This window comes from Flavobacterium daemonense (assembly GCF_007341385.1).
In the GTDB taxonomy this organism is placed as follows: Bacteria; Bacteroidota; Bacteroidia; order Flavobacteriales; family Flavobacteriaceae; genus Flavobacterium; species Flavobacterium daemonense.
In genome coordinates, this window is the sequence record NZ_VJYD01000012.1 from 115,343 (window position 1) to 172,553 (window position 57,211).

The following is a 57,211-nucleotide window of genomic DNA, read 5'->3' on the forward strand; positions in this document are numbered from 1 at the left end:
TTATTGCGCCAGAAAATATTTTTATTGAAGAAGGAGCAAAACTAGAATTCGTGACGCTGAATGCTTCGACTGGGCCTATATATATAGGTAAGAATTCTGAGATTATGGAAGGAACCGTAATTCGCGGACCTTTTGCTTTATGCGAAAATGCAATGGTGAAAATGTCGGCTAAAGTTTATGGCGCAACAACAGTTGGTCCAGGGTCTCGAATAGGAGGTGAGGTTAAAAATTCTGTTTTGTTTCAAAATTCAAATAAAGGTCATGAAGGATTTTTAGGCGATTCTGTTTTAGGCGAATGGTGCAATATTGGTGCTGATTCAAATAATTCGAACCTAAAAAACAATTACGAGGAAGTAAAATTGTGGAGCTACGAAACAGAAGGGTTTGCAAAAACCGGACTTCAGTTTTGCGGTTTGATGATGGGAGATCACAGTAAATGTGGCATCAATACAATGTTTAATACCGGAACTGTGGTTGGAGTAAGCGCTAATATTTTTGGATCTGGTTTTCCTAGAAATTTTGTTCCGAGTTTTTCTTGGGGCGGTGCTGCCGGATTTACAACATATGTTACCAAAAAAGCTTTTGAAACTGCAAGACTAGTAATGAGCAGAAGAAATATCGAATTCGATGCGACTGAAGCTGCAATAATGGAACACATTTTCGAAGAAACTAAAAAATGGAGAAAAGATTAATTGGATAATCAATTTGAAAGATAATTTTTTGCAAACCCGACAGGTTTTTGAGACTTGTCGGGTTTATTTTTTTAGCCACAGATTAAATGATTAAAAAGATTAAAAAATCTGTGGAAATCCTAGAAATCTGTGGTTAAAAATTATTTGTCAATCTTAATGAATTCTTCTTTTAAATTGAATTTTAATTCCAAGCCGTTGGTTAGTTTTGTTTCGTAGCTAGAAGTTCCAATTTCGATTTTGGTCACTTTTTCTTTAGGGAAATTAGTTTTTATGTACGAAGCAATTTTTTTCGGAACAATAGATTTAGGGATTTTTTCATTCTTGCCATCAACTTCTTTCCAGTTTCCTTTTTTGTCAAATTCAATTTCAAGTTTTTTGTCATATTGAACTTTGTATTCTGTTGAAAGGATTTCTTTGTCTTCTAGTATATAGCTTGGTTTTTGAGATCCAAAATGAGTTTTCAAGAATGTTTGCGCGTTTGCCGGCAAAGCTTCTTTTTTAATTACAGTTTTTTGTGCATTTGCAGAAAAACCAATTAGTAATCCTGCAATTAAGTAAACCGTCAGTTTTAATTTCGTTTTCATAGTTTGCTGATTTTTAAATTGTTATACAAGGTAAGGCAAAAATTTTAAAATAAAAACAAATTCGGTCTGGTTTGATTCTTTGAGATTTAGGTTCTATCTCGGTCTTCTAAATCTTTACATTATCAAATTGTCTCATTGTCAAATTATCCAATTATCAGATTCTCAAAATTATCTAATTATCAAATTGGCACATTATCTAATTTAAATCTATCTTTGCGCCACGAAAAAATAGGTGGTCAAATAAACGATTAACCGATTAAACAAATTAACAAAGACAAATGATTACAGTTAACGATATTTCGGTTCAGTTTGGCGGAACTACACTTTTTAGCGATGTTTCTTTTGCTATAAATGAAAATGATAAAATTGCCCTTATGGGTAAAAATGGTGCGGGAAAATCGACACTTTTGAAAATTATTGCTGGAGAAAATAAACCTTCAACGGGAAGTATTTCAACTCCAAAAGATGCTGTTGTTGCTTATTTGCCTCAGCATTTATTGACTAAAGATGGTTCGACTGTAATGGAAGAAGCATCAAAAGCATTTGGCGAGATTTTTAAAATGAAAGCCGAAATTGAAGAAATCAACGAACAATTAACCGTTCGTACAGATTACGAAAGTGACGAGTACATGAAATTGATCGAAAGAGTTTCTGACTTGAGCGAGAAATATTATGCAATAGAAGAAATAAATTACGAAGCCGAAGTTGAGAAAATTTTAGTTGGTTTAGGTTTTGAGCGTGAGGATTTTATACGTCAAACTTCTGAGTTTTCTGGAGGATGGAGAATGCGTATCGAATTGGCTAAAATTCTTTTGCAAAAACCAGATTTGATTTTGCTGGATGAGCCTACAAACCACATGGATATCGAAAGTATTCAATGGTTAGAGGAGTTTTTAGTAACTTCTGCAAAAGCAGTTGTGGTAATCTCGCACGATAGAGCGTTTGTTGATAATATTACAAACAGAACGATCGAGGTGACAATGGGAAGAATTTACGATTATAAAGCAAAATATTCTCATTACTTAGAATTAAGAAAAGACCGTCGTATTCATCAGCAAAAAGCCTATGACGAACAGCAAAAAATGATTGCTGACAATAGAGCGTTTATTGAGCGTTTCAAAGGGACATTCTCTAAAACAGACGCCGTTCAGTCGCGTGTAAAAATGCTTGAAAAATTGGAAATTGTTCAAGTTGACGAGGTAGATACTTCGGCACTTCGTTTAAAATTCCCGCCTGCACCGCGTTCTGGACAATATCCTGTTATTGTTAAAGAAATGTCTAAATCGTATGGCGATCACGTAGTTTTCAAAGATGCTAATATCGTAATTGAAAGAGGTCAGAAAGTTGCTTTTGTTGGAAAAAATGGAGAAGGAAAATCAACAATGATCAAGGCAATTATGAAAGAAATTGGTGTTGATTCTGGAAGTGTAGAAATTGGACATAATTCTCAAATTGGATATTTTGCTCAAAATCAGGCGTCTTTATTAGATGAAAATGCTACGATTTTTGAAACTATCGATAATATTGCTGTTGGAGATATTAGAACACAGATCAAAAATATTCTTGGAGCGTTTATGTTTCAAGGTGATGATATTACTAAAAAAGTAAAAGTACTTTCAGGTGGAGAAAAAACGCGTTTGGCAATGATCAAATTGTTGTTGGAACCGGTTAACTTATTGATTCTGGATGAGCCTTCAAACCACTTGGATATGAAAACTAAAGATATCATTAAAGATGCTTTGCGTGATTTTGATGGAACTCTTATCTTGGTTTCTCACGATCGTGATTTCCTTGATGGTTTAGCGACGAAAGTTTTCGAATTCGGGAACAAAAGAGTAAAAGAACATTTTGAAGATGTTGCAGGTTTCTTGGCACACAAAAAAATGGACTCTATGAGAGAGATCGAAAAATAAAAAAATCTAAAAATAGTAAAAAGGCGCAAGTTGATTCTTGCGCCTTTTTTTGTTCGGTTACTATTCATAACTATATTTTAATGCAACTATTTTTACAAGTTGTTCTTTTTTTATTATATTTATAATTCCTTTAGTGTTGATTCATAAGTGTTTGTATTTTTTTTGTATGCCCCAAATATGAAAAAAGAATTCTAAACCTTTTATAAAAGTTTGATTATATGCCTATGAAAAAGACTTTACTTCTTCGAATTGTTTTTGTTTTGTTTTTAATGCCACTGTTTTCAAATGCGCAAACTGCCCAAAGCCAGCCTGCGACTGATTCTGAAGACGGTATAAAATATCCAACATATCAGTTTAAAGGACTCTTGCAAGCGAGATACTTGGAAAGTTTTGAAGACAATGTTGATGTTTTGGGCATGCAACACTCTGCCGGGAATGCAACTCAAAGTTCATTCGATATCAAGAGAATGCGTGTAGGGGTTAATACGAAACTGAGTAAAGAAACTGAGGTTGTGATTTTGGTAAACTTGGCTGAATTTAAAACAGATACCAAAGGTAAAGTTCTGGAAAATGCGTACGGAAAATATACGTTTAATAAATACATAGCGCTTACTGGAGGGCAGTTCAGACCTGCATTTGGTATTGAGGAATTAGTTCCTGCAGATATTATCAAGTCGTTTGACTTTTCTAATCAATATTATGAATTTGGGAAAAATGGCTGGACAAGTTTTCAAATTGGAGCTTCGGCATCTGGTGCATTTGACATCGGAAAAATACCCGTGAATTATGCTTTTTCTGTTTTAAACGGAAATGGAAAAAATGCGGAGATGGACAAAGATAATGGCAAACAGTTTTCTTCAAGATGGGTATTTCAGTTATCAAAAAAACATGATATTAATTTAGGTTTAAATGGTGGTTTCGGAAAAGTTTTCAAAGAAGATGTTTTTGCAATTGGCGCCGATATTACAAGTGATTTTAAACTTACTGATAAATGGAGTTTTGATTTGCAGGTTGAATATAAACAGGGTACAAATCATAATTTGTACTTTTCTTTGCCAGTTGCTTCAAGAACTGGAGATGTGGCTGATTATCAAATGCGTGGTATTTACTTTTTGCCTAATTTGAGATATGTGGTGAATTATAATAAATTGACAGCAATAGAGTTTTCATGCCGATATGAAAGATTTGATCCGAATTATAAAATTGATTCTAATGTTAGACAAACTTATACGCCAATGGCGGGCTTGGAATTCGGAAAAGCTTATACCGGCAGAATTGAATTGGGTTTTCAAATCGACCGATTTGACCGAAATATTCCGGATACAACAACCTATAATAATAACTTGTTTTTAATACAGCTTCAGCTTAGACTTTAATTAATTTAAATCTTGTTTTTATGAAAGAAGTACAAATTCCTCAAACCCTGATCACACTTGTTGTGGGAATTGCAATTTGGTTTATTCCTGCTCCAAATGGTGTTGTTATTGAAGCATGGCATTTGTTTGCCATTTTTGTGGCTACCATTTTAGGAATTATTCTAAAAGCGGCCCCAATGGGAACCATGTGTATGATTGCTATTGCGTTGACGGCTTTTTCGCAGGTTTTAGCGCCTGGAGACGCTGGAAAATCGATAACATTAGCTCTAAAAGGTTTTGGAGATAAGGTAATCTGGCTTATCGGGATTTCATTTTTTATTGCGAGAGGCTTTATAAAAACGGGTTTAGGAAACCGAATTGCATTTTTGTTTATTCGAATATTTGGCAAAAGCTCACTTGGACTTGCATATGGTTTAGGACTTGCTGATTTGGTTTTGGCGCCTGCAGTGCCAAGTAATACGGCACGTGGAGGTGGAATTATTTATCCAATTATGAAATCAATGTCGATGAGTTTTGGTTCCATGCCGGATAAGCCAGAAACGCATCGAAAATTAGGAGCGTATCTTACCTTAAATAGTTATAATGCAAATTTGATAGCGTCGTCTATGTTTTTGACAGGAACGGCGAGTAACCCGATGTGTCAAAAATTTGCACTTAACCTCGGAATTAAAATCAGTTGGATTTCTTGGGCGACAGCAGCAATTGTTCCGGGTTTGGTTTCGTTTTTTGTAATTCCGTTTGTGCTTTATAAAATATATCCGCCAGAATTGAAAAAAACGGGTGATGCACCTCAAATTGCAGCTCAAAAATTGAAAGAAATGGGTGCAATTACACGCAACGAATGGATGATGTTGTTGACATTCTTTATTTTGTTGTTTTTGTGGATGACAGGTGATCTTTTTTCAATAGATGCTACAACAACGGCGTTTATTGGATTGGTTATCTTGCTTCTAACTTCTGTTTTAACTTGGGATGATGTAAAAGCCGAAAAAGGCGCATGGGATACCATTGTTTGGTTCTCTGTTTTAGTCATGATGGCAAGTTCGTTGAATGAGCTTGGTTTTATTGCTTGGTTCAGTGATTTGGTAAAAGCTGAGATTGGCGGATTAAGCTGGCAAATGGCATTTCCTATTATTGTATTGGTTTATTTCTTCAGCCATTATCTTTTTGCAAGTGCCACGGCGCACGTAGCGGCAATGTATGCAGCTCTTTTAGGAGTTGGGGTTTCACTTGGAATTCCGGGCTTGCTACTTGCTTTTATGCTTGGTTTTGTGGGGTCAATCTATGGAACATTAACGCATTACGGACATGGACCGGCACCAGTCTTTTTCGGAAGCGGTTACGTCGACCTAAAAAGCTGGTGGGTCAAAGGCCTTATAACTGGATTAGTTATGCTTTTTATCTATATGGTAATAGGAGGTTTGTGGCTCCGAGTAATAGGGTATTTTTAAATTCTGATTCCCGGAGGAAGCAACTCCTTGTATTTAGGATTTTTTTTGAAAAAGATAACAATCTTTGGGTGAATAGGAACAACTCTGAATTTTTTTTCGGTATTGAATTCCATGATGTTTTTTAACATGTTGTCAATCACGACTTGGTTGTCAAAACCTTCAGGGGTATTGATTTTAGTTAAAAAAATTTTCTTTTCTTGAAATGAATACTCAACCGTAAGCATTCCTTCTGGAGCTAAAGTTTCAAATTGTCTCGCAAAAGTGTTGTCTTTAATTGCCAATGTAGTTTCAATAGATTCCATAATTTGTCATTTTTTTTAATAGGTTTAAAGTATAAAATAGATTTTGGGCGTTGCTCTGCTTAAATACTTTGGGAGTATTAAACCAGAACGATTTGGACTGCAAAGGTAATCATTTGATTCTCAATATGAAATTATTTTTTTAAGTGGCCATTTTTTAGCTCATTTGTAATTTTATTTGTTTTAATGTTTAATTGTGGTGTAAGATTTGCTGTGCATATTGTTAAAAAAAGTAAATTTATCTTGAAATCGAGATTTGTAATTAAAATACCTTTTTTGACAAATGAGTAAAATACCTGTTTATTTTATGCCTGGCTTAGCCGCGAGTCCAGCAATTTTTGAAAGAATTAAATTAGACGAATCTGTTTTTGAAACCCATTTGCTTGAATGGGAGATTCCTAAACTTAAAGAATCTTTGTCTGATTATGCGCTGCGAATTGCCAAAAACATCAAACATGAAAATGCGGTTTTGATCGGAGTTTCCTTTGGAGGTATTTTGGTTCAGGAAATTTCGAAACATATAAAAGCACAAAAAGTAATTATTATTTCAAGTGTAAGAAGCAATGCTGAATTTCCTCGTCGAATGAAAATCGGCAAGAAAACAAAAGCTTACAAACTAATTCCGATGAAGCTGATTTTGAATATTGAAAATCTGGCTAAATATTCTTTTGGAGAAAAAGTGAACAAGCGTATCAAATTATATGAAAAGTTTTTGACCGTTCGCGATCTTAATTATCTTCAATGGGCTGTAGAGTCGGTTATTTTATGGGACAGGGATAAAGTTGATGACAATGTGATTCATATTCACGGCGACCAAGATGATGTTTTTCCTATAAAATATATCGATAAATGTATTGTCGTAAAAGGCGGTAGTCATATTATGATTCTCAATAAGTATAAATGGCTGAATGAGAATTTACCTTCTATTATATTGGAGGATTAGCTAAAATAAAATTCCAAATTCCAATTCTTTCTAGATTTTAGCGCAATATTGTCATTTCGACGAAGGAGAAATCTCCACGAGTAACTCTATAATCAAAATCGACAATCTTTGTCGAGCCACTTGCGGAGATTTCTCCTTCGTCGAAATGACAAACTAAGTGTTGGTCCTGCGTTATAAAGAAAATTAAAAATAAAAAAATCCCAAACTCCTTTTTGGAATTTGGGATTTAAATATTGAAATTTAAAAATCGTTAGATTTTCTTCATTTGTTCTTTCATCATAGAAATTTGCTCTTTCAGCATACCTTGTTTGTCTAATTTCTTAGCTTCATTCAATAAGTTAGTTGCTTCAAGCTTTCTGCGGCGCGACATTGCAACTCCGGCAAGGTTAAGTTTTGCAACAGCTAAATCCATATCCATTGATAATCCAAGTTCGATTGCTTTTTTGAAATGCTTCTCAGCTTGGTTGATATTAGTCTGTGACAACATGATTCCGTGAAGGTAATTAAAATATCCTTGTTGTTTTCTTACCAATGCAGTTTCTGGATTTTTAATATATGATAGCCATTTTTTAGCACCTTCGAAGTCTTGTTTTCTTAATTTTAGGAAAGCTAAAAGGATAAATTCGTTTTTGAAATAAAGAAAAATCGGAATTGCAGACAATAATATAAGGAAAATTCCATTTCCAATTGAGTCATCAACAATTTCGTAAATACCAGCGACTACAAGAAGTCCGGCCAAAATAAGTTTTATAATTTTGTTAAACATAATAGATGTATATTTGTGATTGCAAATATAGTAAAATGAATTAAAAATATTTTTATTAAAGTGCTTGCCAGAAAAAAAAGTCTTTGTATATTTGCACTCGGTTTTTGAGCAACGATATTCAAAACCAAGAAAGAGTTAATTAGATACCATTTTTAAAGATACAAAGCAATGAGCAAAAGAACATTTCAACCATCGAAAAGAAAAAGAAGAAATAAGCACGGATTTATGGACAGAATGGCTTCTGCGAATGGAAGAAAAGTTCTAGCGCGTAGAAGAGCAAAAGGAAGACATAAATTAACTGTTTCTAGCGAGCCTAGACACAAAAAATAATGTTTGTATAAACATACATAAGGCGATTACTTTTTTAGTATCGCCTTTTTTTATACCTTGTCGGTAATAAATTTGTAACATTCTAGTTTCTAAAGCACTGTGAATGTTTTTTGAATACAATAATAACTACACAATACATACAAAATGCCTAAAGACACATCAATAAAATCAGTTTTAATAATAGGTTCAGGACCTATTGTTATTGGTCAAGCTTGCGAATTCGACTATGCAGGATCTCAATCTGCACGTTCGATTCGTGAAGAAGGAATTGAGGTTATCTTGATAAACTCAAATCCAGCGACGATTATGACCGACCCATCTATGGCCGATCATATTTATTTGAAACCATTAACTACAAAATCGATTATTGAAATTCTGAAGGAACATCCGCAAATTGATGCAGTTTTACCAACAATGGGAGGGCAAACTGCTTTGAACTTGTGTTTGGAAGCTGAGGAAAAAGGAATCTGGCAGGATTTCGGAGTAAAATTAATCGGAGTTGATGTAAATGCCATTAATATTACAGAAGACAGAGAACAGTTTAAGCAGCTTTTAGAAAGAATAAATGTACCAACTGCACCTGCAAAAACGGCTACTTCTTACTTAGAAGGAAAAGAAATTGCACAAGAATTTGGTTTTCCGCTTGTAATTCGCCCTTCGTTTACACTTGGAGGAACTGGAGCAGCTGTGGTTTACAAAAAAGAAGATTTTGATGAGCTTTTAACTCGCGGACTTGAAGCTTCTCCAATTCACGAAGTTTTGATTGACAAAGCTTTGATGGGATGGAAAGAATACGAATTAGAGCTTTTGAGAGATAAAAATGACAATGTTGTAATTATCTGTTCAATTGAAAATATGGATCCAATGGGAATCCACACAGGAGACTCGATTACAGTTGCACCAGCAATGACATTATCAGATACCACTTTCCAAAAATTGCGTGACTATGCAATTTTGATGATGAGAAGTATCGGGAATTTTGCTGGAGGATGTAACGTACAATTCGCAGTTTCTCCAGACGAAAAAGAAGATATCGTTGCAATCGAGATTAATCCTCGTGTGTCTCGTTCATCGGCTTTAGCATCAAAAGCTACGGGTTACCCAATTGCAAAAATCGCTTCTAAACTTGCTTTAGGATACAACTTAGATGAATTGCAAAACCAAATTACAAAATCTACTTCGGCTCTTTTTGAACCAACTTTAGATTATGTAATCGTAAAAATACCACGTTGGAACTTTGATAAATTTGAAGGGTCAGACAGAACTTTAGGTCTTCAGATGAAATCTGTGGGTGAGGTTATGGGAATCGGACGTTCTTTCCAAGAAGCATTGCATAAAGCGACTCAATCTTTAGAGATTAAGAGAAATGGTTTAGGCGCTGACGGAAAAGGATATAAAAATTACGAACAAATTATTGAGAAACTAACTTATGCAAGCTGGGATCGTGTTTTTGTAATTTATGATGCAATCGCAATGGGAATTCCTTTGAGTACAATTCACGAAATAACAAGAATCGATATGTGGTTCTTAAAACAATATGAAGAGCTTTATACGTTAGAGAAAGAAATCTCAAATTACAAAGTTGCTACTCTTCCTAAAGAATTATTGCTTGAGGCGAAACAAAAAGGTTTTGCAGACAGACAAATCGCTCACATGATGAGTTGTCTGGAAAGTGAAGTACATACTTTACGTACGGACATGAACATTAACCGTGTGTTCAAACTGGTTGATACTTGTGCAGCTGAGTTTAAAGCTAAAACACCTTACTACTACTCAACTTTTGAAGCTGAAATTCAAAAAGCAAACGGTGAGCGTTATGTTGACAACGAAAGTATTGTTACAGATAGAAAAAAAGTGATTGTTTTGGGTTCTGGACCAAACAGAATTGGACAAGGAATCGAGTTTGATTATTCTTGTGTACACGGAGTTTTGGCAGCAAAAGAATGTGGTTACGAAACGATTATGATCAACTGTAATCCTGAAACGGTTTCTACAGATTTTGATACTGCTGATAAATTATACTTTGAACCAGTTTTCTGGGAGCATATTTACGATATCATCCAACACGAAAAACCAGAAGGTGTAATCGTCCAGTTGGGTGGACAAACGGCTCTTAAATTAGCAGACAAATTATCTAAATATGGTGTGAAAATCATCGGAACTAGTTTTGATGCACTTGATTTAGCAGAAGACAGAGGACGTTTCTCAGATTTACTTACTGAATTACATATTCCTTTCCCAAGATTCGGAATCGCTGAAACTGCGGATGAAGCTTCAAAATTAGCAGATACGTTAGATTTTCCACTTTTAATTCGTCCTTCTTATGTATTAGGAGGTCAGGGAATGAAAATTGTAATCAACAAAAAAGAACTTGAAGAGCATGTAATTGATTTGTTGAAAGCAATTCCAGGAAACAAATTACTTCTAGATCACTATCTAGCTGGAGCAATTGAGGCTGAAGCTGATGCAATTTGTGATGCTGATGGAAATGTGTACATCATCGGAATTATGGAGCATATAGAGCCTTGTGGAGTTCACTCTGGAGATAGTAACGCGACTTTGCCTCCTTTTAACTTAGGAGAATTTGTAATGCAGCAGATTAAAGATCATACGCATAAAATTGCGAGAGCTTTAAAAACTGTAGGTTTGATCAATATTCAGTTTGCGATTAAAGACGATACAGTTTACATTATAGAGGCAAACCCAAGAGCTTCAAGAACGGTTCCGTTTATTGCAAAAGCTTACGGAGAGCCTTATGTAAATTACGCTACAAAAGTGATGTTAGGTCACAATAAAGTAACTGATTTTGATTTCAACCCGCAATTAAAAGGATATGCCATCAAACAACCAGTTTTCTCTTTCAGCAAATTCCCGAATGTAAACAAAGCATTAGGGCCAGAAATGAAATCAACTGGAGAAAGCATCTTGTTTATTGATGACTTGAAAGACGATCAATTCTACGAATTGTACTCTAGAAGAAAAATGTATTTGAGTAAATAATCTCAGATTCTAGTATAAAAGAAAAGCTCCAATGAAAATTGGAGCTTTTTTGTTTGCTTAATTTGTTTTATTCTAAAGACATATTGTCTCTAGTATTTTTCTGTACCGCAATGCCTCCAAATAGAGCTAATAGAAAAGCAAAGGCATAAAATCCTTTTTCGCTTGGTAAGATCGTTGCATTCCATAACCCAATGACTAAAAGTGCAATTGATAATATAGTTCCGAACCAGCAAATTCCATAATAAATATCAGTGACTGGAAGGTTTTCAAGTCGATCTCTCACGCTTTTTTGTAATGAAATAACAGAGAAAAGTCCAAACATTAAAACGGTAAAATAATATCCTTTTTCATTCAGTAACATTTCAGCTCTTGCGAGTCCAACTATATAGCCTATTGTTCCAGCTCCAAGAGCTACCCATGATGCTGCTATAAAGGCATTTGATGTTTTTTGTGACATGTTTCAAATTATTAATTAATATCTTTAAGAACAAATATATGTAAATTAATTCTTTATTTTTATATAATAATTGAAAGATTATTCCTTAAAATTGATTTGAGTAAAGATTTTGTTTGGTGCTCTTCCGTAGTCTACTAATGTAGATATAAAATTTAAAATTACTTAAAAGTAAGAAATTAAGTATATAAAAATATTTTTAATCTATCTTTGTAAGATTAATCTTAAATATTCAAAACATGAAAACAGCTAAACAAATTGGAATGATGATTGCCTTGTTCTGTACATTATTTTTTATTCAATGTAGCTCAGATGAAAACAAAAAAGAGGATGAAGAAACAACTGAACACTATAGTGATGAAATTAATCTCCTGCGTGAATTTATTTCAACGAATAGGCATTATAATATAAAAAAAATAGCTTATGATTCAGATAGGAGTGTATTTATAATAGAGGGAGATATTTTAATTTCCTTAGAAGATGTTAGAAGTGATTATAATGAATTTAATAAAAAAAGCACTAGTAAAAGCAAACAAAGAATTGCAAGTTATATAGTAGCTCCGGAAATCGCAAAGGCAATTAAAATTTATGTTTATCCAGAAGTTTCTTTGGATTGGCAAATTGCGATTACGGAAGCAGTGAAGAATTGGAATGGAATAAATTCAAATATATCAATTACCATTGTTACCACTTTGGGGGTTGCAAATATTAAAGTAACGGCCGAGAATAAAGGCCGCAATGGAACAATTGCCGAAGCTTTTTCTTCAACTAGCACTGGACGGCCAGGCTCTAATATATACATAAATTCTGCGTACAATACTTTAGAAGTCTCTAATAAGATTTTTGCGATGACTCATGAATTAGGCCACACTTTGGGACTTGATCATAATAATGACCCAGATGGTTTTCTAATTCCTTGTACGCCCATTTCGGATCCTTCTTCTATAATGGTGCCAATAAATGATGTTTGGAAAGGTTTTTCATATTATGATAACGTAGCTATTAGTACATTGTATCCTGTTGCAGTAGGAGCTAAAAAACTGTATAGATATAAGAAAAATCAGTATTTTTTTTATTCAATAAATCCATGTGAAATAACTCCTGGTAAAGATGGTTATATTTTCGATGGTGAAGCAGGTTATTTATATTCTACACAAGTTTTGGGAACAGTCCCTCTATATCGATCAGTTAATGGTGATGTGGGTCAAGGGCATAAGTTAAGTAAATCTCAAACATCTTCGAGTGATGTTCTTTTGGGTTATATATACTCTGAAAAGGTGTCTGGAACAACAGCTTTATATTGTATTAAAAATGTAGGGCAATTTGATAGATATACAACTAAAAAAGAAGATGCATTGATAGTACTTACTTACGGATATGTATTAGACAAATTATTGAGTAATGAAAAAAATGACATTATTTTAAATAATAATCCAGGTATTTTTGATGGAGGTACAATTAGATTCTAAGATAATCAAATAATTCAATAAAAAAAGCTCCAAAATCATTTGGAGCTTTTTCTGATTATAAAAGTAAGATTGATGATTATTTTATCAATTGCTGTAAAGGTTTTAGTTGATCCATGTTGATATTTGACTTTTGTAGGACAGACATCAATGTCATAATATTATTCGGATTCATGTTTTTTCCGAGAACGCGGACAACTGTAAAACCATTCCCTTTTCTGTTGGCAAAAACAACAAACTCTTCAATGTTGTCATCAGTTCCAACATAACTTATGGAAGCGCCATCTTTACCTGAACCAACTTTCATTAATTGCTGATATTTTGGATCCTTTAAAATAGCATTTACTTTGGCGCGTTCTATTTCAAATTCGGCTTGATTTTTATCAGTGGCTTTAAAGGCTAAAATATTCATTTTGTCAAATGATTTTATGGCTTCAGTTTGTTCTGCAGATAATTTTGCTTTGTCTAAATTTAAAATATCAGACGAGACATCAATTGCAATAAAATCCTTTTTTTCGTTGTTTTCAACAAAATACTTTTGCAATGAGGGTTCAGAATTACAACTTATCAAAGTCAGTAAAACTGCAATTGCTGAGGTAAAGATTTTCAGTTTCATGATTATTTTTTGCCTTTAGAGGCTTTTTTTAAGTCTGAACCGCCAGGAAGCTGCATCTTGTCTGTAAGTACAGAAATTTCGTTTAAGTCAAAATTACCAGTCAATGACAGTAAAACAGTTTCGTCGTTTTTTGCTCCGTCAACAAACATCAGCAATTCTTTAATTTGAGAATCGCTTGCGCCTGATTTTACCATTATTCGAACATTTTTTCCGCTGTCGTTTACGCGCATCAATTCTTCTAAGCCTGCTGTTTTTATATATTTATCGGCAGAAGCTTTCATGTCAGCTTCGATTTTAGGATTTTTTGTAGTAAATACTTTTAGGTAATCTAATTTTTTGATCAGATTAATATATTGCTGTGTTTCTTTGTCAGTAGCGTCAACTTTTACTTTGCTCATTAAATCGAACATTTTTTTGTTTACAATTACTGATGTTACATCGTCTTGACCGTCAAATTTGTCAAAAGCGCCTTGAGCGTAGAAAGAATGTGTGAAAAAGGCGAAAACTAAAGTTATAATAAGATTTTTCATTTTTGATTGAATTTAATTACCGTTTAAAAATTTTGTTTTTTGATTGTTCATATTCGTTAATGTATTGTACACTTCCAATACCCACATTAACATTGTTTGATAAAAGTGCCAAAGCTTTTTGAGTTGCTTTCAATGCTTCTTCAGGATTATCATAGGTTCCTAATTCTGACTGCGCCACAGCCGGAGCTGTTTTTTCTTGGCTTGTAAAGAAATAGGTTCCAATTCCTAGCAAAACAACCGCCGACGCCGCAATTGATAGCCATGCCACATTTCGTTTCTTAGTTTGTAATGGAATCTCTTGTGTCGATTTTTGTTGTGTTGCTTGAGAGAAATAACCAAACATTGGCTGATATTGCTCTAAATGCTGCGCAACATTTGGAGATGAAAAGTACTCTTTAAGTTCTTTTTCTTCAGCAATCGTAGTTTCTCCCTGAAAGTATTTTTCTAATATATTTTCTATTTTATCTAATTCCATAACTGTGTGTGTTAACCATTGATTCTCTAATTTTTTTTCTCGCTCTCGAAAGCGCAACTCTAATAGCGGTTTCATTCATGTTGACAATTTTCGCAATTTCATCAAATTCATATTGCTCAACATCGCGAAGCTGAATTAATATTTGGAGCTGTTCTGGCAGCTGATTTATAATTTTTTCGACCCATTCCAAGCTATCAGAATCTTCTAATTTTTTGTCTAATTGAGGTTCTCGGTCAGTGAAATTGTTGTGTACAATTTTTAGATTTCCGGCTCTTTTAGATTTTAATTGATCCAGACAATAATTCTTGGTCATTGTCATTGCTACTGCTTCGATGTTGTTATAGGAATCTAAATTGTCTTTTTTGTTCCATAATTTTACCATCACTTCCTGAGTGGCATCTTCAGCCTCTTCGGTGCTTGTAAGCAATCTTTTTGCCAGACGAAAAACTTTGTCTTTAAAAGGATTTATTAATTCTATAAACACATTCTGATTCATAAAATTGGTTGGTTATTCGTTAGCTTATATAGTCAAGACGAGGCACTATTATTTTTGTTACAACAGTTTTCAAAAAAAATAATGAAAAAATGAAATAAACTTAATAGAGTTCAAACTAAAGGTAGTATTTTTACGTTAATACTTATACCACTATACCGAAAACAGAATTTATGAAAACAATTTTAAAGAGTTTACTCCTAATTTTTTTGCTTGCCTTTGCTTTACAATCGTGTGAAGATCAGGATGATGTGGAAGCTCCGGCAACTTTGCAAGTAAATGATTTTGTCTGGAAAGGATTAAATGCAGTTTATTTGTGGCAAGCAGATGTGCCAAATTTAGCCGACGACCGCTTTAGCACACAAGCAGAATTAAACTCTTATTTATCAGGATACTCAGATCCTAAAGAATTGTTTCAAGATTTATTAAATAAGCCAATCAGTAAATATCCCGCTACGGCTATTGACCGTTTTAGCTGGATTGTTGATGATTATACGGTTCTAGAACAAGAACTAAACGGAATCACAAAAAATAATGGTGTTGATTTTAAATTGACAAGAGTTTCTGATGGTTCAAGTGATGTGGTAGGTTACGTGCGTTATATTATTCCAAATTCTGATGCTTCTGGAAAAGCTATAAAAAGAGGGGATTTGTTTACCGCTGTAAATGGTACAAAACTTACGGTTTCAAACTACCAGTCTTTATTGCTGACACCTGATACTTATACTTTGAATTTTGCTGATTATAATGGTTCTTCATTTGTTTTGAATGGTAAATCGGTTACGTTGACCAAAACTGTTTTAGAAGAAAATCCTATTTTAATCAATAAAGTAATTACATCTGGTAGTCATAAAATTGGTTATTTGATGTATAATGGTTTTTATTCTGATTATGATTTGAAATTAAATGAGGCTTTTGGTGAATTAAAAGCACAAGGAATTACCGATTTAGTTTTGGATTTAAGATATAATGGGGGAGGTTCTGTTCGTACATCAACTCGTTTGGCAAGTATGATTACAGGACAGTTTAACGGAAAAATATTTTCGAAACAACAATATAATTTAAAATTGATGGCGACGATGACTACAGATGATCTGGAGTCTTTGAACCAAAGATTTGTAAACAATATTGATGGAACAGCTTTGAATAGCCTGAATTTATCCAAAATCTATATTTTGACAACTTCTAACACTGCATCGGCAAGTGAATTAGTTATCAATGGTCTAAAACCTTATATTGATGTTGTTCAAATTGGAGAAACCACAATTGGAAAAAATGTTGGATCGTTTACGGTTTATGATTCGCCTACTTTTACGAAAACAAATGTAAATCCGAATCATAAATACGCGATGCAACCTTTGGTTTTTAAAATTACAAATTCGCAAGATTTTGGAGATTATACCTCAGGATTGGTTCCTACTTATGTACAGTTAGAATATATCAGCAGTTATGGAGTATTAGGAGATCCATCAGAACCATTATTGAATTTGGCAATCTCAAAAATTACTGGAGCAACGGCTAAAAAGATCCAAACCGATAGAAGTTTTGTGTTGCCTTATATAGATGATTCGAAAAAAATCAACGGATTACGAAATGAGATGTATCTAGAAACTGCACCAAAAAGGTTTTCAAAATCACTAAAATAAAAAAAAGGCTTTCAGAAATGAAAGCCTTTTTTTCAAAAAAAAATCCAAAAACTAATTTAAAAATATAATGTTCTTAATTGTTGAAGTAGAAACCATTTGGTCCAACTCCCACGGTTAATTCTTTTTGTGCTACACCGCTTAAATTATAAATGTAAGCTTTACTGTTTGAAGCAAAATCTCCTCCGTCAGCAATATAAATTTTGTTGTTCTCTACAGCAAAACCGTAAATAGAACCACTTGCAGGAAGATTAGCTGTAAAAATTGCAGTTGTTGAAGCTTCTGTTGCAGATGGGCTAATTGCGTAAACTGAATTGTTTGAAGTATAATACACTTTATCATTATAAATATCTAGATATCCAGCTCTATCTAAAGATTTTGGGAAAGTAATTTTACTAACTGATTTGTCAGAAAGTTTTACTTTAACAATTTCGCTTCTGTTATCTCCGTAAGGTGCTCTCAAAACAAACAAAACACCATCTTTAACTTCCATGCAGTCTCCGCTGTTACCAATTGTAACTGGAGTTTCTAATGCTTTTGTCGAAGGATTTACAACTAATACTTTGTCATTGTAAAAATCAGTAATGTATAATTTTCCGTTCTCTAATAGGATGCGGTTTGCAGTGGCTTTCAAATCAATCTTTGATTCTACTTTGTTTGAAGCTAAATCAATCACAGCAATATAATCATCAGTATCTCCAGTTGCAGGATTGCTGTATGAATACGTGTTTGCATTTGTTACATAAGCTTTTCCGTCTTTTACAACACCGTATCTTGGGTTTGCTAATCCGCTGTCAACTTTTGCGATTAATTTAAAAGTGTATCGGTTAACAACATCAATTACGTTGGAACCACCAGCGATGATATATGCTTTATCTCCGTCAAAAAAGATATTTTGAAGATACACTCCAGCAAAATCTCCTGCATTTGCTGTTTTGTAGATGTCAGCTGTAAAATTGGCTAAATCATCGCTTGCAAAAGAAACAGAACCACCTCCAGAATTTCCTTCGTTTAAGATGAAAAATCCATTATCATAAGCTCCTTTCGGCGCACTGTCGTCATCATTAGAACAAGAAACAAAAAGCGATACGCTTAATGCTAATAAAAATAATCTAGTTAGTTTCATTGATATTTAAAATTTAAGGTTTAAGTACAAATTAAAATTTCTTCCTGGCATTGGCCTGTTTTCAAGGCTTTCATAATTTTCGTTCCAAAGATTTAATACTTGAAATCCAAGTTTGAAAGAACGCAATAGTTTAAAATCATAGTCAATTCCGATATTCGAAACCATATAGGAATCAACAATTTCATTTGGGTCATTATCGGCCTGCGTATAAACAAAACCGTTATATAAAAATTGATAATAAGCCGAAATTCTGCTTCTTGAATAGGAAACAGCAGCCGTTACTTTATTGAATGGAACAAAAAAGAGCTGCTTGTCGGTTTCTACATTTTTTGATACAGTGTAGGCATACGTTGCATTGGCTCCAAAATAGTTTTTGCCGTATTGTTTTTTCCAACTAATTAATGTTTCAGCACCATAGCTGTTGACTTTGTCTGTATTTTGAGGAATCCAAATTCCTCCGCTTCCAGGAACCCATCGCAATAAATCGGTGATTTTGATGTAATATAAAGTCTGAGTAAGCGAGATGTTTTTGAAAGTAAAAACATTTCCAAGTTCCGCCTGATAGGAACTTTCGGGTTTCAAATTTGGATTTCCGCCTTCTTCCCAATATAAATCATTAAAAGTCGGGATTCTGAAATTACGAGATAAATTCAATTTTAAATTATACAGTTGTCCAAATTGATAAGATGAACCTAAATTGAATAAAACTGGTGATTTATAATTGTTTGTAAACTCTTTTCGCACACCAAATTCGTTTTTCCAATCTTTAGAAAAATCTTGTTTTACTAATATTGCCGCCGAACTGATTTCGCGTGTATTATCACCAAAACCGCTTCCAAAACCTTTTGTTCTGTTGTAATCTAAAATCCCGTTTATTTGTGTTGATTTGAAAAGCGTATAACCTAAATCTGCTTTGGTTATAAAGCTTTCCGTTTTTCCAAAAGTATATTGATTCAGAGTATTATCAGGGTAATATTGGTAATTTTCAAAAATATAAGCTGTTTTGAAATTAGCCGTAAACTTCCCGAAATTGCCATCGTATTCCAGTAAATTTCGATTGAAGCCGTTTACATATTTACTAGGAGTTTCGGTCTCAGTAATTAGAGACGTATTTCGGTTGGTATTTGAGGTCTGGGTATATAATTTTAAGCTGTTTTTAGCATTGAATTTATAACCTGCATTTGCGCTCACAGTGATAACGTCATATTGTCCGTTCTGATTCCAGCGCTGTTCGCCTTTCCAAGTATATCGATTCAAATATTTATAGTCGTTTGTCGAGCTGTTTTTAGAAAAACCAATTTGGGCACTCCATTTTTCGTTTGAAATATTGGTTTTATAATTGATGCCAATAGTATTGAAACTTCCATAATCGAGTTTCAAATTATTCTCAAATCTCTTATAAAATGCCAAATCATTATTTAAATGAACGGTTCCGCCAACTGCACCACTTCCGTAAATAACACTTCCGCCACCGGCTTTAACACTTATCGAATTATAATCGGAACCAGAAATCGTGTTGAAATCCGTGCTTCCATTCATTTGAGAATTGATGTTGATTCCGTTCCAGATCACCGCTGTTTGTGACGAAGTTGTCCCTCTAAAAGCAACTGTTGAAAGCATTCCTCGCCCGTATTCTTTAAAATAAATGGTAGAATTAAAATTTAAAAGATCCGTCAATAAAGCTTCATTTTTACTGATAACCGAATCATTTAGTTTTAGAACCGATTGTGAAGTGGAATATTTTTTAAGATTAGCGTCAGAAACGATAACTTCTTTCAGACCCGTAATAGAATCCTTCTGCGCCCAAATAAATTGGCACATCAACAACAAACTAAAAGCGAAATATTTTTTTAAAGTCATAATTTCTACACTCTTTTTCCCGAGAGTTCGATCTTTGTTTCAAAGGCAGGTCTCCTGGCTTGCGTCTTGTTGTTTGCCTTCCCATCACGCAAGGCGTGACAGTGGTTTGTAGATAACAACAAGCATTCGTTTTAGAACTAAGCTTACAGTTGCGGGTACAGCTCAAGATTTTACTTGATTCCCTTTTAATGTGTTTTATAAAAACACAACCTTAATTTTGCGCAAAGATAAAGTTAAAATTATTGAATTTTCAAATTTGTTTTACTTTTTGAATCGAATTCTAAACAAAACCTTTGTTAGAGCTCAATTTTAATGACTTGACCAAAATCTACTTTATTTTGAAAGGCTTCTTTCAAAGGCAAAGAAGTTTGATGACATAAAATACTTCTGATGATTCCGGCATGGGCAACAATTACGATTGGGTCTTGTATGTTTTTCGAAATGATTTCAGAAATAAAATTACCAACTCTCTCATGTAATTCAACAAAAGATTCGCCATTTGAAGCCCGAATATTTACAAAATCTTCCATCCAAGGATTGAGCTGTTCTGGCGGAATTTCATTCCAGTTTTTTAGTTCCCAGTCGCCAAAATTCATTTCTTTTAAACGTACATCTTCTTGGTATAAAATGGTTTTGATGTTCTTCTTAATATGTTTTGCTAAAACTACACAACGCTGTAACGGACTTGAAAAAACAATTGCCTCTGAGGGTAATTGAGACACGATTTCATCAAAAATAACATCAAAAGGTTCAGCAATATTTACATCAGATTGTCCGTAGCAAATTCCTTTTTCGCAGACGGTTTCAGTATGTCGAACTAGATAAATTTCCATAGAAAAAGCAGACTTAAATAAAAGATTACTTCGCAGACCTGTTGTGTTGCACCAAGGCAATCGCCAGTGTATCCGTCAATCCATTTTTGAAAATATCTTGCTAAAAAATGTCTCGTCAAGAAAACCGGAATTAAAACCAAAATCGTTTTTATCTCAAAAGAGAAATAGGAGAGGGCTAGTAAAGGAAGTAACCCGAAGAAAAAAGATCCTGAGATTTCTTTCCAAGTGTGTTGTTTTGCAATGGGTTTGCTTTTGCTTGTTGCGTCAGCACGTGAATATTCATGAGTGAAAATGATGCTGATCGCGGCCAAACGGCTTAAAGAATGAGCTGATATAAAAAACAAAAATAGTAGAAAATAGTTGTTGTCATTTTTGAAAATCAAGATGGATTCTGAAAGCAATTTGAATTTGGCCAAAAATAACAAAACCAAGCCAATTGCTCCATAAGCTCCAATTGCACTGTCTTTCATAATCACCAGAATTTTTTCTTTAGTCCAGCCTCCGCCAAAACCATCGCAAACATCAGCAAAGCCGTCTTCATGAAAAGCACCTGTTGTTAAAACGGAAGCAATAATTGCAAAAATTACAGCCGTTTCTATCGAAAGAAAAAGTGAAAAAACATAAAAAACTAAAAAAGAAATACTCCCAACAATCCAGCCAATAAAAGGGAAATAACGAGTGGCTTTATTTAAATAATCTGGATGATGTGTGATGTTTTTTGGACACGGAATACGGGTGTAAAACATTAAACAGGTGAAGAAGATATGTAGTTCTTTTTTCATTAATTTTTATATTTCTATTTAGTATGTCATTTCGACGAAGGAGAAATCTCCGCGATTAGCTCGACAAAGATTGGCGATATGTATTGAGGAGTTACTTGTGGAGATTTGCTTCGCCAGTTCGCTATCGCTCGGGTCTCCTTCGTCGAAAGGACAAAAATGAGAATAAATCATAAAGTAGCATAATTATTTTATAAAAACAGAATATTATTTCCTACTCACTCCCGCACTCTCAAAACTTGCCATTTCATTCAAAAGAACTTCAGCCGATTTTAAAATTGGAAACGCAATTGCGCAGCCAGTTCCTTCGCCAAGGCGCAAATCTAGATTTAAAATTGGTTTTGCATTTAAATAATCTAGTAATTTTTGATGTGCTTGTTCAGCAGAACAATGACAGAAAATAGCATTTTCTTTAATATCTGGATTAATTTTTAGAGCAATTAAAAATGCAACAGAACAAATAAAACCATCAACTAGAATTAGCATTTTATTTTCGAAGGCAGAGAGCATGCCGCTTGTCATTTGAAGAATTTCAAAACCGCCAAAATAAGCCAACTGTGACATTAAATCGGCTTGACCGGAATAATTTTCGATTGCTTTTTTTAGAAGATTCTGCTTTTGAAGCAGTTTTTCATCAACAACTCCAGTTCCTTTTCCAATGCATTCTTCAATTGGGAAACCAGTTAAAATACTCATTAAAACTGAAGCTGTTGAAGTATTTCCAATTCCCATTTCACCAAAACCAATGCAGTTTGAACCTGATTTAGCAATATTGTTGACGATTGATTTCCCTTTTTCAAAACATAATTTTAATTCTGCTTCGCTCATTGCAGGAACATGCAAAAAAGATTGTGTTCCTTTGGCAACTTTTGCATCAATCAAATTTGTATTAGTCGGGAAATCGTAATTGACTCCGGCATCCGCAATAGATAATTCAATGTTGTTTTGCCTGCAAAAAACATTAATTGCGGCGCCTCCTTCCAGAAAATTATTTACCATTTGGCGTGTCACATCTTGCGGATAAGCGCTTACGCCATGATTTGCAATTCCGTGATCAGCTGCAAAAACAACCATATTTGGTTTAATAATTTTCGGATTCAAAGTTTTAAAAACTTTCGCCATTTGAAAAGCAAGCGTTTCCAAAGTTCCCAAAGCGCCAATAGGTTTCGTTTTAGAATCTATTTTTTCCTGCAGAAGTTGTTCAAAATCTGTTGAATTATTTTTTTCGGAAGAAGTATTGATATTGATTTCTGAAACAGAATTTTCTTTTACGTTTTGAATTTCGGTACAAATTGGATTTTCCGATTTTTGTTTCCAATGCAATTGCTGCAACATTGGCTGATTATTATAATTTGTTGCAGGTTTTCCAATGCAGAAATAGCCAAGAGGCTCAATATTTTCGGGTAAATCCAGGATTTTTTTAAACTGATAATAATTTAAAATAGAAACCCAGCCCATTCCATAGCCTTGTTCTGTCAATGAAAGCCAGATATTCTGTGCAGCACAAACGGAACTGAATTTTACAGCTTCATTGCTTCCGACGGTTCCAATTGTAAATTGATTCAAAACTGATCTGTCATAAGCAATTATAAGTCCGATTGGAGCTTCTTCAATTGCTTCTAATTTCAGGGATTTGTAAAGTTCTTTTTGCTGAGGATTATCAGTAAGTTCCTCGGCTTTTTTGTTGTAATCTAAAAATAGATTTTTAATCGCTGTTTTAACTTCGCCCGATTTGATGATATAATATCGCGTTGCATCTGTAAGTCCGACAGAAGGCGCCCAATGTCCGGCCTGCAAAGCTTTTTGGATTACTTCATCAGGAACTTCATCGGCTGTAAAATGCCTAGTATCGCGTCGCGATTTTAAAATCTCATCTAAATGGCTCATCTTCAAAAATCAATTTCAATTTATTCTTTCTGTAAAGATACTTTACGATATTGGAATTTTAGGATTTAAAATTTAGAATTTGTTCTATTGATTTTTGCCATTGATATTGAAATTGAATTTTGTTATCCTTTGATTTTAACTGGAATTCCGGAAACCATTAAAACAACTTCGTCAGCATTTGACGCTAAAAACTGATTCATCCAACCTTGCAGTTCAGTAAATTTTCTGCCAATGTGTGTTTCGGCATGAACTCCCATTCCAATTTCATTGGTTACAATTATTAGAGTTCCTTTTTGTGCGGCTATTTTATTGAACTCGTTTTTAGCTTCTTCCAACGACGCAGCAACGTCATTTTTAGTATCAATAAAAAAGTTGGTTAGCCAGAGTGTGACACAATCAATAAGTGCAACTTTTCCCGAAAAATCAAGTTCACTTAAATATTTTTCTTTTTCAATATTAGTCCAGCGCGCATCACGTTCCTGTTGATGACGATCAATGCGATTTTGAAAATCAGAATCCCATTTTCTGGCCGTTGCAACATAAAGAGGCGAATCAGAAAGTTGTAAAGCTAGGTTTTGAGCGTAACTGCTTTTTCCAGATCTTTCGCCACCAGTAATAAGATAAATCATGTGATAATGGTTAATTATAAATTGTTAATTGTAAATTTATGCTAGAACTTGTTTTTTTGAAGTTTTAAGGATGCTGGTAATTAATTTTAAAATTGCCACTGCATCATTGTGGATGTTCTCAAATTCTTTTTCATTTAAGTAATCCGTTGCCTTTAATAATTCGAGCCAATAAACGGTTTCGTTAGCTTCTTTTTGAGCAATAGCAAATTTATGGATGAAATCGCTTTTGCTCTCAGCATGTTCAGCTTCTCTCATCATCGCGCCAACACTGGTTCCAGATCTTAGAAGTTGTTTAGAAAGTATAAATTCTTTTTTATCATTATTTAAATATTGATATAGTTTTACAATTCGAATTGCAAATTCAAAACTTTTATTTTTTACAATGTTGTCTTTCATAAATTAACAACTAATAATTTATAATTAATAATTAGTATGGGCAATGTCTGCAGTCGTTTCCGCAGCAAGTTCCTCGTTTTAAATGAAACCAAGATTTAAAAACATAATTGCCATTTTCAATATAATAGTCAATACCTTCAATTAATTTGTCGGTTTTAGGTAGGGTTATGGCTTTGTTTTTTATGGCTTTTTCGGGAGTCAATGTTTCTACATAGGCCTCAATTTTATCTTCGCAGGCTTCTTTGAAACAAACTGGGCACAAACAGTCACCTCCTTCTGAAAGATTAAAAATGGGTGGATAATCATTGCACCAGCATTTGTTTTCAACCGAGATATCTCCACAGCTGAAAGAAGTTTCGCAGCTTGAGCAAATTTTTATTTTTGTGGTATTCATAAATGTAAAGATACAGTTTGTTGAATTTTGTAAGAATAAAAGTAAACAAAAAAAAGAGAAAATGATTTACCTTTGTCCCTATCCAAAACGTTAAATATGAAATTTTATTTACCTAAGTTAGTACTTTTTCTTTCTTTTTTCATTCTTACAGGATGTAAAAAAAATGAAAATATTCAAGTTGAAAAATCTGAAATTGCAAAAAATAGTATAGAATATGCTTCAGGGCTTTCTATCGTAAAACAAGAAGGTTACTCGATTGTTACAATTTCAAATCCTTGGCCTAATGCTGATAAGAATTTTAAATATATTCTGAAAGAAAATGAGGCTAAAGTTCCAGACAGCCTGCAAAATTATCCGTTAATAAAAGTGCCATTAGAATCTGTAGTGGTTACTTCGACAACTAATATTCCTTTTTTAGAAATGCTGGAAGTTGAAGATAAATTGGTCGGTTTTCCACATACGGACTATATTTCTTCTGAAAAAACAAGAGCTTTGATTGATAAAGGTTCTGTGAAAGATGTGGGACAAAATGAAAAATTAAATATTGAGCAATTAATTGACTTAGCGCCAGAATTGATTGTGACTTTTGGAGTAGACAACAACAATCCGATGCTTGATAATTTGAAAAAAAGCGGTCAGAATGTTTTAATTCAAGGTGATTGGATGGAGCAATCGCCGCTAGGCAAAGCTGAATGGATTAAACTTTACGGTGCATTGTTTGGAAAAGAAGATAAAGCTAAAGAATTGTTTGATAAGATTGTAGAAAGTTATAATCAAGCCAAAAAATTAGTGGCAGATAAACCGGCAACTACAAAGGTTTTATATGGTTCAATGTATGAAGATGTTTGGTATGTTGCCAAAGGAAATAGCTGGGTGGCGCAATTTATGAAAGATGCTAAAGCCGATTATTTGTGGAGTAATCTAAAAGGAACGGGAAGCGAAGGTTTGTCGTTTGAAAAAGTTTTGGATAAAGCAAAAACAGCAAATGTGTGGGTGGTTTCGGGCTCTTTTAAAACATTGGAAGAACTGCAGAAAGCAAATCCGCATTATGGCGAATTTGATGCTTTTAAAAATAAATCGGTTTATTCATTAGAAAGTAAATTTGGCGCAACTGGCGGAACCATTTTTTATGAACTGTCGCCAAGCCGTCCTGACTTGGTTTTAAAAGATTATATCAAAATTTTCCATCCTGATTTATTGTCGGGTTACGAATTTACTTTTGCATCAAAACTGAATTAAATTGGCAAACAAAAAAAGAAATACCATTTTATTTGTCGTTTTGTCTCTAGGACTTTTGCTGATGTTTTTTGCGAGCATCAGTTTAGGATCTGTTACAATTCCGCTAAAAGATGTTTTTGAAAGTTTGACAGGCGGGCATGCGACAAAATCGGCTTGGGAATATATCATTATTAATTATCGTTTACCAAAAGCAATTACGGCCGTTTTGGTAGGAACTGGACTTTCGATCAGCGGTCTTTTGATGCAGACTTTGTTCAGAAATCCATTGGCCGGACCTTATGTTTTAGGGTTAAGTTCTGGCGCAAGTTTGGGTGTTGCTTTTGTGATTTTAGGAGCTGGCTTTTTGCCATCGTTTTTACGCGTAATTGCACTTTCATCTTATGGAATTGTGATCGCTTCAACATTCGGGAGTACGTTAGTTTTACTATTGGTTTTAGTGGTTTCACAACGATTGCGCGATACAATGGCCATTTTAATTGTTGGATTGATGTTTGGGAGTTTTACCACAGCAATTGTAAGTGTTCTAACGTATTTTAGTACAGCCGAACAGCTTCAAAAATTTACTTTTTGGTCAATGGGAAGTTTGGGAAATCTTTCATGGTCAACCATTTTGATTTTGACTTTTTGTGTTGGAATTGGTTTGCTTTTAAGTGCCAAGAGCATAAAGCCTTTAAACGCATTGCTTTTGGGCGAAAACTATGCAAAAAGTATGGGATTGAACTTTAAACAAGCAAGACTGATTATCATATTTGCGACGAGTATTTTGTCGGGAAGTATTACGGCTTTTGCCGGACCAATTGCATTTGTTGGATTAGCGGTCCCGCATATTGCAAAGCTTGTTTTCCAGACGAGTAATCATACTATTTTGTTTTGGAGTACGCTGTTTTTTGGTTCGATTATAATGTTGTTTTGTGATATTGTTTCGCAAATGCCAGGATTTGACGTTACGCTTCCAATCAATGCAATAACGTCAATTATTGGTGCGCCAGTTGTTATTTGGCTTTTGGTCCGAAAAAGAAATTTTAGGTAAAAACTTACAAAATATTTATATCTTTATTTTTTTAAACACATAGAAACATAGTTTTTATTTCAATAAAAAAATAATGATTACTCAAAAATATCTTGATGAACTGACTTATGAAGTTTTAGGGGCTTCGATAGAAGTACATAAAATAATTGGAAGAGGATTACTTGAAAGCGTTTATCATCAATGCTTAAAAGAAGAACTCTCACAAAGAAAATTAAATTTTTTCACAGAGATGAGAGTTCCAATACTATATAAAGAAAAAGAATTAGTGACAGATTTTAGATGTGATTTGTTTGTCGAAAATTGTTTAGTTGTAGAATTAAAAACTGTAACAGAGATAAATTCGATACATCAGGCACAACTGTTAACATATATGAAACTTTTAAAAGCACCAAAAGGAATTGTAATTAATTTTAATTGTTTCAATATTTTTAAAGAGGGCCAAAAAACACTTGTCAATGAATATTTTAGGTTATTGCCAAAATTTTAGTTTTAGCTATGTTTAATTTACAAGTAAATCTTAAATCCTTCTAATAAGACAAAGAAACCTATGTTTCTATGTGTTTAAATAAAAAGCGCAATGAAAAACATTCTAACTACTTCAAACTTAAATATTGGATACAAATCCAAGAAAACAGTTGTGACCATTGCTGAAAATTTAAATTTGAATTTAAGTTCTGGAAAACTAATTTCTTTAATTGGTGCAAATGGAATTGGAAAATCGACTTTATTGCGAACAATTACCGGAATTCAGCATCCTTTGTCCGGAAATGTTTATTTGAACGATATAAATATTTCGACGTACAAACCGCTGGATTTAGCTCAAAATTTAAGTTTGGTTTTAACCGAAAAATTACCTCCAAGTAATCTTTCTGTTTTTGAATTGGTTGCACTTGGGCGTCAGCCTTATACAAATTGGGTAGGAACTTTGACCGATACCGATATCGAAAAAGTTCAAGAGGCATTGCGGTTAACACAAATTGAAAATCTTGCTCACAAAAAGCATTACGAAATAAGCGACGGACAATTGCAAAAGGTTTTAATCGCCAGAGCTTTGGCACAAGATACACCACTGATTATTTTAGATGAGCCCACAACACATTTAGATTTGCTTCATAAAGTTTCGTTATTCAAATTATTGAAAAAACTCACTCAGGAAACTCAAAAATGTATTTTATTTTCGACGCATGATATTGATCTTGCGATTCAATTAAGTGACGAAATGATTATCATGACGCCAGAAAATGTCGTACAAGACGAACCATGTAATTTAATTTCGAATGGAAGTTTTGCTTCTTTATTCAAAGATGAACATATTATTTTTGATGGAGAAAAAGGGAAGTTTATTGTGACTTAGAGAGTGTTTTCATAACGTACACGATACACATGAAGCATTTTTTCTAAGTCCTGAGTTTTTATATCTAACTCTCCAATATCAATTTTTTCATTATTAAATGCCAAATACGTTGTGGAATTTTTTCCTCTTATTTCTGTAAAAACTCTGTCATTTCGTATGTTTTTCCATTTGACTAGATTTTCATCCTTAAGTTTTATTCCTTCTGCATTAAATATAATTTGTGGACTTTTATCTCGTAATTTTTTAATTTGTGTATAGGCAGAATAAAGACTAATTCCGACGAAAAAAAGTCCGAAATAATGTTCGTCATATAACAAGTAAATACCTAAAACAAGCATTCCTAGACCAAGTAACAATGAAAAAAGAATGATGATTCTGGAGTTGTAAACAACAGTTTCTTTCGGCACAGAAATGTCATCTTTGAAAACATCTTTTTCAAGAAATTTTTTCTCTAATTGTTTTAATTTTTGTTTTTGCTGATAATCCTTGAATTCTGTTTTTTCAAACCAGCTTCCACTTTCCCAAATCAATTTTTCTTCGACTGCCTTTCGTTGTAATTCGTGGACATTTCTAACATTTTCATATGCCCAAATTTTCCATTGATTGACAAAATAACTCCATACCAACCAACCTGATAAAAAGCCTAATGCAAATCCGACGGGAATGATCCAGCCATCAAATATTTTTAAATAGAAAAGGTAAATTCCTCCTCCAATAACGCCAAAAGTTACAATCATTGGCAAATGTTTTAATTGCCATCTGCCTTTGCTTAAAGCTTGTTCTACGGTTACAGTTTCGGTCATTTTAGTTTTGGTTAAAAAGAGATTTTTATTGGGTTGATTTCGGTTAAATAGTTAAACTTTCAAACCAATCTGTCTCTTAGCTTCGCCAACAACAAATGCTACAGAATTTGCGATATTAAAAGAACGAATAAGCGGTGACATCGGAATGGTTAAATGATTTTCGAATCTTGCCATAAATTCCTTGCTCAAACCCACGCTTTCTTTTCCAAAAACCAACCAATCACCGTCCTGAAACTCATTTTCTAAATACGATTTGTCCGAATGTGAACTCATTAAAAATACACGCGAATGATCTGGAATTTGTTTTACCCATTCGTCCACATTTTGATATTCGGTTACATCAAGATGCACCCAATAATCCAAACCAGAGCGTTTCAGGTTTTTGTCGTTAATTACAAATCCAAAAGGGTGAATCAAGTGCAGACGACTTTCGGTACCTACGCACAATCTTCCAATATTTCCGGTATTATTTGGTATCTCAGGTTCTACAAGAACAACGTTTAGCATTTTTTTTGAGTTATGAATTATGAGTTATGAGTTTTTCAAAAATTATCTAATTATCTAATTGCCACATTATCTAATTATCAAATTGTTCCACTTCGCGAACTTCTCCTGCTTTTAGGTTTTGCAAATATACATTTCCAATCCGAACGCGAACTAATCGCAATGTTGGAAAACCAACTGCAGCGGTCATTTTTCGAACTTGGCGAAATTTCCCTTCGTTTACAGTAATCGAAGCCCAAGAAGTTGGACCATGACGTTCGTCTCTGATTTTTTTGGCTCTAATTCCAAAATCAGGAATTTCGGTTACAATTGAAGCCTTGCAACGCTTTGTTTTGTATTTGCCGCCATCAAGTCCAATTTCGACACCTTTTTGCAATTGTTCAATCGCTTCGGGCGTAATTAAACCATCAACCTGAACATAATATTCTTTTTCGAATTTTTTGCTTCGTACGAGTTCGCTCATATTGCCGTCGGTTGTCAATAAAAGCAAACCTTCAGAATCTTCATCGAGACGACCAATTGCCATTGTTCCTTCGGGAAAATCATACAATTCTCCCAAAAGCTTTTTCTTTCTTTTTAATTCATAAATAAATTGGCTCAAATAGCCGTAAGGTTTAAAAAGAATAAAGTGTCGGTGCATTTTTTAATTTTTTGCAAAGATAGTTTCTTTGGCAAAATTAAATGACGATATACTGCAGATAACTATTTTTAGTCTTTCATTTTTTTCAGCCATTGGTACACAAACCAAATTACGGTAATGCCAAAAATGACAATCAATAAAGTATAATAATCTTTGAAAAAGTCATGAAAATAACTTCCAATAAAAATATAAGCCGAAGCCATGCATAATTTTATCAGAATAAATTCGGCATTCGACCAGCTGGTTTTGATTTTAAAGAAATTCATAATAATGATAGTTAAGTTCTTGTAATTAAAGATAATGATTTTTTAAAAGATGGCAATTATAAAACAAAAGCAACCAGAAGCCATAAAGTTTTCAGATTTAGAATTCGTAATATTATAGGTATGAATTTAAAATAATAAAGTTATGGAAACGAATGATTTAGGTGCGAAAAAGATAAACGGAGTACAGAAAAATATAGACGAGGCAAAAGGTAAAAACGTTTCACACGATGGAAAAACGGAAGACGCAAATTTGCAAAAAGAACTCGTAGCAGATAAAGACGGAAATAAAGAAATTGTCGAAAGAGCACGAAATGAAAATGAAGATATCAAAAAAGAGGTAGACCAAATAAATCCGAATAATCCAAATGCAAATCGTGGTGTTGAAACCGACGAAGAAGCCAAGAAAACAATCGAAAACAAAGATAGAAATTCGGATATCACGCCAAACCGTTATCCGAATTCAAATCCCGAAAGTCATGAAGACAGAGGAAATATGAAATTAGACGAAGAAAGCTAAAAACATTACGGATTTTTTTGTTCACAAATGCAATTTTAATATCAAATAACATTTCATTAGCATATCGAGTTAATGTTATTGTAAAGTCAGGTTTTAGCTGGGTTTTCGGGCGATAACTTCGTAAATTGTAAGGACAAATTTAAATACTAAGAATATGGCACTTTTAGAAAACAAAGTAGCTTTTGTATCTGGCGGCGGTTCAGGAATTGGCCGTGCTGTTGCAGAAGCTTATGCTCAAGAGGGAGCAAAAGTTGTCCTTTCGGATATTAATGTTGAACATGGCGAGGAAACCGTCAAAATTATAAAAGACAGCGGGGCGAGGCCTTTTTTGTAAAGGGAGATTCGTCTAGCGCAAGTGATAACAAGCGTATGGTTGAGGTTGCGGTTTCAAAATATGGACGTTTAGATATTGCTTGCAATAACGCTGGTATGGGTGGACCAGCAAAACCAACAGGAGAATATGAACCTGACGCTTGGGATCGTGTAATTGCACTTAATTTGAGCGGTGTTTTTTATGCATGCCGTTATCAATTAGAACAAATGGAAAAAAACGGTGGCGGAAGCATTGTAAATATAGCATCTATTCATGGTCAGGTTGCGGCGCCAAATAGTCCGGCTTATACGGCATCTAAACACGGCGTGGTGGGACTGACAAAAAATATTGCCGCTGAATATGCGTTGAAAAATATCCGCTGTAATGCCGTTGGTCCCGGTTATATTGAAACGGCTTTATTGAAAGATAATATGACTCAGAATTTAATGGATGCAGTTGCCGCAAAAGCGCCGATGAATCGTTTAGGAACTGCTCAAGAAGTTGCAGATTTAGTTGTGTTTTTAAGTTCTGAAAAATCATCATTTACAACTGGAAGCTATATTATTGCCGACGGAGGTTATACTGCGATTTAAAATTTTATCGTAAACATTTACAAAAAGCTGTCTTGTTTCAAGACAGCTTTTTTTTTGCTATTATATTTTATTCAAAAAATAAAAGAAGTATTTTCGTACTAATAAAGAGGCTTTGATTGAGGTAGTCTTTTTTAATCAAAAGGCTTCTGTAAACGGATTTTCTTGAGAATAATTAAAATTTAAAGATAAAAAAGCAGTTTTTTGTGATGGATTTTTATAAAATACCTAACAATAACTTCATGCTTTTACAATATTCTCTTAACTTTAAACAAGATAAATTTGAATTCTAAAACTTATAACGAAACGTATGAAAAACAACTACTCTTTTCGTCATTTCATGACTTTTTTAATTTTATTTTATTGCTTCGCGCTAAATGCGCAGACAATGCCAACCGCACAATCGTTACCGTACACTCAAAATTTTGACGGATTGGCGGCAAATGCTACGGTTTATCCGGATGGTTTTCAAGGCTGGTTAGTGAGTTCAAGTCAGAACACAGCAACTTACAGCACAGCTTTAACAGGTGATAAACCCTTAATAGCCAACAGTACGGCAAATACGAACAGTGGAAACATTCACAACTATAACGGTAAAATAGGTTTTTTAAATACCACTAGTGCAGATTTTTCAATTGGTTTTGCATTTTCAAGCGCCAATACTACAAGTATCAGAGTTCAATACGATGCTATGATAATTCGTAATGTGTATGATGGAACAGCGAATAATCGTCTTCAAGAAATGGGTTTGCAATATCGAGTTGGAATTACGGGGCCTTTTATAACGGTACCTTCTAGTGCATACTCTAATAATAGTGTAATACAGCAAACTACGGCAGTTACAACTCCATTAAATAATACTACAACAAGAATAAGTGTTACTTTGCCATCTGATTGTGATAACCAGCCAATAGTTCAAATAAGATGGATTGCAAGATTAGTTTCGGGTAGTGCAGGTTCCCGCCAATCTTTCGCAATTGACAATATAGATATTAGAAGTGATAATACACCTCCTGTTTCAGTAGCTGGTTATCCTAAAGCGGCGAATATTACATCTTCAGGATTTGATTTTGTCAACAAAATAAATGAAGCTGGAAAAACATATTATGTATTGTTGCCAGGCGGAAGCGTAGAACCAACAATTGCGCAAATAAAAGCAGGTCAGGATGCGGCCGGAAATGCAGCTTTGCAATCTGGTTATTTAAACATAACTGATTCGTCTCTGGAATATTCGAAAAGTTTTACAGCGCTAAATTTTAACACTACTTACTTTGTTTTCTCTATTTCAGAAGATCTTTTTGGGAATCCGCAAACTGTAGTCAATAAAGTTGAAGCAACGACTTTAAGTGTAGCAAATCCTGAAATTTCTACTACCAAAGCTTCTTTAGATTTAGGCTTTTCAGAATCGAATTATGAAACTAATTCATTAAGTTATCAAGTTCAGGCATCAAATCTAGCTGCTGATGTAGTTTTAACTGCTTCGGCAAATTTTACAATTTCAAAAGACAATACCACATTTGCATCATCGCTGACATTTGTCCCTGCTGATTTTGCTTCAAATGCTACTCCAACGGTTTATGTAAAATTCAAGCCAAATGCAATTGGCAGCGTTTCTGGACAAATAACACACGAATCAACCGGCGCAGTAACTAAAACGGTCTCACTCACAGGAACAGGAATCAATCCTTATGCTCAAGGTTTTGACGATGCTAATGTTTTGACTAATAGTGGATGGGCGCAATATAATGTTTCTGGAACGGCAAATAACTGGATGTACACCAGTACAGCTAGAAATGTAAATTCTGGAACAGGCGCTGTTTTAATGAACGGATTTTCAGATACAAGTACGCCAAGCAAAGATTGGTTGGTTTCTCCAAAATTGCATTTAGATAATTTTAATGATTCTCCATTATTATCTTTTTACACTCGTAAGTTTTATGCAGGTCCTTCTTTAAAACTATTGGTTTCTACAGATTATGATGGAGTGAGCAGTCCTGAAACCGCTACATGGACAGAGATAAATGGAAATTTTCCGACAACGACAGGCAATTATGTTAAGTCGCAATATATAGATTTGAGCGCTTTCAAAACGAGTCATACTTATGTAGCGTTATATTATGAAACTACAGCGGGAGGAACAAACAATGCTTCTGAGTGGTCATTTGATGATTTTGCTATTACAAATGAAACAGGTTATGTAGATGCAAATCCTGTTTTAGATTTTGGAGTTGTAAATCAAAATACAGTTTCAGATGCGCAGTCATTTAGTTTCAAAGCTTCAGGATATGGTGATATTACGGTTACTGTAGCCGCTCCATTCTTAATATCAGCGGATAATATTTCATATGGAACAACTGCAATAGTTTCTGCTGCAGATGCTTTAGCAGGAAAAACGCTTTATGCAAAATTTGCACCAACATCTAAGGTGTTAAAAATATCAGGTGCTCTAACAGTCACAGGAACTTCCTTAAACAAACAAACGGGTTCTTTAGTAGGTTCTTCTCTCCCAAAATCAGATACTTTTGATGTGGTTACGTACAATATGGAGTTTTTTGGTGCTCCTACGACTGCATACGGTCCAGCTGATAAAGCTTTGCAATTGCAAAACGCAGTTAAAGTGATGAACAAATTAGATGCCGATGTTTATGTAGTTCAGGAAATTTCGAGCGATGCGGCCATTGATGATTTAATCAAGGAAATAAATATAAATGGTAAATCATTCCGTAAAGTAGTTTCTACATCTTGGTCATATTCTTGGGATCCAACTTCAGATCCTAGTTATCCGCCTCAGAAAGTGGTTGTAATTTACAATGAAAATACAGCTACGGTTAAAAATACCCGCATAATGTTTAAAGAATTCTATGATGAATTGCGTGCCGGAACCAAATCTTTAGCAAATTATCCAGGAGGAAACAGTAATTTCTTTTCTTCGGGGCGTTTGCCATATATGGTAACTTTAGAGACTAATCTTAATGGAGTTAAAAATGAAATCAAATTTGTAGATCTTCATGCACGTGCAAACAGCGGAACTGACATTTCGAAATACAATATGCGAAAATATGACGTAGAGGTTTTAAAAGACAGTTTGGATGCTCATTATGCTAATTCCAACATCATTCTTTTAGGAGATTATAATGATGATGTAAAAGCATCTGTTATTGCAGGGCAACCATCTTCTTATCAAGCTTATGTAAACGATACTAATAACTATAAAGTACTTACTTTAGAAATAAGCCAAGCAGGTGCTTTCAGTTTTTTAAGTTCGGGCGGTTTCTTAGATCATATTACGATTTCTAATGAATTGTTCGATCAATATATTAATGAATCAATTGCAGTTTATGATCCGCGCAACGATATTGCCAGTTATACAACAACAACTTCAGACCACGGACCCGTAATTGCACGTTTTAATCTTAAGCAACAACTTTCAACGCCATTTTTTGAAAATAAAAACGGATTTTACGTAAAAGCTTATCCAAACCCTACATCTGACGTAGTCAATTTTGCTGTTAAAACTAACGAAAGCAAAAATCTTAAACTAAGGCTTTATGATTTAAACGGACGCACTATAGGAAACGCAGTTGAACTTCACAGCAGCGAAGATGTAAATACAACGGTAATGTCCTTGCATAATTTAAATTCAGGACTTTACATTTATACGATATCCGAAAATAATAAAGTAGTTTATAAAGATAAGATTCTGAAAAAATAAGCAACTTATTATAATTTAAAAAGACAGTTCAAATTTTTGAACTGTCTTTTTGTTTTTACTGTTTTTTGTCAAGCAGATATTCAGCACGATTCAAATCTGTTTCACTAGAAACAAATAAAAAATATTCCAGTTGCCATTTCTTTGTTTTTTTTGCTTGTTTGCTCTCGGCTTCATCCCATGGTGGATAAACTCTCATGGCTCTTTTGCCTTCTTTGGTTTCTGTCGAAAAAATAGCTTTTTCCAGCAAAACATCTTTTGGGAAAATGAATTGCCCTAAAAGAGCGTCTTTCCGGACACTCACAATTACAAAATCAATGACATCCGTAGTATCAAAAGGCTCGATGATTCCGAGTCGGCTTCGTTTCCACAAAGTCACAAATTGCCCTGTCTTTGTCGGTGTAATTTTGGCCTCGCGATAACAAATGTGTTTTTCATTCATCCAAAAGCGATAAGCACGATATTCCATGCTCTCACTTTCTTGCTGAGGCTCTGTGCAGTCAAAATCAAAGTGATCATAAACCAGTTCTTTGGCTAAAATTAAATCCTTTGGGAGAGATTTGTCGTTGGGCCAGTGGTTTTCTACGATCATTTTGAGAGGACTGGCTTCTAGGCTTGTTTTCAAAATTATGTAGGTTTAGGGGTTACGTAGGTTTAGGGTGTTAAAGTTACTATTTTTTAAAATGAAACGTTCAATCCAAAATTCAATCCCCATTGAAATTGATTAAAAGACTGACTGTTCAACGGGTTAATGTAATAATTCATTGCGGGTTCTACAAAAACATTTGTCTTTTTGTAAACGCGGTATTGTATCGTACTGCTTAAAGTTGAACCGTACACAAAGTCATTTGCATTTGCATTTTCACCAATCGTATTTCCATTAAGAGCCATGTTGTTTGCAATTAGTTTTCCAACAAAACCGCCTGTATTTAAACTGATATTTGCTTTGTTTTTAGAGAAAACAGAATACGAAACCTCCAACGGCATTTCGATATATTTTAAGCTTTGATCTAAGTTTCCTGTAGCCAAGTTGTCGCTTTTTAATGCATTTTTTGTGGTATTCGATACCAATACATAGCCTGTTTCTGTTGCAATTTGTGGCACCGTTGCATTTTGAACAAAATAATCACTGGTTCCTAAAAATGCATTGTTTTTTGTGCTGATGTATGAAACGTTTGCAACACTTTGTCCTAGTTCATTTATTTTGAATCCAGAACCTACTGCCCATTTTTTATTAAGCTTGTATTTTGTTTTTACCCCAAAACTGCTGCTTTGTTTTGAATCGTTTACATTGCCCAGCGTTTTGTCATTTTTTAAATTTTCAGAGCCGGCAACTCCAGCAAAAACTTCAAGTGCCCATTTTTCGGCATTTGCAGTTGTTTTTGGCGTTTTCTCTTTTTCTTTTTTCACTTCAGGAGCCGCAATTCCTTTTTCTAGATTTTGAAGCTCTGCTAACTGTACAGAATCTTGCTTGCTTAAAACATCAATAAATTTAGAATTGTTTTTCTGAGTATTTTCAGCAATTGTATTCTCTGTCTTTTGTGTTTTAGACAGAGTTTCGTTTTTATTTTCAGAAAGCATATTCTGTTTGCGTTCTGTAGCATTTCCGTTCGCAACATTTAATACAAAAGCATTGTTCGTTTTCGGATTTACTGTACTTTCAAAAATCGAATTTGGAAGTTGATTTTTTGAAGTCTTCGTAAATGAATTTGTCTTTTTACCTGTAAAAGTCTTTTCGGCTAGAACCTTGTCAAGATTTCTTTTTTCGCTTTCAGAAAACTGATTTTTGTTATTCGTATTAAATCTATTTGTTTTCTCAGAAGAATAGCTTTTTGACGCCAAACCTTGATTTGAATTTCTTTTTTCTGAATTCGGTTTTTGAGTTTCTGAAGCATTAAATTGATTTTTTTCAGAACGATTAAATGCATTTTGCGTTCCAGAGCCTTCGTTTTTGACCGCAACAGCCTGATTCAGATTTTTGTTTTCCGAATTTGATTTTCCAGAAACTGAAATTTGGTTTTTGTTTTTCGCCACAGAATTTCCTTCGGCGACAGCCTGATTTGTATTGCTGTTAACAATACTTGCTTTTGAATTTACAGTTTTTGAATTGCTTTTATTTTTAGACTCAGCATTTGCTACTGCCGTATTTTCAGCCGAATTATTAATCGCATCTGAAGCATTTCCAGAATTTGATTTTACAATATCGTTTTTATTATTTTCAGAATTTTGATTTTTATCTAAAGTAGATTTTTTGTGGTTTTCACCATTTTTATTTTCGTCAAGAACGACATTGTTTTTTTCTAAAGATGTACCTGTGTTGATTTTGCCGGAGTCAGACAAAACAGCTGGGAGCGATAAGCATAATAATAAGCATGCCGCAGCCGACCACCAAAGAATAGCTCTCCTTTTCTTTTTAGGTTTGTCTAGTTTTTCCTCAATTCCGGCCCATAGTTCTGGCGGCGGAACACTCGAAAAGTGTTCCATTGATGAAAAAATATCTTCTATTTTCTGCTTCTTCATGCTATCTTAAAATTTTTTATGCTCAAAATCCGTTTCTGCAAAATACCCTTTGCTCTGTTTAAATTTGATTTTGACGTTCCTTCTGAAATCTTCAATAATTCGGCTATTTCTTTATGTTTCATATGCTCAAAAACATATAAGTTAAAAACCGTTCGGTATTGATCGGGCAAATCCCGTATGTATTCTAATAATTTTTCTTTTTCTATCGGGATGGTTTCTAATTCTTCTTCTTCGATAAAATCAGTATCTGGATCAAAAACATCTAAAAAGAAGCTTTCTTTTTTCTTCTTATTTAAAGTTTCGATGAGTTTGTTGATGAAAATTCGCTTTAGCCAGCCTTCAAAACTTCCTTCAAATTTATATTGGCTTATTTTCTGAAAAACGATAACAAATGCTTCCTGGAAAACATCCTTGGCATCATCTTCATTTTTCATGTACTTTAAGCATATACCATATAAAACCGGAGAAAACAGCTGATATATTTTCAGCTGTCCTTCTCGGTCATTCTGCATGCATTGCCTAATGTATTTTTCTAAATCGTCTTTCAAAAAAGTGGTATTGTTTGGTTTGGCAAAAATAGTTTTTATAAACTTAAAAAACTACCTTTTAAAAATGCTGCGGGCAGCATCTTGATTATTGCTTACTATAGTTAGGTTTTGATTATCAAGGTTTTCTATTACGTATGTTTTACCTTCAAAGCTAATTAGGTCGTGCTCTGCTTGATCAGAAAAACCAATTCCTTTGCCTATTTCATAAGCACTATTTCTGATTTCTACATCATTTTTATACGTAATGACTCTTCCTTCTGGAGTGAAAATTACCTTTTTTGTAAATCCGGCTGTTTTTGGTGTTGCAGTATAAGGATTACTGGTTCCTCCAATCGATTTTTCCCAAATCCAAGTATTCACAATTGATCCCGAATTTACATTCGTTGAATCTAAAGAATACGCGGTCGAAAATAGTCCGAAGACGATAACAAATAATAAGCTTTTTTTCATAATCAAATTATTTTAGACTTGTAATTTTATCTCTAATTGCTTTTTTGAAAGTTTTGATTTCAGCGCTTTGATCTTCTGTATCGTTATTGTCAATAAAAATTTTAGTTACAGATGTTCCTTGTTTCAATTGGAAGAAAATACCGCCTTGATCTGCTCCATCTGGTGTACCATAAGTTTTTGTTTGTCCTTTTAAAGCATAAATTTCAGTAGGAATGCTTTTTGTGAAATCAGTGTAATCGCCTCTTTTTGTTTTAGCAAAATAAGCAGATTGGTCAAAATTGAAATTTCCTGTAGCCGTACTAATCAGTTTCAAAATATTGAAATCATTTAGTTGAAAGAAGTTTTGACAATCTGAACCTGCACAGTTTCCAAAATAACTTCCAATAATAATATTGTCTGAAGACTCTGTTGTTTTGTTGAAAATAATTGTTTTGTTTGATCTAGGGATCAAAATAAAATCGGAAGGATAAGTTGCAGTTGTCGAAATATTTTCTCCTGGCTGAGGTCCGCTTTCATAATAACTGATTACAATTTCGCAGTTATTTTGAACAATCGAAGTCATTTTGATGCTATAGCCGCTTGTTGCTTTCATTCCAGAAAAAATACCAACTAACATGTTTTTAGAAAAATCAATATTAGCATCAGTGGCAACTGGGCAAGTATTTTCGTGTTTTGTAAAAAGGAGATCCATTTTGTCTTGAGCAGTTACAACAACTGCAGCTGGATTTTCTGGCAAAGTTTTGATCGCGTAATTGCATAAAAGCGGAAAACCTGTAAATCCTAAATCTGTATTTGCACCGCAATCAACATTCATATCATCATTTCCAAGCGAGCAAGCGCCCAATCCAAAAGCTATAAATAAGCTCAACATCAATTTTTTCATTATATTATTTTAATAGGTTATATTTTGTAGATGACTGAGGTTTGAAAAGGTTGCGTCGAAAATATTTTTTTCTTCAATTTTTTTTAAAATGTTTGTTTAATTTAGAATCCTCACGAATTAGTGAAATTTTAAATTTTAAAAATCAGAACTACGTATTATTGCGTACTTTTACTTAAAAAAAACTTAGTTATGTTTGACTTTCTCCCCATTTTACTGGCTTTTATTATAGCGCTTTTTTTAGGTATTTACTTAGGAAGGCTTTTAATGGGCGCCAAATCACAAACTGAAAAAGTTGGTTTGGAAGAAAAACTAAATGCAAACTTGAATCAGTTGCAGTTTCAAAAGGAAAAATTTGAAGGCGAGAGAAATAATTTTCAGAAACAGCTTCAATTGATTAATTCTGAAAAAGAAAATATCAGAACAGAGAAGGACAGCTTAGCCATTCAGCTTTCAAAAAAAGAAGTCGATTTCGAAAATCTATGGGAACGCCATAAAGAGCAAAAAGCTGAAATAACAGAACTTCAGGAAAAATTCACCAAAGAATTTGAAAATCTGGCCAATAAGATTCTCGAAGAAAAGTCGGCAAAATTTACCGAGCAAAACAGCGAAAACATGAAGAACATCTTGTTGCCTTTGCAAGATAAAATTCAAGGTTTTGAGAAAAAAGTAGAACAGACACATAAAGAAAGCATCGATTATCACGCCGCTTTGCGTCAGCAGATTGTTGGTTTAAGCGAAATGAACGCACAAATGAGCAAAGAAACGCTCAATTTGACTAAAGCATTAAAAGGCGACACCAAAATGCAAGGGAATTGGGGCGAACTGGTTTTAGAACGTGTTTTAGAAAAATCAGGTCTAGAAAAAGGACGCGAATACGAAGTGCAGCAAAGTTTTACAAATACAGAAGGAACACGCGTGCTCCCAGATGTTGTAATTAATTTGCCTGACGGAAAAAAAATGATTGTCGATTCTAAAGTTTCGCTGGTTGCATACGAGAGATGGATCAACGAAGAATCAGAAATATTGAAAATTGATTTTCTGAAAGAACATGTCAGTTCTATAAAAAGGCATGTCGAGCAACTCGGAAACAAAAATTATCATGATCTATATCAAATAGAAAGTCCTGATTTTGTTTTGCTTTTTATTCCGATAGAACCTGCGTTTGCGATTGCATTAAATGAAGATTCGACTTTATACAATAAAGCTTTTGATAAAAATATTGTTATTGTAACACCAAGCACACTTTTGGCGACTTTGCGCACGATCGACAGCATGTGGACGAACCAGAAACAGCAGGAAAATGCTTTTGAAATTGCCAGACAAGCCGGTGCTTTATACGATAAATTTGAAGGTTTTGTAACTGATTTAGTCCGAATTGGAAATAAAATCAAAGACACAAAAACGGAATATGAAAGCGCTATGAATAAATTGGTTGACGGAAAAGGCAATTTGATTTCGAGTGTCGAAAAATTAAAGAAAATGGGAGCAAAGGCTAAAAAGTCGCTTCCAGAAAATATTATTGCGCGAGCCTCAAATGAAGAGGAGAATCAGTTTTTAAATTAAACAAATCATAAATATTTTAAACACATAGAAACATAGATTTTATCTTGTGCATGGAGAATAAAAAAAAAGAAACTCGTTTCTAACACATAGCGCTATGTTTGTTAATGCAAGTGAAACGCCTTTTTTTTTAAGTTCCAATAAGCTATGATTCTATGTGTTTAAAAAAAAACAACACAAACTTACCAAAAAACAAAAAACATGACTGCAGATTTCAAACTCGTTTCATCATCAAAAATTAGCATTTCCGAATTAATGCTGCCATCGCATACCAACTTTAGCGGTAAAATTCATGGAGGATATATTTTGCAATTACTAGATCAGATTGCTTTTGCTTCTGCATCAAAATTCAGCGGTAATTATTGTGTGACCGCTTCGGTTGATACGGTGAACTTTTTAAAGCCTATTGAAGTTGGTGAATTGGTCACGATGAAAGCTTCTGTAAATTATGTGGGAAGAAGTTCCATGGTGGTTGGAATTCGCGTTGAAGCCGAAAATATTCAGACAGGTGCAATCAAACATTGCAATTCGTCTTATTTTACAATGGTCGCAAAGGATAAAGACGGAAAAAGCGTTCAGGTTCCGGGCCTTATTTTATCAAGTCTCGAAGAAGTTCGCCGTTTTAGAAAAGCAATCAAGCATATCGAAATTAAAAAGGAAATTGAAGAGCATGAAAAAGTAGCAAATGTTAGTTCAATCGAAGACTTGGCAAGTTTGGATAAGTATAATGTGCTTTTGGAGATTAGTTAGAAAAGTTAGTTGTGAATTGTGAAATGTGAGATGTAAAATATAGAATGTGAAATATGAAGTCCCTACGTGACAAGATAAAAATCGATTTCTTTTTTCTACCAGTATAGAATCTCTATGAGATATTCCGCTAGGAATTAAATATTGGTAGCAAAAATAAACCACATGCTAATTTGTCCCGTAGGGACTTCATATTTCACATTCTATATTTTACATCTCACATCTCACATCTCACATCTCACAATTCACAATTCACAATTCACAAACAAAAATATTCACAAATATTTAGGATTAGAAGCAGAACTTTGTAGCGAGAAATTTCGTAACTTTAAGTATGAATAATTAGATTATGGAATATTCACGGAGTACTGCCATTCAATTTTTTTAAGCCAATATCTTAAGTCCTGATTTTTCTCTTCTTAAAATTAAAAAATCGAATGACATAATTGTTTAAATAATAACGATTATGAAAAAAACTACCTTATTTATTTTGCTTTTTACTGCTTATTCTCTTGTTGCTCAAGATAAATTTTTCACTAATACAGGAACGATAAATTTTGAAGCATCGGTTCCTCTTTTTGAAGAAATAAAAGCTGTAAATAGACAAGTTGCGATTGTTTTAGAGCCTCGAACAAGTACATTTATCTGTACTGTAATTATTAAAGATTTTCGTTTTAAATTGGATTTGATGCAAGAACATTTTAATGAAAATTATATGGAAAGCGATCGATATCCGAAAGCTGTTTTTAAAGGTAAAATCGAAAAATTTGATTTGAAGGATATCAATGAAGTTGAAAAAGAATATTTAATACATGGAAAATTAGTTGTAAGAGGGAAATCGAAGCAAATTGCAGTTAAAGCTCTAATTAAAAAAATGGGCGATGGAATTCAGATTATATCTGATTTTCCTATCCAGATTGCTGATTTTAATATTCAGATTCCGAGCAGAATTGCGTCTAAAATTTCTGAAACGGCTAACACTGAATTAACAGGGATAATTAGAACAGATAATGCAGGTTATCTTACTTTGAAATGAAGTTTAATTTAAACAACTCAAAAGAGTTCGTTCAAGATCTGTAAACTGGAATTCAAATCCCATTTTTTGAATTTTTTCCGAAGAAACGCGCTGTCCTTTCAAAATTGCAATACTCATTTCTCCCAACGTGAATTTGAGAAAAAAGGCAGGAACTTTTGGCACCCAGATCGAATAGCCTAAAATAGAAGCCAAGGTTTTTGAAAATCCAAAATTAGTGGTGTTATCTGTAACACAGGCATTGTAGGCGCCATGCATATGTTCGTCCGTAATTGCCTTTAGGTAAATTTGTGCCAAATCATCAATGTGAATCCACGCCAAATATTGTTTTCCGGTGCCTAGAACTGCACCAAATCCCGACTTGAAACTCGGAACTACTTTTTTTAAAAACCCTTCGTCTTTTCCAAAAACAATTCCGGTTCTGATTTTTACGGTTCTAATTCCGAGCGTATTTATTTTGTCTGCAGTTTCTTCCCAAACTTGGCACGTTCTGCCTAAAAAATCATTTGCTGGAGATGTTTCTTCGGTACAAATTTTATGGCTTGTAATCGCGCCATAAATTCCAATTCCGGATGCAGAAACAAATGCATTAAGCGTTTTATTGTTTTCTTTTAAAATTGAAAAAATTAGATCAATAGGTTTTGTGCGACTTTCTAAAATGATTCTTTTTCGTCGTCTGGTCCATCGTTTTTCGACAATTCCTTCTCCGGCAAGATGTATAATATAATCGGCATTTAGAACGGCTTCTTTTTCAATAAAATCTTTTTTCAAATCCCATTTATAATACGTAATTGATGGCGTGTTTTTATGTTCAGTCCGACTCAAAATCGACACAGAAAAGCCGTTGTCGATAAGGACATCGGTCAGATGTTTACCAACAAATCCAGTGCCGCCGGTTAGTAAAACATTTTGAGCCATAATAGTTTATAAAATTTTTAACAGTGCATATTGTTTAAGGATTAGTAAAGGTACTTAAACAATGCTTACCTTTAAGGCAAATTCTAAATTTTAATAAAATGGCGACTAAAAAAAAGGTAATTACCAAAGATGATATCGTTTCAATATATATGAATGAAATTTTAGAAAAAGGCCAAAAACCAAAATCAGTTTATCATTTTGCCAAAGAAAATGATTTTAGCGAAGCGGAGTTTTATGCTTTTTTTGGAACATTAGAAGGTTTAGAAAAAGAGATTTTCCGACTGTTTTTTGAAAACACAGTCAACTTGCTTCACAAAAATGAAGAATATCAGCAGTATGATATGAAAAATAAAATGCTGAGTTTTTACTTTACTTTCTTCGAAATTTTGACTGCCAATAGAAGCTATGTTTTGCAGTCGCTTAAAGTAGATAGAAATCCACTTAAAAATCTGGTTCAGTTAACAACACTCCGAAATAGTTTTAAAGAGTATGTTTCGGAAATCCTGACGGATGATTACCGACTGGAACAAGAAAAACTTCAAAAGTTTCAAGAAAAAGCAATTCAAGAATCGGCTTGGTTGCAATTAATGATGACAATAAAATTCTGGATGGATGATGAATCTGCAGGATTTGAAAAAACCGACATTTTTATCGAAAAATCAGTTAATGCTTCATTCGAATTGATGAATGTGGCACCAATGAATCATTTGATTGATCTTGGAAAATTTCTATTCAAAGAAAAAATATACAGCAGATAATGAAAACAATCGATTATATCCCAACTTCAAAAATTGAAAGAGCCGGAAAACTGGTTCAGACCGGCGCAAAAATTGGAGTAAATTATGTAAAACATTATGCTGAAAAAATTGTTAATCCAGATTTATCGCGAGATAAACTAAACGAAAATAACGCCGAAGACATTTACGACGGATTAAAAAGCTTAAAAGGAAGCGCGCTTAAAGTTGCTCAAATGTTAAGCATGGATAAGAATTTTTTGCCACAAGCTTATGTGGAGAAGTTCTCATTGTCGCAATTTTCTGTTCCGCCGCTTTCTGCTCCTTTGGTTTTAAAAACGTTTAAAAATAATTTCGGTAAAACGCCATATGAAATTTTTGATGAATTCAACCCAAATTCGGTCAACGCAGCAAGTATTGGTCAAGTGCATTTGGCTAAGAAAAACGGCAAAAAACTGGCTGTAAAAATTCAATATCCTGGTGTTGCAAACAGTATTTCTTCTGATTTGGCTTTGGTAAAACCAATCGCAATCAGAATGTTTAATCTGCAAGGAAAAGATTCTGATAAATATTTTAAAGAAGTTGAAGATAAGCTGATTGAAGAAACGAACTATTTATTAGAATTGAAACAAAGTCAGGAAGTTGTTGATGCGTGCGCTAAAATCGAAAACATTTCTTTCCCGAATTATTATCCAGAATTTTCATCTGAGAAAATCATTACAATGGATTGGATGACGGGAATTCATCTTTCTGAATTTACGGCTAAAAACTTTGATCAGGAAACGGGCGACAAATTAGGGCAAGCACTTTGGGATTTTTATATGTACCAAATTCATGTGCTGCGAAAAGTTCACGCTGATCCGCATCCGGGAAATTTCTTGGTTGATGATCAAAATAAATTAATCGCCTTGGATTTTGGCTGTATGAAACAAATTCCAGAAGAGTTTTACACGCCGTATTTTGAGTTAATCAATAAAAATGTGATTACTGACGAAAAGCTTTTCAACGATAAATTATTCGAATTAGAAATTCTTCGTCCTGATGATTCGCCGGCCGAAATTGAATATTTCACTGAAATGTTTCATGATCTGCTGTCACTTTTTACAAGACCTTTCCAAAACGAAACTTTCGATTTTGCCGATGAAACTTTTTTTAATGCAATCGCGCAATTAGGAAAACGTTTTTCTGAAGATACAAACTTGAAAAAAATGAATGGAAATCGCGGTTCGAAACACTTCATTTACATGAACCGCACTTTCTTCGGACTTTATAATTTAATGTTCGATTTGAAAGCGAAAATTGTTGTGGAGGATTATTTGAAGTATTAGAAATTGTTTTTTTTTGTTTCAGGTTTCAAGTTTCAAGTTGGCTTAACCTTACTTATAGAACTTTGTCAAAGTTTTAAACTTTGACAAAGGTTTTTTTACCCAGTTTGTCATCCCGAGGAAGGAGAGATCTCCGCAAGTAACTCCACAATCAGAATCGACAATCTTTGTAGAGCTACTTGTGGAGATCTCTCCTTCGTCGAGATGACAAGATTACGGGTAAGCGTCCAGCAAAAACCTGAAACTTGAAACCTGAAACCTGAAACAAACAAACTTATTTCAAAATTCCGGCCTTATAAGTCGTAATTGCTCGATCTCTCGCAAAGTCATGATCAATCATGGGTTCATTGTAACCAAAATCAAACTCAGGAATCCATTTGCGTATATATTCGCCTTTTTCGTCAAATTTCTTTTGCTGGATTTCCGGATTAAAAACTCTGAAATATGGTGCGGCGTCACAACCTGTTCCGGCTGCCCATTGCCAGTTTCCTACGTTTGAGGCCAATTCAAAATCCAATAGTTTTTCTGCGAAATAAGCTTCGCCCCATTGCCAGTTGATTAGTAGGTGTTTGCATAAAAAACTCGCTACAACCATGCGAACGCGATTGTGCATATATCCAGTTTCGTTAAGCTGACGCATTCCAGCATCGACCATTGGATATCCTGTTGTTCCTGAACACCAGCGTTTGAAATCTTCTTCGTTATTTCGCCATTGAATTCCGTCATAATTTGATTTGAAATTATGATTGACACAATTTGGGAAACTGAAAAGAATTTGAATAAAGAATTCTCTCCAAATCAATTCACTCAAAAAAGTCTGATTTTTTCTGTTTGTCCAATTTACTAATTTCCGAATACTTACGGTTCCAAAACGTAAATGTGGCGAAAGGTAAGAAGTACTGTCTAAAGCTGGAAAATCTCTGGTTTCCTTATAATTGCTGATTTGTGTTAAATTGTGCGGAAGTACTTTGATAGAACTTCTTTCAAAACCAATTTCTGATAATTCAGGAAATGCAAATTGATTTTTTGCGAAATTGGATTGAAATGAAACCGAATCATATTCTGGTGCTGATCCTAAAAAATGGTATTTCTCGAGCCATTTATTTTTATAAGGTGTATAAACGGTATATGGAAGTCCGTCAGCTTTTGTGATTTCCTTTTCTTCAAAAATGACGTGATCTTTGAAAGAGAAACATTCTACGTTATTTTCCTTTAAAAGAGAACAAATTGTTTCGTCGCGCTTAATTGCAAATGGCTCATAATCTTTATTGAAGAAAACGTTTTGTATGTCAAATTCTGCAATTAGCGATTTCCAAACTTCTGTTGTTTTTCCTTTTTTGATTATAATTGAAGATCCAACAGAATTTAATTCTGAGTTTATTTTTTGAAGTGAATCATAAATAAAAGTTACTCGTGCATCGTTTTTTGGAAGATTGTCCAAAATATCATCATCAAAAATGAATAAAGGAATTACAGGGAAATCTGATTGTAAGGCGTGAAATAATCCGGCGTTGTCTTCTAAACGCAAATCGCGTCTGAACCAGAAAAAGGAAACTTTTTGTTTTGTCATTATAATGGTTATGTCTTGACGATTTTTTTAAACACATAGAAACATAGATTTTTTTTCCTGATTTAAAAGTAAAGAGAAAAGAAACTAGTTTCTTCACACATAGTTCCCAAAGTTTGTCATTCCGAGGAACGAGGAATGACAAGATTGTACAGACTATGTTTATTTATGCAAGTGAAACGCCTTTTCTACACAATAAAAACTATGTTTCTATGTGTTTAAAAATAAATGTTATATACTTTTTTGCTTTGCATCAATTTGAATAATCTTCGGCTGTGAGTTTGAATTGAATAATTCCTCGATTTTGTTATAACGGAAATCAAATATTGTTTTCAGTTTATTCTTTACGACTATTCGATTCATGATTCGGCCTAAAATTCCGAGTGGGAGGGCGTAGTGAACAATGTCTGTCATTTTGGTTCCGCCGTCGGCTGTTTTTTCAAAGAAGTGTTTGTGATGCCATAATTTGTACGGCCCAAAACGCTGTACGTCTATAAAATAGTGGTTTTCTTTGCAGGCTGTAATTTCAGTGACCCAAGAAATTTTGATTCCTAAAAGCGGGCGTAACGTGTAGGTTATGATTTGTCCGTGATACATTCGTTTTTCGTCGAAGTCTTTAATCTTAAAACTCATATTTTCGAGTGTAATAGTCTGCAGGTTTTTTGGACTGGAGAAAAAATCCCAGCACTCTTCGACACTTGCATTTACATACTGAACGGTTGCTATTTTGTATAATTTCATTTTTTATAATTTCATTTGTTACAAAAATGTTTCTTGAAATACGTGAGCGTTAGGGATTATAGTGGAGCTCTTTTTGTGGCTGGCCTTTTTGCCAGACATAAAAAAGCGGGAACGAAAAGCCCGACCGCAGGGAACGCCCATATAAAGTTACATTTTATAATACTTAAATGGTACAAACAACATTCCGAAACATTCTCCTTTTTCTTTGTTGAGGTGCTTGTGGTGTATTTTATGTGCTTTCCTGAGTCCAATGAGGTATTTGTTTTTAGTGTTTTTGAACCATTTAAAACGCTGATGAATCAAAACATCGTGAATTAAAAAGTAACAAGCGCCATAAAGCGTAATGCCGCAGGCAATAAAAAACAAATAATTGAAGCCACCCTGAACACCAAAATAGAATAACAAGATACTCGGAATCGCAAAAATGACAAAGAAAATGTCGTTGCGCTCAAAAGTATGCTCGTATTTTGGCTGATGATGATCTTCGTGAAAATACCACATAAAACCGTGCATTACGTACTTATGCGTAAGCCAGGTAACACATTCCATGAACAGAAAAACGCCTAAAAAGATTAAAAAAGAAATCATTTTATAAATGTTGTTATTAAAATTATGATTTTATTTTGTTTGTGTTTGACTTTAAATTGTAAAAAATTAACTCTAAAGGTTTTTTATTGTTGGACAATCTTGTCATTTCGACCGAAGGGAGAAATCACACACGGGATTCGACAAAGATTGGCGACATTCCATGCGGAGTTTCTAGTGCGATTTCTCCCTTCGGTCGAAATGACAAATGCGACGTATTTCTATACTAATTTAAGCTTATAAGTAACAAACGACTGCGCCAAAAGTCCCGCTTTAGTATAATTTGAAACCCTGATTCTGGAATTTCCAATTTTGTGATAGGGCGTGTTTTTTAGTTTCTTGAGCAGTTTCTTATAGTAAACATAAGCCGTATAAACGCCAAATTTTGCTTCTAACGGTAATTTTACAATTCCTTGATAGGCAATGCGGAAATCGTCTTCGATTTCTTTTATGATTTGGGTTTTCGAATCTTCATTGAAATTATTGAGATTGACGCCGGGAAAATAAGTTCGGTTTAAAATAAGATTGTCATCTCTCAAATCTCTCAAGAAATTTATCTTTTGAAAAGCAGAACCCAATCGCATGGCTTCGTGTTTTAACTGCTCGTATTTATGTTCTTTCCCGTCTACAAAAACCTTCAAGCACATTAGCCCAACAACATCAGCAGAACCGTAAATGTAATCTTGGTATTCTATCTGCGTATTGTAAGTTGATTTTATAAGATCTAGTTTCATGCTTCGCAAAAAGGCCTGAACTAGATCATCGGTAATATTGTATTCTTTAACTGTATGCTGAAACGAATTTAAAATTGGGTTAAGGCTTATACCTAATTCCATTGCTTTGTAATATTCTTTTTCGAAATCATCAATTAAATATTCCTTTTCATAATCGTGAAAGGAATCTACAATTTCATCAGCAAAACGTACAAATCCATAAATACTGTAAATCGCATCGCGAATGCTTGGCGAAAGCATTTTTACTGCCAATGAAAATGAGGAACTATAATTTTGCGTAATCAGTTTACTACATTTGAAAGAAACGGCGTCGAATAGTGATTTCATGGTTTAAGATCTAATAGATTTTTGAATTAACTCAGCAACCAATTTTCCCGAAATTAAAGCAGGCGGAACACCTGGACCAGGAACGGTCAATTGTCCTGTGAAATATAAGTTACGTACTTTTTTGCTTTTTAGTTTTGGCCTTAAAAAAGCAGTTTGCAATAAGGTATTCGCCATTCCGTAAGCGTTGCCTTTGTACGCATTGTAATCTGTTACGAAATCATTTTTGCAGAATGACTTCTTAAATATAATGTTATTTTTAATTTTTTGTTGTGTAAGTTGCTCAAAACGAGTAACTATCTTTTCGAAATATTGTTCTCGAAGTTCTTCGTTGTCTTCAATTCCAGGTGCAAGCGGAATCAAGAAAAATCCAGATTCCATTCCCTCTGGCGCAGCAGTTAGATCTGTTTTCGATGGAAAATTAGCATAGAATAATGGCGCTTTTGGCCATTTTGGATCATCATAAATTGCTTTTGCATGCTCATCAAAATCAACATCAAAAAACAAAGCGTGATGCGAAATGTTTTCTATTTTTTTATTAAAGCCAATGAAAAATAGGAGTGAAGAAGGAGCGAAAATTCGGCTTTCCCAATATTTTTCAGAATAAGCACGATGTTCTTTATCAAGCAGCGTTTCAGTATGCTGATAATCGGCACCACTTAAAATTAGGTCTGCTTTTATGATTTCTCCGTTGATTACAACTCCAATTGCAGTTTTGTTTTCAACGATTATTTTTTCAACTGACGAATTGGTTTTGATCGTGACGCCCAATTCTAAAGCTAATTTTTCAATGCCACGAACCACGTCAAACATTCCGGTTTTTGGATGCCAAGTTCCAAGACCGAAATCGGCGTAATTCATAAAATTATAAAAAGAAGGCGTTTTAGTGGGTTTTGCTCCCAGAAACAAAACGGGGAATTCTAAAATTTGAATTAATCGTTCGTTTTTGAATTTCTTTCGAATATCCTGACTCACATTGCTCAAAAACTGATTAAGTTTTAAAGCTGTTTTTGGTGTAAGTAATTCTAAAGGCGAAACACCTGGACGATATACGAGATCTTTAATTGCAATATCATAATTGCTTTTTGCCTGATCAATAAATTCATGAAGTTTGTCTCCGCTTCCTTTTTCTATAGTTTCAAAAACAGATTTGATTTTGGTCAAATTATCATAAATGCTGACAAAATCATTTACGCCAAAATAAACTCGATAAGCCGGATTGAGTTTTATGAGTTCATAATAATCTGAAGTTTTTTTGCCGAAATCCTGAAAAAATCGATCAAAAACATCGGGCATCCAATACCAGCTTGGGCCCATGTCGAAAGTAAAACCGTCTTTTTTGAATTGACGCGCGCGACCTCCAATTGTTGGATTTTTTTCATAAATAGTAACCGCATGTCCTTGTTTTGCCAAGTAACACGATGCGGCCAAAGCGGAAAAGCCAGATCCTAATATGATAATTGTTTTTGTCATTTGTTTAACAAATATACAAAAACTTTAAACAAAATAATTAGATTTCTTCTATAGTTTCCTCCATTGAATCAAAAATATGAATGCGCTCATGAAGATTAGTTCGGTCAATATGTTCAACCATATTCCCCATAAGCCAGATTTCATTATTTTTCATTAATAGTTTTTGTCCCATCGATTTTACATATTGATTTATAATGTTTCGTTCTGGTTGAACAGTCATGAATGAAACAAAGGTTATGTTCTCAAAGTGGCGTGTAAGATCCTGCAAGTTCTCAATTGGCATGCTTTCGCCCAAATAAATGGTTTTGTATCCTTTTGATAAAATTTCGTATTGCAGATAAAGAAGACCAATTTGGTGTACTTCATTTAAAGGCAATGAAAGAACAAAAATTCGGTCTGTTTTTGTAGGTTTTAATATTTGAAGGCTTTCTGTATAAATTAAAATCTTTTGCTTGATCAAATGACTCATAAAGTGCTCATTTGCCGGCGTAATCGTTTCGGATTGCCATAGCAAGCCCAATTCTTTCAACAACGGAAGAAAATGTTCTTTGAAGACTTCTTTAAAACTTTTTTCTGAAATAAGCCAGTCAAATGTATTGAAGAATAACTCTTGATCGAAATTCATCATCGCCATTTTGAAAGACGTGATCGCATAGTTTTGCGAGTTTTTCTTCGAAATGATTTCACGAACCAACAATGGGATTTTATCCTCAGAATAAGTAGCTATTTTAGATATTTTATAGCCATATTGATGCAGTAAAGTTATATTTAAAAGCTTCTGCAGATTTTGTAAATTGTATAGTCTGATATTAGTATCGGTTCGCATCGGTTCAAGAATATTGTATCTTTTTTCCCAAATCCGAATTGTATCCGCTTTTATCCCAGATAAGTTTTCAAGGTCTTTTATACTGAAAACAGTTTTTATATTGTTTACCATTTCTTATTGTTGAGTAAACAAAAATAAAATAAAATCTGAAAAAATCTCTAAAACTTTACTAAAATGATAGATTATCGAAACTTTGTAGTAACATACTGATTTAATTGGCTTAAAAGAAGCTTTGTTTTTTTATCATTTCGATTTTGAATAAATAAAAAGAAACTATTTAGAGTTATTCTAAAAATAAATTAAAAAATGTTTTGATGAAAAGAAAAAGCCTGTAGAAGTATTTCTACAGGCCTTTCTTCTATTTTCTTTTATCTGCAAAAGGTATTTTTGTTTTTTATTGCACTTTGACTGCCGAGTTCAGCCGCTTTTGTGAAATCTTTACAAGCATTTTTCTTGTCGCCAATTTTGTTATAGGCTAGACCTCTTAAATTATAAGCGATGTAATCATTAGGATTGAGTCCGAGTGATGAACTGCAGTCATCGATAGCTTCTTTGTAGTTGTTTAATTTGTAATTCACATTGGCTCTTCCTGTAAAAGCATCGGCATTCATGCTGTCTAGCTCAATTGTTTTGTTAAAATCCGCTAGAGCGCCTTTTAAATCATTGAGCTTAACCTTGGCGACGCCGCGATTTTGATAAGCTTCAACAAATTTTGAATTCATGCTGATGGCTTTCGTGTAGTCAGCAATTGCGCCTTTTGTGTTTCCAGCTTCGGCTTTTTTCATGGCTTTGTCAAAATAAGCTGTTGCCGATTGTGCCCAAGATGAGCAAGCAACCATAATAAAGGATGCTAATAGTAGGTTTTTCATAAACTAATTTGGGATTAGTGATTAATTATTACCAAACGAATTTAGGAAAGATTTATTTTGTAAGAGAACTTCTTGTGTGAAAAAAATGTAGACCTGTTGGAATGTAGTTGATTCAAACACATAGAAACATAGATTCAGGATACTTAATAAAGGCGTTTCACTTGTTTTTAACAAACATAGTTGGCTATGCGTTCGAAACTAGTTTCTTTTTAAGTTCTTTCTAAAAATAAAATCTATCCCGAGACTTCGGGACTATGTGTTGGAAAAAAAGCGAATTATTTATAGCTAAATTTTTAAAAACCCGCGAAATCCTCTCGCTGCATAATACGATTCTGCGCCATTATGATAAAGAAAAACCCTGCCATAACGGAAGTCACAAAATACGGCACCGCCATGTTTTCGAACATCATCTGGCGTTGCAATCCAGCTTGAAGTTTTTGTGTCAAAATTTCCAAGTTCCTGCAATTGTCGATATTGTTCTTCATTTAAAAGTTCAATTCCCATTTCTACAGCCATATCAACTGCGCTGTTTTTAGGCTTGTGCTCTTTTCTTGAATCTAGAGCTTTTCGGTCATAGCAAAGACTTCTTCTGCCTTTTGGACTTTCGGCTACGCAGTCAAAAAAAGTAAATTTGTCAGCGGTTTTATCGTAGCTAACAACATCTGGTTCGCCTTCAGTTTTTTCCATTTGAAGCAATGACCAAAGTTTATCTGGATTTTCATTAAGTTTTGCCTCGACTTTTGACCACTCTATATTTTGATGCCGATTTGTATTTTTTTCAAAACGCACTTTCAAAATACTGATAAGTTGTTCTTGTTCTTCTTGCGAAATTTTATTTTTCATTTTGATGTTTTTTGATCATTATTCTTGTCGGCGCACCATTTCGTTGATCCAAATTGGGGCAAATGGCGAAGTACAGCCTTTTGAAGTTGGATAATCTCTATAAATTCCCAACTTTTCTCCAATTGCTAAAGCGCGTTCTCGATACTCCGGAAATTTAATTCCGATTTGTGCCAAAGTGCTGTTCATCGTCCATTGTACTTCTGGCGCGGCGGTTGGCATTTCATTTTCAATTCGATCAAGAAGAGCTGGCAAATCTAGGATTTCAGGATTACGGGCAACGCATCCGCTGGTTAAGCTCCACGCAGCGCGTCCGTGCATTACGTCGGAGGTATGCATCCAAGCTTGGCGTAAGGTTTCTCGATCGGCATAATCTTTAATTATGTACGAATAAAACCAATCGGCAATGTGAACAAATTTTTCCGAAGAAACCATTTTTGCAATTTGTTCATTCGAAAGTTTTTTCGGATCGATAATCAATATGGCTAAAAATCGGGCATCAGCATTTTCGGTGTCCCAAAGTTCAAGAGCCAATTCGTGATTGATTTTGATTTTTTTCGCCAATGTTCGAATGTCTCCCATTTTAACGCCAAACTGATTCTCAGAAGCACCACGTTTTTTATTTTGAGCAAATACTTTTTCGTCTCCGAGAGATTTAAGCTGTGCTAAGATTTCTTTCGCTGTCATTTTGATTTGGTTTTAATTGAAAAGGAAAATTAATCATTTAAACCTTTTCCGTCGAGAATGTTTTGAGTGTGTTTTTCAACTCTTGCTTCTCGTGTTTTTGATTGTTTTGGTTGTGAAAAGTGGAGTAAATAAGCTCTTTGTCTTCCTGGAGTCAAAGCTTCAAAGGCTTTTTTTAGCTCTGGTTTTTCATCGAGTTTCGTTTGAAATTCTTCAGAAACCGGAAAATCAGAAGTCTTTTTCAAATTCACTTTTAGGCCAGCTTTTTCAATTTCGATCGCTTGATAAATATATGTTTTGAGAACGGATTTCAAATCAACAATTTCCTTCAAATTTGTAAATCTGATATGACGTGCCGCCTGAACATTTTCTGATTGCTGAATCAAAATTCCGTCTGTATCTTTCATCAAAGCGCCTTTAAAAAATAGAAAAGCGCAATATTCTTTAAAAGCATGAATTAAAACGACATTGCTGTCGTGGTACATATAACATGGATTTCCCCATTTTAATTCTTCAGTAAGCTGGCATTCTAGGGCGATGGTTCGCATTAGCTCCAATTCCTTTTGCCATTTTTCAGCTTTATCAAAGAAAAAATCAACTTTCGGATTCATTTTTATTACTTTAAGCGTTAATCAGTTTGCGTTCTGCTGGTCTAAAATACCAAGAAATTACCGTTAAGACAATCAAAAGAGCAGGTCCGAAAAATTCTTTTTCAGCATCGCTAGCCTCAAAATGTGAAAATAGTGCGCCAGACATTGCAAAGAAAAAACCAGCATAAGCCCATTCTTTTAATAAAGGGAATTTAGGAATTAGTACTGCAATTACGCCTAGAAATTTCCAAACGGCTAATAAAGTTAGCAAATAAATTGGATAACCCAAATGCGACATTCTTGCGGTTTCGTCTTTAGACTGCATAAATTGTACGATTCCAGTTGAAAGCATTCCTAATGAAAGCCAAAGTGTAGCAATCCAATAAATGATTTTGTTTCTTTTTGTCATGATTTCTTTATTTTAAGTTATTGCATATTTCTTGTAAACGATTGTGCGCCATGTTTAATCCTTGTTTGAAAGGCAATTGCATCATTTGATCTCTAAGTTCATTAGATTTATAAACGATTTGTATAGTAAGTTTGCTTGTTGATTCCGTTACTTTTTCGAATTCCAAAAATTCCAATTGAACTGTAAAAGGTGAATTTTCCATTTCAAATGTTCTGGTTATTTTTTGATTCGGAATAAATTCATGAATGACGCCATTCATTTGAACGACAACATTGCCTTTTGCATCGCTAGTTTCAAATTGATAAGCGCCATGTTTTTTGCTTTCGAGTTTCAAAACTTTAGTTCCCATCCATTGCGCTACAATCTCTGGTTCGATGTAGGCTTTAAAAAGCAATTCGACAGGCAAATCAAAATCGCGAGTGATTACTAAATCTTGCTTGTTCTCCTGCGCGTTTATTTTAGTTTTTAATTCCATTATAGTTCGTTTTCTGGTTTATAGTTTTTCATAATGTCTTCGAGTTTGTTGAATCTTTCGTCCCACATTTGGCGGAAAGGCTCTATGAAATCGGCTATTTGTTTCATTTTTTTAGCGTTTATAGTGTAATACACTTCTCTTCCATTTTGTGTCTGTTGCAATAACTCACATTCCGTCAAAATTTTTAAATGCTTCGAAACTGTCGGGCGCGCCGTGTCAAAGTTAGACGCAATCGCTCCGGCAGTCATGGAATGTGAAGTCACTAAAAGTAAAATAGCTCTTCTTGTAGGATCAGCTATTGCCTGAAATACATCTCGTCTTAAATTCATTGTGAAGTTATTTGGCTACAAATATATATGAAGTTATTTGGCTACGCAAATTTTTTAAAAGATTTTTTTTGTAATGTATTGAAAATGTGTACTTAGTTGTAAGATGAAAAAGGTTTTGTATCTTGAATTTATTGGGGTTTTCGAAAG

The 57,211-nt window shown here is 34.0% G+C and carries 59 protein-coding genes, 1 pseudogene and 1 riboswitch (1 of these 61 only partly in view); of the genes and pseudogenes, 21 read left to right on the top strand and 39 right to left on the bottom strand.

The window, feature by feature from the left end; genetic code table 11:
- Nucleotides 1-692, top strand: partial view of a GlmU family protein gene (locus FND99_RS15410; RefSeq protein WP_144338834.1) — the 3' portion only. 484 nt of this gene lie to the left of the window's left edge; only the last 692 of its 1,176 coding nucleotides appear in the window; the start codon falls outside the window, past its left edge; it ends in the stop codon at nt 690-692.
- A gap of 140 nt (nt 693-832) precedes the next feature.
- Here the strand turns inward: FND99_RS15410 and FND99_RS15415 are convergent, their stop codons facing one another.
- A complete protein-coding gene (locus FND99_RS15415; RefSeq protein ID WP_144338835.1) occupies nt 833-1,276 on the bottom strand; it encodes a PepSY-like domain-containing protein in 444 nt (147 codons plus the stop codon).
- A 278-nt stretch (nt 1,277-1,554) separates the two neighbouring features.
- On the opposite strand from FND99_RS15415, the gene FND99_RS15420 reads away from it, so the two are divergent.
- The 3 genes from FND99_RS15420 (at nt 1,555) to FND99_RS15430 (ending at nt 6,016) form a co-directional block, all read left to right on the top strand.
- Nucleotides 1,555-3,189 carry an ABC-F family ATP-binding cassette domain-containing protein gene (locus FND99_RS15420; protein WP_144338836.1) on the top strand — a complete coding sequence of 545 codons (1,635 nt, stop codon included), beginning with the start codon at nt 1,555-1,557 and terminating at the stop codon, nt 3,187-3,189.
- A 224-nt stretch (nt 3,190-3,413) separates the two neighbouring features.
- Entirely contained in the window at nt 3,414-4,565 is a 1,152-nt protein-coding gene (locus FND99_RS15425; protein ID WP_144338837.1) for a porin, read from the top strand.
- 20 nt (nt 4,566-4,585) lie between these two features.
- Nucleotides 4,586-6,016 (top strand): anion permease, encoded by a 1,431-nt coding sequence (locus FND99_RS15430; RefSeq protein WP_144338838.1) that lies wholly within the window; start codon nt 4,586-4,588, stop codon nt 6,014-6,016.
- Here the strand turns inward: FND99_RS15430 and FND99_RS15435 are convergent.
- Nucleotides 6,013-6,318: a GNAT family protein gene (locus tag FND99_RS15435; protein WP_211356636.1), complete on the bottom strand. Its 306-nt coding sequence runs from the start codon at nt 6,316-6,318 to the stop codon at nt 6,013-6,015. The genes FND99_RS15430 and FND99_RS15435 overlap by 4 nt on opposite strands.
- A 280-nt stretch (nt 6,319-6,598) precedes the next feature.
- Here FND99_RS15435 and FND99_RS15440 point away from each other — a divergent pair, with 280 nt between their 5' ends.
- Nucleotides 6,599-7,258 carry an alpha/beta hydrolase gene (locus tag FND99_RS15440; RefSeq protein WP_144338839.1) on the top strand — a complete coding sequence of 220 codons (660 nt, stop codon included), beginning with the start codon at nt 6,599-6,601 and terminating at the stop codon, nt 7,256-7,258.
- 250 nt (nt 7,259-7,508) lie between these two features.
- Here FND99_RS15440 and FND99_RS15445 read toward each other — a convergent pair whose 3' ends face one another.
- Complete coding sequence (locus FND99_RS15445) at nt 7,509-8,024, bottom strand: DUF2892 domain-containing protein (protein WP_144338840.1); 516 nt, start codon at nt 8,022-8,024, stop codon at nt 7,509-7,511.
- 168 nt (nt 8,025-8,192) lie between these two features.
- Here FND99_RS15445 and rpmH point away from each other — a divergent pair, with 168 nt between their 5' ends.
- Both rpmH and carB read left to right on the top strand, forming a co-directional pair.
- Complete coding sequence (rpmH, locus tag FND99_RS15450) at nt 8,193-8,354, top strand: 50S ribosomal protein L34 (protein WP_008464848.1); 162 nt, start codon at nt 8,193-8,195, stop codon at nt 8,352-8,354.
- 144 nt (nt 8,355-8,498) lie between these two features.
- Nucleotides 8,499-11,354 carry a carbamoyl-phosphate synthase large subunit gene (carB, locus tag FND99_RS15455; protein WP_144338841.1) on the top strand — a complete coding sequence of 952 codons (2,856 nt, stop codon included), beginning with the start codon at nt 8,499-8,501 and terminating at the stop codon, nt 11,352-11,354.
- A 67-nt stretch (nt 11,355-11,421) separates the two neighbouring features.
- On the opposite strand, the gene yiaA is transcribed toward carB, so the two are convergent.
- The gene (yiaA, locus tag FND99_RS15460) at nt 11,422-11,811 is read right to left on the bottom strand and encodes an inner membrane protein YiaA (RefSeq protein WP_144338842.1); all 390 of its coding nucleotides are present in this window, start codon (nt 11,809-11,811) and stop codon (nt 11,422-11,424) included.
- A 236-nt stretch (nt 11,812-12,047) separates the two neighbouring features.
- Between yiaA and FND99_RS15465 the strand changes: the two genes are divergently transcribed.
- Nucleotides 12,048-13,277 carry a M57 family metalloprotease gene (locus FND99_RS15465; RefSeq protein ID WP_144338843.1) on the top strand — a complete coding sequence of 410 codons (1,230 nt, stop codon included), beginning with the start codon at nt 12,048-12,050 and terminating at the stop codon, nt 13,275-13,277.
- Between the two features lie 76 nt (nt 13,278-13,353).
- Here the strand turns inward: FND99_RS15465 and FND99_RS15470 are convergent, their stop codons facing one another.
- The 4 genes from FND99_RS15470 to FND99_RS15485 are packed head-to-tail and all read right to left on the bottom strand — an operon-like array spanning nt 13,354 to nt 15,391.
- Nucleotides 13,354-13,890: a DUF4252 domain-containing protein gene (locus FND99_RS15470; protein ID WP_144338844.1), complete on the bottom strand. Its 537-nt coding sequence runs from the start codon at nt 13,888-13,890 to the stop codon at nt 13,354-13,356.
- Nucleotides 13,891-13,892: 2 nt separating this feature from the next.
- Nucleotides 13,893-14,420: a DUF4252 domain-containing protein gene (locus FND99_RS15475; RefSeq protein ID WP_132988407.1), complete on the bottom strand. Its 528-nt coding sequence runs from the start codon at nt 14,418-14,420 to the stop codon at nt 13,893-13,895.
- Nucleotides 14,421-14,436: 16 nt separating this feature from the next.
- Nucleotides 14,437-14,895: a hypothetical protein gene (locus FND99_RS15480; RefSeq protein ID WP_144338845.1), complete on the bottom strand. Its 459-nt coding sequence runs from the start codon at nt 14,893-14,895 to the stop codon at nt 14,437-14,439.
- Nucleotides 14,882-15,391 (bottom strand): RNA polymerase sigma factor, encoded by a 510-nt coding sequence (locus FND99_RS15485; protein WP_035649689.1) that lies wholly within the window; start codon nt 15,389-15,391, stop codon nt 14,882-14,884. Before FND99_RS15485 ends, FND99_RS15480 begins: the two co-directional genes overlap by 14 nt.
- Before the next feature lie 170 nt (nt 15,392-15,561).
- On the opposite strand from FND99_RS15485, the gene FND99_RS15490 reads away from it, so the two are divergent.
- Entirely contained in the window at nt 15,562-17,034 is a 1,473-nt protein-coding gene (locus FND99_RS15490) for a S41 family peptidase (protein ID WP_144338846.1), read from the top strand.
- A 73-nt stretch (nt 17,035-17,107) separates the two neighbouring features.
- Here FND99_RS15490 and FND99_RS15495 read toward each other — a convergent pair whose 3' ends face one another.
- The 8 genes from FND99_RS15495 to FND99_RS15530 form a co-directional block, all read right to left on the bottom strand.
- A complete protein-coding gene (locus FND99_RS15495; RefSeq protein ID WP_144338847.1) occupies nt 17,108-18,157 on the bottom strand; it encodes a YncE family protein in 1,050 nt (349 codons plus the stop codon).
- Between the two features lie 6 nt (nt 18,158-18,163).
- Nucleotides 18,164-20,017, bottom strand: a complete 1,854-nt coding sequence (locus tag FND99_RS15500) for a TonB-dependent receptor plug domain-containing protein (RefSeq protein ID WP_144338848.1) — start codon at nt 20,015-20,017, stop codon at nt 18,164-18,166.
- A 27-nt stretch (nt 20,018-20,044) separates the two neighbouring features.
- Nucleotides 20,045-20,246, bottom strand: a riboswitch (cobalamin riboswitch).
- Nucleotides 20,247-20,313: 67 nt separating this feature from the next.
- On the bottom strand, nt 20,314-20,850 hold the full coding sequence (cobC, locus tag FND99_RS15505; protein ID WP_144338849.1) for an alpha-ribazole phosphatase: 537 nt from the start codon (nt 20,848-20,850) through the stop codon (nt 20,314-20,316).
- The gene (locus tag FND99_RS15510; RefSeq protein ID WP_144338850.1) at nt 20,835-21,632 is read right to left on the bottom strand and encodes an adenosylcobinamide-GDP ribazoletransferase; all 798 of its coding nucleotides are present in this window, start codon (nt 21,630-21,632) and stop codon (nt 20,835-20,837) included. Before FND99_RS15510 ends, cobC begins: the two co-directional genes overlap by 16 nt.
- Before the next feature lie 204 nt (nt 21,633-21,836).
- Entirely contained in the window at nt 21,837-23,516 is a 1,680-nt protein-coding gene (cobT, locus tag FND99_RS15515; protein WP_144338851.1) for a nicotinate-nucleotide--dimethylbenzimidazole phosphoribosyltransferase, read from the bottom strand.
- A 122-nt stretch (nt 23,517-23,638) separates the two neighbouring features.
- Complete coding sequence (gene cobU, locus FND99_RS15520; RefSeq protein WP_144338852.1) at nt 23,639-24,145, bottom strand: bifunctional adenosylcobinamide kinase/adenosylcobinamide-phosphate guanylyltransferase; 507 nt, start codon at nt 24,143-24,145, stop codon at nt 23,639-23,641.
- A 36-nt stretch (nt 24,146-24,181) separates the two neighbouring features.
- The gene (locus FND99_RS15525) at nt 24,182-24,541 is read right to left on the bottom strand and encodes a four helix bundle protein (protein WP_144338853.1); all 360 of its coding nucleotides are present in this window, start codon (nt 24,539-24,541) and stop codon (nt 24,182-24,184) included.
- Nucleotides 24,542-24,572: 31 nt separating this feature from the next.
- Complete coding sequence (locus FND99_RS15530; RefSeq protein WP_144338854.1) at nt 24,573-24,935, bottom strand: DUF5522 domain-containing protein; 363 nt, start codon at nt 24,933-24,935, stop codon at nt 24,573-24,575.
- A 96-nt stretch (nt 24,936-25,031) separates the two neighbouring features.
- On the opposite strand from FND99_RS15530, the gene FND99_RS15535 reads away from it, so the two are divergent.
- From FND99_RS15535 to FND99_RS15550, 4 genes are all read left to right on the top strand, one after another.
- A complete protein-coding gene (locus FND99_RS15535) occupies nt 25,032-26,174 on the top strand; it encodes an ABC transporter substrate-binding protein (RefSeq protein WP_144338855.1) in 1,143 nt (380 codons plus the stop codon).
- A gap of 1 nt (nt 26,175) precedes the next feature.
- Nucleotides 26,176-27,204 (top strand): FecCD family ABC transporter permease, encoded by a 1,029-nt coding sequence (locus FND99_RS15540; RefSeq protein ID WP_144338856.1) that lies wholly within the window; start codon nt 26,176-26,178, stop codon nt 27,202-27,204.
- Between the two features lie 73 nt (nt 27,205-27,277).
- Nucleotides 27,278-27,691 carry a GxxExxY protein gene (locus tag FND99_RS15545; protein ID WP_211356637.1) on the top strand — a complete coding sequence of 138 codons (414 nt, stop codon included), beginning with the start codon at nt 27,278-27,280 and terminating at the stop codon, nt 27,689-27,691.
- Nucleotides 27,692-27,781: 90 nt separating this feature from the next.
- A complete protein-coding gene (locus FND99_RS15550; RefSeq protein WP_144338858.1) occupies nt 27,782-28,558 on the top strand; it encodes an ABC transporter ATP-binding protein in 777 nt (258 codons plus the stop codon).
- Here FND99_RS15550 and FND99_RS15555 read toward each other — a convergent pair.
- From FND99_RS15555 to FND99_RS15570, 4 genes are all read right to left on the bottom strand, one after another.
- Nucleotides 28,555-29,361, bottom strand: coding sequence for a hypothetical protein (locus FND99_RS15555; RefSeq protein ID WP_144338859.1), 807 nt, complete (start codon nt 29,359-29,361; stop codon nt 28,555-28,557). The two genes, FND99_RS15550 and FND99_RS15555, sit on opposite strands and share 4 nt — an antisense overlap.
- Before the next feature lie 51 nt (nt 29,362-29,412).
- The gene (locus FND99_RS15560; protein WP_144338860.1) at nt 29,413-29,868 is read right to left on the bottom strand and encodes a tRNA (cytidine(34)-2'-O)-methyltransferase; all 456 of its coding nucleotides are present in this window, start codon (nt 29,866-29,868) and stop codon (nt 29,413-29,415) included.
- Nucleotides 29,869-29,938: 70 nt separating this feature from the next.
- Nucleotides 29,939-30,505, bottom strand: coding sequence for a pseudouridine synthase (locus FND99_RS15565; RefSeq protein ID WP_144338861.1), 567 nt, complete (start codon nt 30,503-30,505; stop codon nt 29,939-29,941).
- A gap of 68 nt (nt 30,506-30,573) precedes the next feature.
- Complete coding sequence (locus tag FND99_RS15570) at nt 30,574-30,771, bottom strand: hypothetical protein (protein ID WP_144338862.1); 198 nt, start codon at nt 30,769-30,771, stop codon at nt 30,574-30,576.
- 142 nt (nt 30,772-30,913) lie between these two features.
- Between FND99_RS15570 and FND99_RS15575 the strand changes: the two genes are divergently transcribed.
- The 3 genes and pseudogenes from FND99_RS15575 to FND99_RS15585 all read left to right on the top strand — a co-directional run bounded on the left by FND99_RS15575 (nt 30,914) and on the right by FND99_RS15585 (nt 35,903).
- Entirely contained in the window at nt 30,914-31,288 is a 375-nt protein-coding gene (locus FND99_RS15575; RefSeq protein WP_144338863.1) for a hypothetical protein, read from the top strand.
- Between the two features lie 154 nt (nt 31,289-31,442).
- Nucleotides 31,443-32,194, top strand: a pseudogene (locus FND99_RS15580) (SDR family NAD(P)-dependent oxidoreductase).
- A 307-nt stretch (nt 32,195-32,501) separates the two neighbouring features.
- Nucleotides 32,502-35,903 carry a T9SS type A sorting domain-containing protein gene (locus FND99_RS15585; protein WP_144338864.1) on the top strand — a complete coding sequence of 1,134 codons (3,402 nt, stop codon included), beginning with the start codon at nt 32,502-32,504 and terminating at the stop codon, nt 35,901-35,903.
- 55 nt (nt 35,904-35,958) lie between these two features.
- Here the strand turns inward: FND99_RS15585 and FND99_RS15590 are convergent, their stop codons facing one another.
- Genes FND99_RS15590 through FND99_RS15610 form a run of 5 tightly spaced genes read right to left on the bottom strand, consistent with a single transcriptional unit; the run spans nt 35,959 to nt 40,301 of the window.
- Complete coding sequence (locus FND99_RS15590) at nt 35,959-36,525, bottom strand: MepB family protein (protein ID WP_342777798.1); 567 nt, start codon at nt 36,523-36,525, stop codon at nt 35,959-35,961.
- 53 nt (nt 36,526-36,578) lie between these two features.
- Entirely contained in the window at nt 36,579-38,420 is a 1,842-nt protein-coding gene (locus FND99_RS15595) for a hypothetical protein (RefSeq protein ID WP_144338865.1), read from the bottom strand.
- Nucleotides 38,417-38,968: an RNA polymerase sigma factor gene (locus FND99_RS15600; protein WP_144338866.1), complete on the bottom strand. Its 552-nt coding sequence runs from the start codon at nt 38,966-38,968 to the stop codon at nt 38,417-38,419. Before FND99_RS15600 ends, FND99_RS15595 begins: the two co-directional genes overlap by 4 nt.
- 51 nt (nt 38,969-39,019) lie before the next feature.
- The gene (locus FND99_RS15605) at nt 39,020-39,418 is read right to left on the bottom strand and encodes a hypothetical protein (RefSeq protein ID WP_144338867.1); all 399 of its coding nucleotides are present in this window, start codon (nt 39,416-39,418) and stop codon (nt 39,020-39,022) included.
- Between the two features lie 7 nt (nt 39,419-39,425).
- Nucleotides 39,426-40,301 carry a protease complex subunit PrcB family protein gene (locus tag FND99_RS15610; protein WP_144338868.1) on the bottom strand — a complete coding sequence of 292 codons (876 nt, stop codon included), beginning with the start codon at nt 40,299-40,301 and terminating at the stop codon, nt 39,426-39,428.
- Nucleotides 40,302-40,490: 189 nt separating this feature from the next.
- Here FND99_RS15610 and rmuC point away from each other — a divergent pair, with 189 nt between their 5' ends.
- The 3 genes from rmuC to FND99_RS15625 all read left to right on the top strand — a co-directional run bounded on the left by rmuC (nt 40,491) and on the right by FND99_RS15625 (nt 43,644).
- Entirely contained in the window at nt 40,491-41,864 is a 1,374-nt protein-coding gene (rmuC, locus tag FND99_RS15615; protein WP_144338869.1) for a DNA recombination protein RmuC, read from the top strand.
- A 198-nt stretch (nt 41,865-42,062) separates the two neighbouring features.
- Nucleotides 42,063-42,611, top strand: coding sequence for an acyl-CoA thioesterase (locus FND99_RS15620; protein ID WP_144338870.1), 549 nt, complete (start codon nt 42,063-42,065; stop codon nt 42,609-42,611).
- A gap of 463 nt (nt 42,612-43,074) precedes the next feature.
- On the top strand, nt 43,075-43,644 hold the full coding sequence (locus tag FND99_RS15625) for a YceI family protein (protein WP_144338871.1): 570 nt from the start codon (nt 43,075-43,077) through the stop codon (nt 43,642-43,644).
- Nucleotides 43,645-43,647: 3 nt separating this feature from the next.
- Here the strand turns inward: FND99_RS15625 and FND99_RS15630 are convergent, their stop codons facing one another.
- A complete protein-coding gene (locus FND99_RS15630; RefSeq protein ID WP_144338872.1) occupies nt 43,648-44,559 on the bottom strand; it encodes a TIGR01777 family oxidoreductase in 912 nt (303 codons plus the stop codon).
- A gap of 98 nt (nt 44,560-44,657) precedes the next feature.
- On the opposite strand from FND99_RS15630, the gene FND99_RS15635 reads away from it, so the two are divergent.
- Nucleotides 44,658-45,317: a TetR family transcriptional regulator C-terminal domain-containing protein gene (locus FND99_RS15635; protein ID WP_144338873.1), complete on the top strand. Its 660-nt coding sequence runs from the start codon at nt 44,658-44,660 to the stop codon at nt 45,315-45,317.
- Complete coding sequence (locus FND99_RS15640; protein ID WP_144338874.1) at nt 45,317-46,621, top strand: ABC1 kinase family protein; 1,305 nt, start codon at nt 45,317-45,319, stop codon at nt 46,619-46,621. The genes FND99_RS15635 and FND99_RS15640 overlap by 1 nt, the downstream gene beginning before the upstream one ends.
- A gap of 271 nt (nt 46,622-46,892) precedes the next feature.
- Here FND99_RS15640 and FND99_RS15645 read toward each other — a convergent pair whose 3' ends face one another.
- From FND99_RS15645 to FND99_RS15705, 13 genes are all read right to left on the bottom strand, one after another.
- Complete coding sequence (locus tag FND99_RS15645) at nt 46,893-48,188, bottom strand: cryptochrome/photolyase family protein (RefSeq protein WP_144338875.1); 1,296 nt, start codon at nt 48,186-48,188, stop codon at nt 46,893-46,895.
- Nucleotides 48,189-48,416: 228 nt separating this feature from the next.
- A complete protein-coding gene (locus FND99_RS15650; protein WP_144338876.1) occupies nt 48,417-48,926 on the bottom strand; it encodes an SRPBCC family protein in 510 nt (169 codons plus the stop codon).
- Nucleotides 48,927-49,073: 147 nt separating this feature from the next.
- A complete protein-coding gene (locus FND99_RS15655) occupies nt 49,074-49,514 on the bottom strand; it encodes a sterol desaturase family protein (RefSeq protein WP_144338877.1) in 441 nt (146 codons plus the stop codon).
- A 218-nt stretch (nt 49,515-49,732) separates the two neighbouring features.
- A complete protein-coding gene (locus tag FND99_RS15660; RefSeq protein ID WP_144338878.1) occupies nt 49,733-50,572 on the bottom strand; it encodes a phytoene/squalene synthase family protein in 840 nt (279 codons plus the stop codon).
- A 3-nt stretch (nt 50,573-50,575) separates the two neighbouring features.
- Nucleotides 50,576-52,042, bottom strand: coding sequence for a phytoene desaturase family protein (locus FND99_RS15665; RefSeq protein WP_144338879.1), 1,467 nt, complete (start codon nt 52,040-52,042; stop codon nt 50,576-50,578).
- A gap of 37 nt (nt 52,043-52,079) precedes the next feature.
- Nucleotides 52,080-52,979: a MerR family transcriptional regulator gene (locus FND99_RS15670; RefSeq protein WP_144338880.1), complete on the bottom strand. Its 900-nt coding sequence runs from the start codon at nt 52,977-52,979 to the stop codon at nt 52,080-52,082.
- A 257-nt stretch (nt 52,980-53,236) separates the two neighbouring features.
- Nucleotides 53,237-53,737, bottom strand: a complete 501-nt coding sequence (locus tag FND99_RS15675; protein ID WP_246074228.1) for a tetratricopeptide repeat protein — start codon at nt 53,735-53,737, stop codon at nt 53,237-53,239.
- 285 nt (nt 53,738-54,022) lie between these two features.
- Entirely contained in the window at nt 54,023-54,580 is a 558-nt protein-coding gene (locus tag FND99_RS15680) for a DUF4256 domain-containing protein (protein WP_144338881.1), read from the bottom strand.
- A gap of 18 nt (nt 54,581-54,598) precedes the next feature.
- Nucleotides 54,599-55,264: a DNA alkylation repair protein gene (locus tag FND99_RS15685; protein ID WP_144338882.1), complete on the bottom strand. Its 666-nt coding sequence runs from the start codon at nt 55,262-55,264 to the stop codon at nt 54,599-54,601.
- A gap of 29 nt (nt 55,265-55,293) precedes the next feature.
- Entirely contained in the window at nt 55,294-55,872 is a 579-nt protein-coding gene (locus tag FND99_RS15690) for a YdeI/OmpD-associated family protein (protein ID WP_144338883.1), read from the bottom strand.
- A gap of 10 nt (nt 55,873-55,882) precedes the next feature.
- A complete protein-coding gene (locus FND99_RS15695; RefSeq protein WP_144338884.1) occupies nt 55,883-56,260 on the bottom strand; it encodes a DoxX family protein in 378 nt (125 codons plus the stop codon).
- Between the two features lie 7 nt (nt 56,261-56,267).
- Nucleotides 56,268-56,735, bottom strand: a complete 468-nt coding sequence (locus FND99_RS15700; protein ID WP_144338885.1) for an SRPBCC family protein — start codon at nt 56,733-56,735, stop codon at nt 56,268-56,270.
- On the bottom strand, nt 56,735-57,064 hold the full coding sequence (locus FND99_RS15705) for an ArsR/SmtB family transcription factor (RefSeq protein ID WP_144338886.1): 330 nt from the start codon (nt 57,062-57,064) through the stop codon (nt 56,735-56,737). Before FND99_RS15705 ends, FND99_RS15700 begins: the two co-directional genes overlap by 1 nt.
- Between the last annotated feature and the right edge of the window lie 147 nt (nt 57,065-57,211).

Bases quoted from the DNA above. Each gene is read 5' to 3' on its own strand.
- FND99_RS15415 (WP_144338835.1), bottom strand. From the start codon at position 1,276: ATGAAAACGAAATTAAAACTGACGGTTTACTTAATTGCAGGATTACTA.
- FND99_RS15420 (WP_144338836.1), top strand. From the start codon at position 1,555: ATGATTACAGTTAACGATATTTCGGTTCAGTTTGGCGGAACTACACTT.
- FND99_RS15425 (WP_144338837.1), top strand. From the start codon at position 3,414: ATGAAAAAGACTTTACTTCTTCGAATTGTTTTTGTTTTGTTTTTAATG.
- FND99_RS15430 (WP_144338838.1), top strand. From the start codon at position 4,586: ATGAAAGAAGTACAAATTCCTCAAACCCTGATCACACTTGTTGTGGGA.
- FND99_RS15435 (WP_211356636.1), bottom strand. From the start codon at position 6,318: ATGGAATCTATTGAAACTACATTGGCAATTAAAGACAACACTTTTGCG.
- FND99_RS15440 (WP_144338839.1), top strand. From the start codon at position 6,599: ATGAGTAAAATACCTGTTTATTTTATGCCTGGCTTAGCCGCGAGTCCA.
- FND99_RS15445 (WP_144338840.1), bottom strand. From the start codon at position 8,024: ATGTTTAACAAAATTATAAAACTTATTTTGGCCGGACTTCTTGTAGTC.
- rpmH (WP_008464848.1), top strand. From the start codon at position 8,193: ATGAGCAAAAGAACATTTCAACCATCGAAAAGAAAAAGAAGAAATAAG.
- carB (WP_144338841.1), top strand. From the start codon at position 8,499: ATGCCTAAAGACACATCAATAAAATCAGTTTTAATAATAGGTTCAGGA.
- yiaA (WP_144338842.1), bottom strand. From the start codon at position 11,811: ATGTCACAAAAAACATCAAATGCCTTTATAGCAGCATCATGGGTAGCT.
- FND99_RS15465 (WP_144338843.1), top strand. From the start codon at position 12,048: ATGAAAACAGCTAAACAAATTGGAATGATGATTGCCTTGTTCTGTACA.
- FND99_RS15470 (WP_144338844.1), bottom strand. From the start codon at position 13,890: ATGAAACTGAAAATCTTTACCTCAGCAATTGCAGTTTTACTGACTTTG.
- FND99_RS15475 (WP_132988407.1), bottom strand. From the start codon at position 14,420: ATGAAAAATCTTATTATAACTTTAGTTTTCGCCTTTTTCACACATTCT.
- FND99_RS15480 (WP_144338845.1), bottom strand. From the start codon at position 14,895: ATGGAATTAGATAAAATAGAAAATATATTAGAAAAATACTTTCAGGGA.
- FND99_RS15485 (WP_035649689.1), bottom strand. From the start codon at position 15,391: ATGAATCAGAATGTGTTTATAGAATTAATAAATCCTTTTAAAGACAAA.
- FND99_RS15490 (WP_144338846.1), top strand. From the start codon at position 15,562: ATGAAAACAATTTTAAAGAGTTTACTCCTAATTTTTTTGCTTGCCTTT.
- FND99_RS15495 (WP_144338847.1), bottom strand. From the start codon at position 18,157: ATGAAACTAACTAGATTATTTTTATTAGCATTAAGCGTATCGCTTTTT.
- FND99_RS15500 (WP_144338848.1), bottom strand. From the start codon at position 20,017: ATGACTTTAAAAAAATATTTCGCTTTTAGTTTGTTGTTGATGTGCCAA.
- cobC (WP_144338849.1), bottom strand. From the start codon at position 20,850: ATGGAAATTTATCTAGTTCGACATACTGAAACCGTCTGCGAAAAAGGA.
- FND99_RS15510 (WP_144338850.1), bottom strand. From the start codon at position 21,632: ATGAAAAAAGAACTACATATCTTCTTCACCTGTTTAATGTTTTACACC.
- cobT (WP_144338851.1), bottom strand. From the start codon at position 23,516: ATGAGCCATTTAGATGAGATTTTAAAATCGCGACGCGATACTAGGCAT.
- cobU (WP_144338852.1), bottom strand. From the start codon at position 24,145: ATGATTTATCTTATTACTGGTGGCGAAAGATCTGGAAAAAGCAGTTAC.
- FND99_RS15525 (WP_144338853.1), bottom strand. From the start codon at position 24,541: ATGAAAGACAACATTGTAAAAAATAAAAGTTTTGAATTTGCAATTCGA.
- FND99_RS15530 (WP_144338854.1), bottom strand. From the start codon at position 24,935: ATGAATACCACAAAAATAAAAATTTGCTCAAGCTGCGAAACTTCTTTC.
- FND99_RS15535 (WP_144338855.1), top strand. From the start codon at position 25,032: ATGAAATTTTATTTACCTAAGTTAGTACTTTTTCTTTCTTTTTTCATT.
- FND99_RS15545 (WP_211356637.1), top strand. From the start codon at position 27,278: ATGATTACTCAAAAATATCTTGATGAACTGACTTATGAAGTTTTAGGG.
- FND99_RS15550 (WP_144338858.1), top strand. From the start codon at position 27,782: ATGAAAAACATTCTAACTACTTCAAACTTAAATATTGGATACAAATCC.
- FND99_RS15555 (WP_144338859.1), bottom strand. From the start codon at position 29,361: ATGACCGAAACTGTAACCGTAGAACAAGCTTTAAGCAAAGGCAGATGG.
- FND99_RS15560 (WP_144338860.1), bottom strand. From the start codon at position 29,868: ATGCTAAACGTTGTTCTTGTAGAACCTGAGATACCAAATAATACCGGA.
- FND99_RS15565 (WP_144338861.1), bottom strand. From the start codon at position 30,505: ATGCACCGACACTTTATTCTTTTTAAACCTTACGGCTATTTGAGCCAA.
- FND99_RS15570 (WP_144338862.1), bottom strand. From the start codon at position 30,771: ATGAATTTCTTTAAAATCAAAACCAGCTGGTCGAATGCCGAATTTATT.
- FND99_RS15575 (WP_144338863.1), top strand. From the start codon at position 30,914: ATGGAAACGAATGATTTAGGTGCGAAAAAGATAAACGGAGTACAGAAA.
- FND99_RS15585 (WP_144338864.1), top strand. From the start codon at position 32,502: ATGAAAAACAACTACTCTTTTCGTCATTTCATGACTTTTTTAATTTTA.
- FND99_RS15595 (WP_144338865.1), bottom strand. From the start codon at position 38,420: ATGAAGAAGCAGAAAATAGAAGATATTTTTTCATCAATGGAACACTTT.
- FND99_RS15605 (WP_144338867.1), bottom strand. From the start codon at position 39,418: ATGAAAAAAAGCTTATTATTTGTTATCGTCTTCGGACTATTTTCGACC.
- FND99_RS15610 (WP_144338868.1), bottom strand. From the start codon at position 40,301: ATGAAAAAATTGATGTTGAGCTTATTTATAGCTTTTGGATTGGGCGCT.
- rmuC (WP_144338869.1), top strand. From the start codon at position 40,491: ATGTTTGACTTTCTCCCCATTTTACTGGCTTTTATTATAGCGCTTTTT.
- FND99_RS15620 (WP_144338870.1), top strand. From the start codon at position 42,063: ATGACTGCAGATTTCAAACTCGTTTCATCATCAAAAATTAGCATTTCC.
- FND99_RS15625 (WP_144338871.1), top strand. From the start codon at position 43,075: ATGAAAAAAACTACCTTATTTATTTTGCTTTTTACTGCTTATTCTCTT.
- FND99_RS15630 (WP_144338872.1), bottom strand. From the start codon at position 44,559: ATGGCTCAAAATGTTTTACTAACCGGCGGCACTGGATTTGTTGGTAAA.
- FND99_RS15635 (WP_144338873.1), top strand. From the start codon at position 44,658: ATGGCGACTAAAAAAAAGGTAATTACCAAAGATGATATCGTTTCAATA.
- FND99_RS15640 (WP_144338874.1), top strand. From the start codon at position 45,317: ATGAAAACAATCGATTATATCCCAACTTCAAAAATTGAAAGAGCCGGA.
- FND99_RS15645 (WP_144338875.1), bottom strand. From the start codon at position 48,188: ATGACAAAACAAAAAGTTTCCTTTTTCTGGTTCAGACGCGATTTGCGT.
- FND99_RS15650 (WP_144338876.1), bottom strand. From the start codon at position 48,926: ATGAAATTATACAAAATAGCAACCGTTCAGTATGTAAATGCAAGTGTC.
- FND99_RS15655 (WP_144338877.1), bottom strand. From the start codon at position 49,514: ATGATTTCTTTTTTAATCTTTTTAGGCGTTTTTCTGTTCATGGAATGT.
- FND99_RS15660 (WP_144338878.1), bottom strand. From the start codon at position 50,572: ATGAAATCACTATTCGACGCCGTTTCTTTCAAATGTAGTAAACTGATT.
- FND99_RS15665 (WP_144338879.1), bottom strand. From the start codon at position 52,042: ATGACAAAAACAATTATCATATTAGGATCTGGCTTTTCCGCTTTGGCC.
- FND99_RS15670 (WP_144338880.1), bottom strand. From the start codon at position 52,979: ATGGTAAACAATATAAAAACTGTTTTCAGTATAAAAGACCTTGAAAAC.
- FND99_RS15675 (WP_246074228.1), bottom strand. From the start codon at position 53,737: ATGAAAAACCTACTATTAGCATCCTTTATTATGGTTGCTTGCTCATCT.
- FND99_RS15680 (WP_144338881.1), bottom strand. From the start codon at position 54,580: ATGAAAAATAAAATTTCGCAAGAAGAACAAGAACAACTTATCAGTATT.
- FND99_RS15685 (WP_144338882.1), bottom strand. From the start codon at position 55,264: ATGACAGCGAAAGAAATCTTAGCACAGCTTAAATCTCTCGGAGACGAA.
- FND99_RS15690 (WP_144338883.1), bottom strand. From the start codon at position 55,872: ATGAATCCGAAAGTTGATTTTTTCTTTGATAAAGCTGAAAAATGGCAA.
- FND99_RS15695 (WP_144338884.1), bottom strand. From the start codon at position 56,260: ATGACAAAAAGAAACAAAATCATTTATTGGATTGCTACACTTTGGCTT.
- FND99_RS15700 (WP_144338885.1), bottom strand. From the start codon at position 56,735: ATGGAATTAAAAACTAAAATAAACGCGCAGGAGAACAAGCAAGATTTA.
- FND99_RS15705 (WP_144338886.1), bottom strand. From the start codon at position 57,064: ATGAATTTAAGACGAGATGTATTTCAGGCAATAGCTGATCCTACAAGA.